The 57,179-nt window shown below is 70.2% G+C and carries 49 protein-coding genes (1 of these 49 only partly in view); 17 read left to right on the top strand and 32 right to left on the bottom strand.

Annotated features, from left to right (window positions below):
* The 10 genes from ACZ7MX_RS30610 to ACZ7MX_RS30655 all read right to left on the bottom strand — a co-directional run.
* A protein-coding gene (locus ACZ7MX_RS30610; protein ID WP_472136744.1) for a proline--tRNA ligase crosses the window boundary here: on the bottom strand, nt 1–297 show its beginning. The gene continues 1,413 nt to the left of window position 1, outside the view; 297 of the gene's 1,710 nt are visible here — the first part of the coding sequence; the start codon lies at nt 295–297; the stop codon falls past the left edge of the window.
* A 297-nt stretch (nt 298–594) separates the two neighbouring features.
* Entirely contained in the window at nt 595–1,131 is a 537-nt protein-coding gene (locus ACZ7MX_RS30615; RefSeq protein WP_472136746.1) for a GNAT family N-acetyltransferase, read from the bottom strand.
* A gap of 25 nt (nt 1,132–1,156) precedes the next feature.
* A complete protein-coding gene (locus tag ACZ7MX_RS30620; RefSeq protein WP_472136748.1) occupies nt 1,157–2,002 on the bottom strand; it encodes a GNAT family N-acetyltransferase in 846 nt (281 codons plus the stop codon).
* Between the two features lie 173 nt (nt 2,003–2,175).
* Complete coding sequence (gene ispG, locus ACZ7MX_RS30625) at nt 2,176–3,333, bottom strand: flavodoxin-dependent (E)-4-hydroxy-3-methylbut-2-enyl-diphosphate synthase (RefSeq protein ID WP_472136750.1); 1,158 nt, start codon at nt 3,331–3,333, stop codon at nt 2,176–2,178.
* A 171-nt stretch (nt 3,334–3,504) separates the two neighbouring features.
* Complete coding sequence (locus tag ACZ7MX_RS30630; RefSeq protein WP_472136752.1) at nt 3,505–4,806, bottom strand: M50 family metallopeptidase; 1,302 nt, start codon at nt 4,804–4,806, stop codon at nt 3,505–3,507.
* Complete coding sequence (gene dxr / locus ACZ7MX_RS30635) at nt 4,803–6,077, bottom strand: 1-deoxy-D-xylulose-5-phosphate reductoisomerase (RefSeq protein ID WP_472136754.1); 1,275 nt, start codon at nt 6,075–6,077, stop codon at nt 4,803–4,805. Before dxr ends, ACZ7MX_RS30630 begins: the two co-directional genes overlap by 4 nt.
* A 99-nt stretch (nt 6,078–6,176) precedes the next feature.
* Nucleotides 6,177–8,096 carry an acyl-CoA dehydrogenase family protein gene (locus ACZ7MX_RS30640; protein ID WP_472136756.1) on the bottom strand — a complete coding sequence of 640 codons (1,920 nt, stop codon included), beginning with the start codon at nt 8,094–8,096 and terminating at the stop codon, nt 6,177–6,179.
* 567 nt (nt 8,097–8,663) lie between these two features.
* Nucleotides 8,664–10,124, bottom strand: coding sequence for an aldehyde dehydrogenase family protein (locus tag ACZ7MX_RS30645; protein WP_472136758.1), 1,461 nt, complete (start codon nt 10,122–10,124; stop codon nt 8,664–8,666).
* 197 nt (nt 10,125–10,321) lie between these two features.
* Entirely contained in the window at nt 10,322–12,094 is a 1,773-nt protein-coding gene (locus ACZ7MX_RS30650; RefSeq protein ID WP_472136760.1) for a PucR family transcriptional regulator, read from the bottom strand.
* 238 nt (nt 12,095–12,332) lie between these two features.
* Nucleotides 12,333–14,825 carry an ATP/GTP-binding protein gene (locus ACZ7MX_RS30655; protein ID WP_472136762.1) on the bottom strand — a complete coding sequence of 831 codons (2,493 nt, stop codon included), beginning with the start codon at nt 14,823–14,825 and terminating at the stop codon, nt 12,333–12,335.
* 283 nt (nt 14,826–15,108) lie between these two features.
* Here ACZ7MX_RS30655 and gabT point away from each other — a divergent pair, with 283 nt between their 5' ends.
* Together gabT and ACZ7MX_RS30665 are read left to right on the top strand one after the other, a co-directional pair.
* Nucleotides 15,109–16,458 (top strand): 4-aminobutyrate--2-oxoglutarate transaminase, encoded by a 1,350-nt coding sequence (gene gabT / locus ACZ7MX_RS30660; RefSeq protein ID WP_472136764.1) that lies wholly within the window; start codon nt 15,109–15,111, stop codon nt 16,456–16,458.
* 591 nt (nt 16,459–17,049) lie between these two features.
* Nucleotides 17,050–17,796, top strand: coding sequence for a phosphatase PAP2 family protein (locus ACZ7MX_RS30665; RefSeq protein WP_472136935.1), 747 nt, complete (start codon nt 17,050–17,052; stop codon nt 17,794–17,796).
* Nucleotides 17,797–17,904: 108 nt separating this feature from the next.
* Here ACZ7MX_RS30665 and ACZ7MX_RS30670 read toward each other — a convergent pair whose 3' ends face one another.
* From ACZ7MX_RS30670 to ACZ7MX_RS30695, 6 genes are all read right to left on the bottom strand, one after another.
* The gene (locus tag ACZ7MX_RS30670; protein WP_472136766.1) at nt 17,905–19,326 is read right to left on the bottom strand and encodes an NAD(P)/FAD-dependent oxidoreductase; all 1,422 of its coding nucleotides are present in this window, start codon (nt 19,324–19,326) and stop codon (nt 17,905–17,907) included.
* 14 nt (nt 19,327–19,340) lie between these two features.
* On the bottom strand, nt 19,341–20,210 hold the full coding sequence (locus tag ACZ7MX_RS30675; RefSeq protein WP_472136768.1) for an ABC transporter permease: 870 nt from the start codon (nt 20,208–20,210) through the stop codon (nt 19,341–19,343).
* The gene (locus ACZ7MX_RS30680; protein ID WP_472136770.1) at nt 20,210–21,145 is read right to left on the bottom strand and encodes an ABC transporter permease; all 936 of its coding nucleotides are present in this window, start codon (nt 21,143–21,145) and stop codon (nt 20,210–20,212) included. Before ACZ7MX_RS30680 ends, ACZ7MX_RS30675 begins: the two co-directional genes overlap by 1 nt.
* The gene (locus ACZ7MX_RS30685; protein WP_472136772.1) at nt 21,142–22,305 is read right to left on the bottom strand and encodes an ABC transporter ATP-binding protein; all 1,164 of its coding nucleotides are present in this window, start codon (nt 22,303–22,305) and stop codon (nt 21,142–21,144) included. The genes ACZ7MX_RS30680 and ACZ7MX_RS30685 overlap by 4 nt, the downstream gene beginning before the upstream one ends.
* A gap of 62 nt (nt 22,306–22,367) precedes the next feature.
* Nucleotides 22,368–23,615 carry a polyamine ABC transporter substrate-binding protein gene (locus ACZ7MX_RS30690; protein ID WP_472136774.1) on the bottom strand — a complete coding sequence of 416 codons (1,248 nt, stop codon included), beginning with the start codon at nt 23,613–23,615 and terminating at the stop codon, nt 22,368–22,370.
* Nucleotides 23,616–23,793: 178 nt separating this feature from the next.
* The gene (locus ACZ7MX_RS30695) at nt 23,794–25,311 is read right to left on the bottom strand and encodes a gamma-aminobutyraldehyde dehydrogenase (RefSeq protein WP_472136776.1); all 1,518 of its coding nucleotides are present in this window, start codon (nt 25,309–25,311) and stop codon (nt 23,794–23,796) included.
* Nucleotides 25,312–25,512: 201 nt separating this feature from the next.
* Here ACZ7MX_RS30695 and ACZ7MX_RS30700 point away from each other — a divergent pair, with 201 nt between their 5' ends.
* From ACZ7MX_RS30700 to ACZ7MX_RS30710, 3 genes are all read left to right on the top strand, one after another.
* A complete protein-coding gene (locus ACZ7MX_RS30700; RefSeq protein WP_472136778.1) occupies nt 25,513–26,154 on the top strand; it encodes an NADAR family protein in 642 nt (213 codons plus the stop codon).
* A gap of 111 nt (nt 26,155–26,265) precedes the next feature.
* The gene (locus ACZ7MX_RS30705; RefSeq protein ID WP_472136780.1) at nt 26,266–27,288 is read left to right on the top strand and encodes an adenosine deaminase; all 1,023 of its coding nucleotides are present in this window, start codon (nt 26,266–26,268) and stop codon (nt 27,286–27,288) included.
* 170 nt (nt 27,289–27,458) lie between these two features.
* Nucleotides 27,459–28,103, top strand: a complete 645-nt coding sequence (locus ACZ7MX_RS30710; protein ID WP_472136782.1) for a DUF2690 domain-containing protein — start codon at nt 27,459–27,461, stop codon at nt 28,101–28,103.
* A gap of 33 nt (nt 28,104–28,136) precedes the next feature.
* Here ACZ7MX_RS30710 and ACZ7MX_RS30715 read toward each other — a convergent pair whose 3' ends face one another.
* Both ACZ7MX_RS30715 and ACZ7MX_RS30720 read right to left on the bottom strand, forming a co-directional pair.
* The gene (locus ACZ7MX_RS30715) at nt 28,137–29,318 is read right to left on the bottom strand and encodes an ABC transporter substrate-binding protein (protein WP_472136783.1); all 1,182 of its coding nucleotides are present in this window, start codon (nt 29,316–29,318) and stop codon (nt 28,137–28,139) included.
* Nucleotides 29,319–29,464: 146 nt separating this feature from the next.
* Nucleotides 29,465–30,919 carry a gamma-aminobutyraldehyde dehydrogenase gene (locus ACZ7MX_RS30720; protein WP_472136785.1) on the bottom strand — a complete coding sequence of 485 codons (1,455 nt, stop codon included), beginning with the start codon at nt 30,917–30,919 and terminating at the stop codon, nt 29,465–29,467.
* A 200-nt stretch (nt 30,920–31,119) separates the two neighbouring features.
* Between ACZ7MX_RS30720 and ACZ7MX_RS30725 the strand changes: the two genes are divergently transcribed.
* The 4 genes from ACZ7MX_RS30725 (at nt 31,120) to ACZ7MX_RS30740 (ending at nt 35,082) form a co-directional block, all read left to right on the top strand.
* Nucleotides 31,120–31,593, top strand: coding sequence for an Lrp/AsnC family transcriptional regulator (locus tag ACZ7MX_RS30725; protein WP_018087114.1), 474 nt, complete (start codon nt 31,120–31,122; stop codon nt 31,591–31,593).
* A 2-nt stretch (nt 31,594–31,595) separates the two neighbouring features.
* The gene (locus ACZ7MX_RS30730) at nt 31,596–32,957 is read left to right on the top strand and encodes an aspartate aminotransferase family protein (protein ID WP_472136787.1); all 1,362 of its coding nucleotides are present in this window, start codon (nt 31,596–31,598) and stop codon (nt 32,955–32,957) included.
* A gap of 230 nt (nt 32,958–33,187) precedes the next feature.
* Nucleotides 33,188–33,928: an ABC transporter ATP-binding protein gene (locus tag ACZ7MX_RS30735; protein WP_393566516.1), complete on the top strand. Its 741-nt coding sequence runs from the start codon at nt 33,188–33,190 to the stop codon at nt 33,926–33,928.
* Complete coding sequence (locus tag ACZ7MX_RS30740; RefSeq protein WP_472136789.1) at nt 33,910–35,082, top strand: hypothetical protein; 1,173 nt, start codon at nt 33,910–33,912, stop codon at nt 35,080–35,082. Before ACZ7MX_RS30735 ends, ACZ7MX_RS30740 begins: the two co-directional genes overlap by 19 nt.
* 438 nt (nt 35,083–35,520) lie before the next feature.
* Here ACZ7MX_RS30740 and ACZ7MX_RS30745 read toward each other — a convergent pair whose 3' ends face one another.
* Nucleotides 35,521–35,973: a RidA family protein gene (locus tag ACZ7MX_RS30745; RefSeq protein ID WP_472136791.1), complete on the bottom strand. Its 453-nt coding sequence runs from the start codon at nt 35,971–35,973 to the stop codon at nt 35,521–35,523.
* Nucleotides 35,974–36,092: 119 nt separating this feature from the next.
* On the opposite strand from ACZ7MX_RS30745, the gene ACZ7MX_RS30750 reads away from it, so the two are divergent.
* From ACZ7MX_RS30750 to ACZ7MX_RS30770, 5 genes are all read left to right on the top strand, one after another.
* Complete coding sequence (locus tag ACZ7MX_RS30750) at nt 36,093–36,500, top strand: MarR family winged helix-turn-helix transcriptional regulator (protein WP_467577597.1); 408 nt, start codon at nt 36,093–36,095, stop codon at nt 36,498–36,500.
* Nucleotide 36,501: 1 nt separating this feature from the next.
* The gene (locus ACZ7MX_RS30755) at nt 36,502–37,656 is read left to right on the top strand and encodes an LOG family protein (protein ID WP_472136793.1); all 1,155 of its coding nucleotides are present in this window, start codon (nt 36,502–36,504) and stop codon (nt 37,654–37,656) included.
* Between the two features lie 161 nt (nt 37,657–37,817).
* Nucleotides 37,818–38,882: a DMT family protein gene (locus ACZ7MX_RS30760; RefSeq protein ID WP_472136795.1), complete on the top strand. Its 1,065-nt coding sequence runs from the start codon at nt 37,818–37,820 to the stop codon at nt 38,880–38,882.
* Between the two features lie 575 nt (nt 38,883–39,457).
* Nucleotides 39,458–40,612: a sensor histidine kinase gene (locus tag ACZ7MX_RS30765; RefSeq protein ID WP_472136797.1), complete on the top strand. Its 1,155-nt coding sequence runs from the start codon at nt 39,458–39,460 to the stop codon at nt 40,610–40,612.
* Nucleotides 40,606–41,292 carry a response regulator gene (locus tag ACZ7MX_RS30770; RefSeq protein WP_472136799.1) on the top strand — a complete coding sequence of 229 codons (687 nt, stop codon included), beginning with the start codon at nt 40,606–40,608 and terminating at the stop codon, nt 41,290–41,292. Before ACZ7MX_RS30765 ends, ACZ7MX_RS30770 begins: the two co-directional genes overlap by 7 nt.
* A gap of 135 nt (nt 41,293–41,427) precedes the next feature.
* Here ACZ7MX_RS30770 and ACZ7MX_RS30775 read toward each other — a convergent pair whose 3' ends face one another.
* The 6 genes from ACZ7MX_RS30775 to ACZ7MX_RS30800 all read right to left on the bottom strand — a co-directional run bounded on the left by ACZ7MX_RS30775 (nt 41,428) and on the right by ACZ7MX_RS30800 (nt 48,876).
* The gene (locus ACZ7MX_RS30775) at nt 41,428–42,516 is read right to left on the bottom strand and encodes an ABC transporter ATP-binding protein (RefSeq protein WP_472136801.1); all 1,089 of its coding nucleotides are present in this window, start codon (nt 42,514–42,516) and stop codon (nt 41,428–41,430) included.
* Complete coding sequence (locus ACZ7MX_RS30780; protein ID WP_472136937.1) at nt 42,517–44,166, bottom strand: ABC transporter permease; 1,650 nt, start codon at nt 44,164–44,166, stop codon at nt 42,517–42,519.
* 56 nt (nt 44,167–44,222) lie between these two features.
* On the bottom strand, nt 44,223–45,299 hold the full coding sequence (locus ACZ7MX_RS30785) for a thiamine ABC transporter substrate-binding protein (RefSeq protein ID WP_472136803.1): 1,077 nt from the start codon (nt 45,297–45,299) through the stop codon (nt 44,223–44,225).
* A gap of 257 nt (nt 45,300–45,556) precedes the next feature.
* Nucleotides 45,557–46,663: a dual-specificity RNA methyltransferase RlmN gene (gene rlmN, locus ACZ7MX_RS30790; RefSeq protein WP_030413730.1), complete on the bottom strand. Its 1,107-nt coding sequence runs from the start codon at nt 46,661–46,663 to the stop codon at nt 45,557–45,559.
* Between the two features lie 217 nt (nt 46,664–46,880).
* Entirely contained in the window at nt 46,881–47,453 is a 573-nt protein-coding gene (locus ACZ7MX_RS30795; RefSeq protein ID WP_472136805.1) for an RICIN domain-containing protein, read from the bottom strand.
* Between the two features lie 787 nt (nt 47,454–48,240).
* Nucleotides 48,241–48,876, bottom strand: coding sequence for a TetR/AcrR family transcriptional regulator (locus ACZ7MX_RS30800; protein ID WP_472136807.1), 636 nt, complete (start codon nt 48,874–48,876; stop codon nt 48,241–48,243).
* A gap of 79 nt (nt 48,877–48,955) precedes the next feature.
* Here ACZ7MX_RS30800 and ACZ7MX_RS30805 point away from each other — a divergent pair, with 79 nt between their 5' ends.
* Nucleotides 48,956–49,183: a hypothetical protein gene (locus tag ACZ7MX_RS30805; protein WP_472136809.1), complete on the top strand. Its 228-nt coding sequence runs from the start codon at nt 48,956–48,958 to the stop codon at nt 49,181–49,183.
* Nucleotides 49,180–49,392, top strand: coding sequence for a hypothetical protein (locus ACZ7MX_RS30810; RefSeq protein WP_472136811.1), 213 nt, complete (start codon nt 49,180–49,182; stop codon nt 49,390–49,392). The genes ACZ7MX_RS30805 and ACZ7MX_RS30810 overlap by 4 nt, the downstream gene beginning before the upstream one ends.
* 279 nt (nt 49,393–49,671) lie before the next feature.
* Here ACZ7MX_RS30810 and ACZ7MX_RS30815 read toward each other — a convergent pair whose 3' ends face one another.
* The 6 genes from ACZ7MX_RS30815 to ACZ7MX_RS30840 form a co-directional block, all read right to left on the bottom strand.
* A complete protein-coding gene (locus tag ACZ7MX_RS30815) occupies nt 49,672–50,844 on the bottom strand; it encodes a phosphatidate cytidylyltransferase (RefSeq protein WP_472136813.1) in 1,173 nt (390 codons plus the stop codon).
* A complete protein-coding gene (frr, locus tag ACZ7MX_RS30820) occupies nt 50,844–51,401 on the bottom strand; it encodes a ribosome recycling factor (RefSeq protein WP_030413725.1) in 558 nt (185 codons plus the stop codon). The genes ACZ7MX_RS30815 and frr overlap by 1 nt, the downstream gene beginning before the upstream one ends.
* 175 nt (nt 51,402–51,576) lie before the next feature.
* A complete protein-coding gene (gene pyrH / locus ACZ7MX_RS30825; RefSeq protein ID WP_472136815.1) occupies nt 51,577–52,347 on the bottom strand; it encodes a UMP kinase in 771 nt (256 codons plus the stop codon).
* 163 nt (nt 52,348–52,510) lie between these two features.
* Nucleotides 52,511–53,347 carry a translation elongation factor Ts gene (gene tsf, locus ACZ7MX_RS30830; protein ID WP_030413723.1) on the bottom strand — a complete coding sequence of 279 codons (837 nt, stop codon included), beginning with the start codon at nt 53,345–53,347 and terminating at the stop codon, nt 52,511–52,513.
* Between the two features lie 106 nt (nt 53,348–53,453).
* On the bottom strand, nt 53,454–54,344 hold the full coding sequence (gene rpsB, locus ACZ7MX_RS30835; protein ID WP_472136817.1) for a 30S ribosomal protein S2: 891 nt from the start codon (nt 54,342–54,344) through the stop codon (nt 53,454–53,456).
* A 439-nt stretch (nt 54,345–54,783) separates the two neighbouring features.
* Nucleotides 54,784–54,969, bottom strand: a complete 186-nt coding sequence (locus ACZ7MX_RS30840) for a hypothetical protein (RefSeq protein ID WP_472136819.1) — start codon at nt 54,967–54,969, stop codon at nt 54,784–54,786.
* A gap of 303 nt (nt 54,970–55,272) precedes the next feature.
* On the opposite strand from ACZ7MX_RS30840, the gene ACZ7MX_RS30845 reads away from it, so the two are divergent.
* Entirely contained in the window at nt 55,273–56,082 is an 810-nt protein-coding gene (locus tag ACZ7MX_RS30845; protein ID WP_472136940.1) for a murein hydrolase activator EnvC family protein, read from the top strand.
* A 418-nt stretch (nt 56,083–56,500) separates the two neighbouring features.
* On the opposite strand, the gene ACZ7MX_RS30850 is transcribed toward ACZ7MX_RS30845, so the two are convergent.
* Nucleotides 56,501–57,040: a TetR/AcrR family transcriptional regulator gene (locus ACZ7MX_RS30850; RefSeq protein ID WP_472136942.1), complete on the bottom strand. Its 540-nt coding sequence runs from the start codon at nt 57,038–57,040 to the stop codon at nt 56,501–56,503.
* Between the last annotated feature and the right edge of the window lie 139 nt (nt 57,041–57,179).

Raw genomic sequence — 57,179 nt, forward strand, 5'->3', positions numbered from 1 at the left:
CAGGTCGCCGTACTCCTCCCAGCGGCCGCTGGTCTCGTAGGGCTCCTTGGGCAGCAGCGCCGGCAGCAGGACTTCCTGGCCGCCGATGGCGTCCATTTCCTCGCGGACGATGCGGGAGACGTTCTCCAGGACCTTCTTGCCCAGCGGCAGCCACGTCCAGATGCCGGCGGAGGAGCGGCGGACGTACCCGGCCCGGACGAGCAGCTTGTGGCTGGCGGTCTCGGCGTCGGCCGGGTCGTCGCGCAGTGTCTTGATCATCAAGCGGGACATGCGCTGGACCTGTGCGGCGTTGGCCATGGGAGTTTCTCCTGCGTAAGAAAGGTGACTCCCTGGAGGTTAGCTGGCTGGGTGTGTCCGGCGAAAATGCGTTACCGCTGCGCTTGGCTTTTGCCCCACGATTTTGGCTGGCCCGCCGTGGGGGTTTCTCGCCGTGGCGCCTGCGGCGGGCTGGGTTTGTGGTGGGTGCGGTGACGGGCCTCCGGGGCAGGGGTGTGGGACTGCTGACGCTTTACGTCCCACACCCCTGCCCCTCCGGCCCGTCCCCTCCCGTTGGGGGAATGTGCGGGTGGTGGGGGCGGGCCTTGCCCGTTCGGTTCAGGGGCGCTTCAACGGCAGGGGGGCGCCCATGACGGCGTAAGGGGTGGGGGCGCTGGGGAAGAGGACGCGGCGGGCCAGGTCGCGGTAGCCGAGGGAGCGGTAGAGCTTGCGGGCGGGGCTCTCGACGTCGATGGCGGAGAGGATGGAGCGGGGCTCGCCGGCCCCGTCGGTGATCCGGGTGATCAGTGCCCGGCCGAGGCCGCGGTGCTGGTAGGCGGGGTGGACGTGCAGCTCGGTGATGGTGAAGGAGTCGTCGAGCCAGTGGTCGAGGCCCTCGCTGCGCAGATAGGGCTCGACGACCGTGGACCACCAGTGGGTGCGGTCGTTGGGCATGCCGTAGATGAAGCCGACGAGCCGGCCGGCGGGGGTGGTGGCGCCCAGCGCACGGGCGCCGGGGCAGCCGAGGTGGCGCAGGACGATGTGCCGGCGGACGGCGATCTCCTCCTCGCTCAGGCCGAAGGCGAGCGCCTGCACCGCGAGCGCGTCGTCCACGCGGGCGGCGAGATCGAGGGGGCCGACCGCGACATCATCCATGGTCGCGAGCGTACAAGGCCGCGGGTCAGAACAGTACGCTCATGAACGCGCCGACTTCCTCGAAGCCCACCCGGCGGTAGGCGGCCCGGGCGGCGGTGTTGAAGTCGTTGACGTAGAGGCTGACGACGGGGGCGACGTCGCTGAGGGCGTAGCGGAGGACGGCGGCCATACCGGTTTCGGACAGGCCCTTGCCGCGGTGGGCGGGGTCGACCCAGACGCCCTGGATCTGGCAGGCGCGCGGGGTGGCGGCGCCGATCTCCGCCTTGAAGATGACCTTGCCGTCCTCGACGCGGGCGAAGGAGCGGCCGGCGCCGACGAGTTCGGCGACCCGGGCCTGGTAGAGCAGCCCGCCGTCGCCGGCCATCGGGGAGATGCCGACCTCTTCGGTGAACATGGCGACGCAGGCCGGCATGATCAGGTCCATCTCGTTCTTGCGGATCCGCCGGACGTACGGGTCGGGGGCGATCGCGGCGGACGGCGAGGTGGTGACCATCAGCGGCTGGTGGGCGCGGAGCTCGCGGGCCGGGCCCCAGTGCGGCTCCAGCAGCGACCAGAGTTCGGCGGTCGGGCCGGCCGGGCCGACGATGGAGGAGCAGCGCCGGCCCTGGCGGCGGGCCCGCTCGGCGAAGCCGCGGATGGCCTCGGAGGTGGCGCAGACGGGGACGAGGTTGGCGCCGGCGTAGCAGAGCGATTCCAGCCGGCCGCCGACGTACCAGCCCCACATCTCACCGCCCAGCCGCCAGGGGTCGAGGCCGGCGACCTGGACGCGGGCGGCGACGAAGGCGTTGGCGACCGGGTCGCGGTCGAGGACCGCGAGCGCATCGTCGAGGTCCCCTGGTTCGAGGACCTTGATGGTGGTGGTCGTCAGCACGTCTCGGTTTGCCTCACCGTTACGGGCCTGGAAGGCCAGGCGGGAGCAGGTCTTGGCACTTTACCTCGCGCCCCCGCGGGGGCACCCTGTGCGCTGCCCGCGGGGCCGCTGCGGGCAGCCGTGAGCCCCGCGGCCCGGGTGGGCGGCGGGGCTCGGGCGGTCTGTGGGGCGGGTCAGCCGGCGGCGGTGACGACCGGTTCGCCGGAGGCGACGCCGTCCTTCTCCATCTGCTCGGCGATCTTCATGGCCTCTTCGATGAGGGTCTCGACGATCTTCGACTCGGGGACGGTCTTGATGACCTCGCCCTTGACGAAGATCTGGCCCTTGCCGTTGCCGGAGGCGACGCCGAGGTCGGCCTCGCGGGCCTCGCCGGGACCGTTGACGACGCAGCCCATGACGGCGACCCGAAGCGGCACCTCCATGCCCTCCAGGCCCGCGGTGACCTCGTCGGCGAGCTTGTAGACGTCGACCTGGGCGCGGCCGCAGGACGGGCAGGAGACGATCTCCAGGCGGCGCTGGCGGAGGTTGAGCGACTCCAGGATCTGGATGCCGACCTTGACCTCTTCGGCGGGCGGTGCGGACAGCGAGACCCGGATGGTGTCGCCGATGCCCTCGCTGAGCAGCGCGCCGAAGGCGACCGCGGACTTGATGGTGCCCTGGAAGGCGGGGCCGGCCTCGGTGACGCCGAGGTGGAGCGGGTAGTCGCACTGGGCGGCGAGCTGGCGGTAGGCGTTGACCATCACGACCGGGTCGTTGTGCTTGACCGAGATCTTGATGTCGCGGAAGCCGTGCTCCTCGAAGAGGGACGCCTCCCACAGCGCGGACTCGACCAGCGCCTCGGGGGTGGCCTTGCCGTACTTCTGCAGCAGGCGGCGGTCGAGGGAGCCGGCGTTGACGCCGATGCGGATCGGGGTGCCGGCGTCGGCGGCAGCCTTGGCGATCTCCTTGACCTTGTCGTCGAACTGCTTGATGTTGCCGGGGTTGACCCGGACCGCGGCGCAGCCGGCGTCGATGGCGGCGAAGACGTACTTCGGCTGGAAGTGGATGTCGGCGATGACCGGGATCTGGGACTTCTTGGCGATCACGGACAGCGCGTCGGCGTCGTCCTGGGTCGGGCAGGCGACCCGGACGATCTGGCAGCCGGAGGCGGTCAGCTCGGCGATCTGCTGCAGCGTCGCGCCGATGTCCGAGGTCCGCGTCGTCGTCATCGACTGCACCGAGACCGGTGCGTCTCCGCCCACGGCGACCGGACCGACGTGGATCTTGCGGCTGACCCGGCGGTCGGCCAGCTTGGTCGGTACGTCCGGCATTCCCAGTGAAATGGCAGTCATCTGGCGAGCAACCCCAAGGTGTGGATCAAGGCCCCGCATCGGCGGGCTCCGGGCTCCGAGATTACGGCACCGGGCTCGCCCGGGGCACATCGAGGCCGTGCGCCCCCACCAATGGGGCGGCCGGGCACGCCCATACGGTCCTGGCGGGCCCGGCCGTCACGGATGTCCGGTTCAGGTGAGCTTCACCGGGTTCACCACGTCCGCCACGAGCACCAGCAGCGTGAAGCAGATGAAGATCCCGGCGACGACGTAGGCGACCGGCATGAGCTTGGCCACGTCGAAGGGTCCGGGGTCCGGCCGGCGGACGATCTTGGCGAAGGCCCGGCGGACGGATTCCCACACGGCGCCGGCGATGTGTCCGCCGTCGAGCGGGAGCAGCGGCAGCATGTTGAACAGGAACAGCGAGAGGTTGAAACCGGCGACCAGGAAGAGCATGGTCGCCACCCGCTGCTCCGGCGGGATGTGCAGGGAGAAGACCTCGCCGCCGACCCTCGCCGCGCCGACCACGCCCATCGGGGAGTCCTGCTTGCGCTCGCCGCCGTTGAAGGCCGCGTTCCACAGGTCCGGGACCTTGCCGGGCAGGTTGACCAGGGAGGAGACGCCCTGCTCGACCATGTTGCCCATGCGGTCGACGGACTGGCCGAAGGACTGCTGGACGACGCCGCTGGCCGGGGTGAAGCCGAGGAAGCCGGCGGTGACGAACTGGCCGGGGACGTAGCCGCCGTGCCCGTCGGTCTTGGCGACCTTGTTCTTGATCAGGTCGGCGTGCAGGGTCTTGCGGACGCCGTGCCGCTCGATGACCAGCGTCGCGGGTCCGGTGGTGTCCCGGATCTGCTGCTGGAGCGTGCCCCAGTCGGGGACGTCGTGGCCGTTGAACGTGACGATCTTGTCGCCGGCGCGCAGGCCGGCGGCCTTGGCCGGGGAGTCCTTGGCACCGTGCGGGCACTTGTCGGTCTTGGCGGCGGCCGAGATCACGCAGTCGGAGACGGAGCCGACCTGGGTGGTCTGGGTGTTGATGCCGAAGCCCATCAGGACGCTCATGAAGATCACGACCGCCAGGATCAGGTTCATGAACGGCCCGGCGAACATCACGATGACGCGCTTCCAGGGCTTGCGGGTGTAGAAGAGCCGCTTCTCGTCACCGGGCTGCAGTTCCTCGAAGGCCGCCGACCGGGCGTCCTCGATCATGCCGCGGAACGGCGAGGTGGAGCGGGCCTGCAGCTTCCCGTCGTCCCCCGGCGGGAACATCCCGATCATGCGGATGTAGCCGCCGAGCGGGATGGCCTTGATGCCGTACTCGGTGTCGCCCTTCCTGCGGGAGAAGATCGTCGGTCCGAAGCCCACCATGTACTGCGGCACGCGGATGCCGAACATCTTGGCCGTGGAGAGGTGGCCGAGTTCGTGCCAGGCGATGGAGAACAGCAGGCCGACGACGAAGACGACTATGCCGAGGATGGTCATCCAGGTCGTCATGCGCGAGCCTCCGAGGGTGTCCGTGCCGCACGGGCGGCCAGTTCGCGGGCGCGGGCGCGCGCCCAGGTCTCCGCCTCCAGGACGTCCGCGACGGTCAGGGAAGTTCCCTTCGCGGGTGTTCCGTGCTCGGCGACCACATCGGCGACGGTATCCACAATCCCTGTGAACGGCAGCCCGCCCTTGAGGAACGCGTCCACGCATTCCTCGTTCGCGGCGTTGAAGACGGCCGGTGCGGTGCCGCCCAGGGAGCCGACGTGGCAGGCGAGCGGTACGGACGGGAAGGCCTCGGCGTCCAGCGGGAAGAACTCCCAGCTCTGCGCCTTGGTCCAGTCGACGCCGGGGGCGGCGTCCGGGACCCGGTCGGGCCAGCCCAGGCCCAGCGCGATCGGCATCCGCATGTCGGGCGGGCTGGCCTGGGCGAGGGTGGAGCCGTCGGTGAACTCCACCATCGAGTGGATGAAGGACTGGGGATGGACGACGACCTCGATCGCGTCGAAGGGGACGTCGAAGAGCAGGTGCGCCTCGATGACCTCCAGGCCCTTGTTGACCAGGGTCGCGGAGTTGATCGTGACGACCGGGCCCATGGACCAGGTGGGGTGGGCCAGCGCCTGCTCGGGGGTGACCCCGGCCAGCTCGGCCCTCGTACGGCCGCGGAACGGGCCGCCGGAGGCGGTGACCACGAGCTTGCGGACCTCGGCGCGGTCGCCGCCGGCCAGCGCCTGGAAGAGCGCGGAGTGCTCGGAGTCGACAGGGATGATCTGGCCCGGCCGGGCGACGGCCTTGACCAGCGGGCCGCCGACGATCAGGGACTCCTTGTTGGCCAGCGCCAGCACCCGGCCCGCCTTGAGGGCGGCCAGGGTCGGGGCGAGACCGATGGAGCCGGTGATGCCGTTGAGGACGGTGTGGCAGGGGGAGGCGGCGAGTTCGGTGGCGGCGTCGGGGCCGGCCAGGACCTCGGGGAGCTTCTCGCCCGGGCCGTAGCGGTCGGCGAGCGCGGCGCGCAGCGCGGGGGCCGCGTCCGCCCGGGCCACCGCGACGGTGTCCACCCGCAGCCGGTGCGCCTGCTCGGCGAGCAGCTCGGTCCGGCCGCCGGCCGCGGAGAGCGCGGTCACCCGGAAGCGGTCGGGGTTGCGCAGCACGATGTCGATCGCCTGGGTGCCGATCGAGCCGGTCGAGCCGAGGATCACCAGGGAGCGGGGCCGGCCCGGGCCGTCGGGATCGCCGGCGGCCGGCTCGAAGCGCAGGTGCGGATGGGCGAGGGAGTCCGTCATGGGGTCCATTGTGGCCGGTCGCGGGGGTGCCGTGGGCACGGAGGGCACACGCCGGGCCCGGTCCGGCCGATCAACGGCGGGACCGGGCCCGGGTGGGGTTCAGGCGATGGGGCGGTGGACGTTGTCCTTGGCGCTCGGGCCGGGGGTGGCGTCGGCGATCCACGGGCCGTCACCGCTGGGGTCGACGATGCCCTCCTCCAGCCAGCCGTAGCTGCCGTCGAGGACGCCGGAGACGACCTTGCGGTCGAGCTCGTCGGTGTTGGTCCACAGCCGGCCGAAGAGCTCCTCGATCCGGATCCGCGCCTGCCGGCAGAACGCGTCGGCCAGCTGCTGCGCCTCGCGGCCGTGGTCACCGGTCTCGCGCAGGTGCTCGGCACGGACGCAGGCGGCGCTCATGGCGAAGAGTTCGGCGCCGATGTCGACGATCCGGCCGAGGAAGCCCTGCTTGGTCTCCATCCGGCCCTGCCAGCGGGACATCGCGTAGAAGGTGGACCGGGCGAGCTTGCGCGAGGTCCGCTCGACGTACCGCAGGTGCCCGGCGAGGATGCCGAACTCCTGGAACGTGCGCGGGAGTTGGCCGGGGCCGGCGACGAGCTTGGGCAGCCAGCGGGCGTAGAACCCGCCGGCCTTGGCGGCCGCCTTGCCCTTGTCGGCGAGGGACTTGTCGGGGTCGATGAGGTCGCCGGCGACGGACAGGTGGGCGTCCACCGCCTCCCGGGCGATCAGCAGGTGCATGATCTCGGTGGAGCCCTCGAAGATCCGGTTGATCCGCATGTCGCGCAGCATCTGCTCGGCGGGGACCGCGCGTTCGCCGCGGGCGGCGAGCGAGGGGGCGGTCTCGAAGCCGCGGCCGCCGCGGATCTGGACGAGTTCGTCGGCCATCAGCCAGCCCATCTCGGAGCCGTAGAGCTTGGCGAGGGCGGCCTCGATGCGGATGTCGTTGCGGTTCTCGTCGGCCATCTGGGAGGACAGGTCGACGACCGCCTCCAGGGCGAAGGTGGTCGCGGCGATGAAGGAGATCTTGGCGCCGACGGCCTCGTGCTTAGCGATCGGCCGGCCCCACTGCTCGCGAGCCGCGGACCACTCCCGGGCGACCTTCAGGCACCACTTGCCGGAGCCGACGCACATCGCGGGCAGCGAGAGCCGTCCGGTGTTGAGCGTGGTCAGGGCGATCTTCAGGCCGGCGCCCTCCGGGCCGATGCGGTTGGCGGCCGGGACCCGCACCCGGTGGAAGCGGGTGACGCCGTTCTCCAGGCCGCGCAGGCCCATGAAGGCGTTGCGGTTCTCGACGGTGATGCCGGGCGAGTCCGCCTCGACGACGAAGGCGGTGATGCCGCCCTTGTGGCCCTCGGAGGCGGGCACCCGCGCCATCACCACCAGCAGGTCGGCGACCACGCCGTTGGTGGTCCACAGCTTGACCCCGTCGAGGACGTAGTGGTCGCCCTCCGGGACGGCGGTGGTCGCCAGCCGGGCCGGGTCGGAGCCGACGTCGGGTTCGGTCAGCAGGAACGCCGAGATGTCCGTACGGGCCAGCCGCGGCAGGAAGGTCTCCTTCTGCTGCGGGGTGCCGAACAGCTTCAGCGGCTGCGGTACGCCGATCGACTGGTGGGCGGAGAGCAGCGCGCCGATGGCGGGGCTGGCGGTGCCGACCAGGGACAGCGCCCGGTTGTAGTAGACCTGGGTGAGCCCGAGGCCACCGTATTTGGGGTCGATCTTCATGCCGAGCGCGCCGAGCTCCTTGAGCCCGCGCACGGTCTCGTCCGGAATCCTGCCCTCGCGCTCGATCCGCGCGCCGTCGATCTGCGTCTCGCAGAATTCCCGCAGGGTGGCGAGGAACTTCTCACCGCGGCGCACGTCGTCCACGGCGGGCGTGGGGTGCGGATGGATGAGGTCGAGCCGGAAGCGCCCCAGGAACAGTTCCTTGGCGAAGCTCGGCTTGCGCCAGTCCTGCTCGCGGGCCGCCTCGGCGACCTGGCGTGCTTCGCGCTCGGAAACGTTGCGGATGGATGGAGCGGTCATCAGGAGCTCACCTCGCCGCGGGGTCGGGAGTTCAGCGCCGGCGGCCGGTCGGCCGCTGGACAGCGCTACTTGTGAGAGTTACCCGATCCGCGCGGCTTGCACCACTGGAGGTACCGGCCGCTGCGGGCCGTAACGGCGCCTTACGGCCATGGGGGGCCTGCGCCCTGGCGGGCCCGGCGGTCCGGCCCGCCGCCATCGGCCCTTCGGGGGGTGTCCGCATACCGCGCTGGTTGTACGTACCCGCGGGTATCCCCCCTGGGACACGGCCGCGGCTCCACCTGGGACAGGAGGCGCCAAGGCGGTCCGCGCCGTACGGTCAAGATCCGGCACGACGGGGGAACGGTGCCGGAGAACGGGGGACGCGGCGCGCTCCGGAAACAGGGTGCCGGAGCGCGCCGCGTCGAAGGGCCGGCGCCGGGGGGTGCGCCGGCCGGGGCCAGGACGGTGATTCGGCCCGAGGGAAGGCCGTCGCTGTCCACCGGTCCCGACCTGGTCGGGGGCGTCGGGGCGTCGGGGGACGCCGGGTTCGAGGTGACGCCGGGGGTGCCCCCGGAGGGGCACCGGGTCCTACAGGGCCAGGCCGGTGAGGACCAGCACCCGCTCGTAGGTGTAGTCGTCCATGGCGAACCGGACGCCCTCGCGGCCCACACCGGACTGCTTGACGCCGCCGTACGGCATCTGGTCGGCGCGGTAGGACGGCACGTCACCGATGACCACGCCGCCGACCTCCAGCACCCGGTGGGCGCGGAAGGCGGTCTTGGCGTCGTGGGTGAACACGCCCGCCTGCAGGCCGTACTTGGAGTCGTTGACCGCCGCGAAGGCCGCGTCGACACCGTCGACCTTGGTGAGGGTGAGCACCGGGCCGAAGACCTCCTCGCAGGCGAGGGTCGCGCCCGCGGGCACGTCCGCCAGCACGGTCGGCGCGTAGGAGGCGCCGTCGCGCTTGCCGCCGGCGAGCAGCTTCGCGCCGCCCTGCACGGCCTCGTCCACCCAGGCCTCGACGCGCTTGGCGGCGTCCTCGCTCACCAGCGGGCCGACCTCGGTCGCGTCGTCCGACGGGTCGCCGGTGACCTGTGCCTCGACGGCCGCCACGATCTTCGGCACCAGCCGGTCGTACACCGAGGCGTCCGCGATCACCCGCTGCACGGAGATGCAGGACTGGCCGCCCTGGTAGTTGGAGAAGATCGCGATCCGCTGCGCGGCCCAGTCCAGGTCCTCCTCGGAGGACCAGTCGGGCAGGACGACGGCCGCGCCGTTGCCGCCGAGCTCCAGGGTGCAGTGCTTGCGCGGCACCGAGTCGAGGATCGCGTAACCGACCTTCTCGGAGCCGGTGAAGGAGACGACCGGCAGCCGCTCGTCCTGGACCAGCGCCTCCATGCGCTCGTTGGGCACCGGGAGGATCGACCAGGAACCGGCCGGCAGGTCGGTCTCGGCGAGCAGCTCACCGAGGATCAGGCCGGACAGCGGCGTGGCCGGCGCCGGCTTGAGGATGATCGGGGCGCCGGCGGCGATGGCCGGGGCGACCTTGTGGGCGCAGAGGTTGAGCGGGAAGTTGAACGGCGCGATGCCGAGGACCGTGCCGCGCGGGAAGCGGCGGGTCAGCGCGAGCCGGCCGGCGCCGCCCGCGTCGGTGTCCAGCCGCTGTGCCTCGCCGCCGTTGAAGCGACGGGCCTCCTCGGCCGCGAAGCGGAACACGGAGATCGCCCGGCCGACCTCGCCGCGCGCCCACTTGATGGGCTTGCCGTTCTCCGCGGAGATCAGCTGCGCGATCTCCTCCGTGCGCTCGACGAGCCGGCGCTGCACGTGGTCCAGCGCGGCCGCCCGTACGTGCGCGGGGGTCGCCGCGAACTCCTCCTGGACCGCGACGGAGGCCGCGACGGCCTCCTCGACCTGGTCCTCGGTGGGCACGCTCACCGTGCCGACGAGACGTCCGTCCCACGGGGAGGTGACATCGAAGGTGGCCTCGCCGGTGGCCTCGCGGCCGGCGAGCCAGAAGGCGGTGGGGGCTGCATCAGTGGGGATCGGCACAGTGGAACCCGGCCCTTCAGACGTGGTGGGTGGTGCGCATGGCTCGGCGAGCGGCTCTGCGGTGTGGACTGCTGCCCCCACGGTAGGGGCGCGCCGCCACGATGGCGTTTGTCCGAAGCGGCGTAATCAGGGGGCGGGGCTCTCCGTGGTGGAGGGGGTGCCTTGGTGCTTCGGGAGGTCACTCCCCTCCCCGGAGGTCATTCCGCTCCCCGGGGCTGCGCCGCCGACGCGTTCGACGAGGTCGCCTTCAGCGCCAGCCACAGCTCCATCCGCACGTCCGCGTCGTCCAGCGACCGCCCCAGGATCTCCTCCACCCGCCGCATCCGGTAGCGCAGCGTGTGCCGGTGGACGCCCAGGTCGGCGGCGGCCGCGTCCCACTGGCCGTGCCGGGCGAGCCAGGCCCGCAGCGAGGCCACCAGATCACCGCGGCCGGTCGCGTCGTGCTCGCGCAGCGCCCGCAGCAGCCCGTCCGCGAACGCCCGGACCGCGTCGTCGGCGAGCAGCGGGAGGACCGACCCGGCGGCCACGTCCTCGTGCTCGACCAGCACCCGGCCGCGCCGCCGGGCCACCGAGAGCGCCTGCTCGGCCTGCCGGTAGGCGTTCGCGGCGGCCGCCGGCCCGGTCGGCGCGGACAGCCCGACGGCCAGTCCCTCGCCGCCCCCGCCCGGTTCGGTACGCCCCGCCCGGCCCCGTGTGCGGGCCTGCGCACCGGCCCGGGCCTCGGCCTGCGCCGCGTACGACGCACAGGCGTCCGCCGCCGCGCCGCCGTCCGCGACCAGCACGATCAGTCGCCCGCCGTCCGGCACCGCGAGCACCGCCTCACCGGTCCGCGCGGCCGCCGAGTCCATGGCATCGGCCAGCGCGTCCAGCGCCCCGCCCGCACCGGTGGTCCGAGTGTTTGCCGTTCCCCGTGACGTACCGGCCGTGCTCCCCGACGGACCGCCCGTGCCGCGCGACGTACCGGCTGCGCCTCGTGCAGTACCGGCGGACGAGGAGCCGGCCGGCCCGCCGCCCTCCTCCCCCGCCAGCGCTTCCGCGACCACCATCCGGAACGGCGCATCGAGCAGCCCGCCGTACAGCCGCCCCGCCACCGCCCGCGCATGATCCGGCTCGCCCGCCAGCAGCATCTTCAGCACCGCGGCACCCAGCCGCTGCTCGGCGTCCTGCAACGCCCGGGACCGCTCGGTGGTCAGCGTCAGCAGCGCGACCGCGGAGTGCACCGCGTACCGCTCGGCCGTCCCGAGCGGCGCGCCGGTGCCCACCGCGAGCACCCCGCGCGCCCGCCGGCCGGTGCCCAGCGACTGCAGCTCGACCCGGTCGTCGCCCTCGGCGTCGCTCACCACCGAGCTCGCCGGCGCGGGCCGCTCCCGCAGCCGCGCCACGTCCTCCGCGAGCCGCGCCGCCCGCCGCGCCGCCCAGTCGGGGGCGGCCGCCACGACGGCACCCGACGCGTCGTACAGCGCCGCCCAGCCGTCCAGGTGCGCGGCCAGCCGGGCCAGCAGTTCGGCCGGGCCCTCGGCGCTGAGCGCCGCCCGGGTCAGCTCCCGCTGCGCCTCGAAGCCCGCGGTGACCGCGCGGTACTGATCGGCGGCCACCGCGGCCGAGACGGCCTTACTGATCGCGATGAACGGCGTCCGGCGCGGCACGCCCAGCAGCGGCAGCCCCTGCTCCCGGGCCGCCGCCACCAGCGGCTCCGGCACGTCCTCGTAATTCACCCCGACCGCGAAGCCCAGCCCGACCACCCCGGCCTCCGCCACCCGCCGCACGTACCTGCGGGTGGCCTCCGGATCCTCCGCGTCCAGCTTCAGCGCCGTGATCAGCAGCAGCTCGCCGCCCTCCATGTACGGCACCGGATCGATCAGCTCACTGGCATGCGCCCAGCGCACCGGCACGTCCAGCCGCTCCTCGCCCGCGAGCACGGTCAGCTTGAGCGCGGTGTGGTTGACGAGAGAGGCGAGCGTGTGCGGCATAGGACCTTCGATGGCTTCGGTGACTTCGGCGGCTCAGGCGGCTTCGCCGACGTGGACGACCTCGGCGAACCCGAACGGACAACCGATCGTCGACCACCCGACAACCGGCCCACGCCCCATTCTTTACGCCGCCCCGTACGAACGGCCACTACCGATTCTGCCTCAACGGAGGAATCGGGGGACTGGAGTGCGGGGAACTCGCGTGCGGGGGGTTGGGGGCGCCGGGGGGAGGCTGGGGTCAGGAGCGGAGGTCTACGAGGACGGGTGGGGCCGACTCCCCGCTCACCGACGTCACGGACATCACCGCGTGGCCAGGCGGCACCGCATTGGCCAGGTCCGACGCGGACCAGCGTTCCCGCTCCACCGTCCGTACCGTCACCGCCTTCGCGGTGACGTTCTTGCCGGTGACCAGCCGTCGGATGGAGTGCAGGACCTTGGTGAACGGCTCGTCGGAGACGATCTGCCGGTCGGTGACGTCCTTGGTCTCCACCCACGCCTTGCCCCACACCTCGGCGAACCGCGCCCCGTCCCACGTGGTCACGCCCGCGAAGGCCACCCGGCAGCCGACCGTCCCCAGCAGCGCACCACGCAACGACTCCGGTACGTCGTCCAGTCCGCGCAGCGTGAGCACCGCCCCGGCGTTCGCCGTCCGGAGCCGCTGGAGTCCGCGCAGCGCCTCCTGAGTGATCACGTGTGACGCGTCGTCAACCACCACACAGGCGAACAGCGAACGGTCCGGCCGGTTCGCCGCGCACTCCGTGAACTGCGCGAGCACCAGCCGCGCCAGAATGCGCGAGGCATCGGCATGCCCGCGCTCGGGGAGGTCGATCCGTACCCGGAGGGGATGGTCCAGAGCGCGCAGCGAGACCTGGCGCGATTGCCCGGTCGGATCGAAGAACCCCTCGAACGCCGGCCGGTCCAGCACCGCGATCCGGTCGGCGAGCATCATCCCCGGATCACCCGGCCGTTCCGCCTGCCGCTCCCGCGCCTCCAGTTCCCGCAGGGCACTGCGCTCCCCGGCCGCCTCCAGCGCTGCCCGTAGCGCCGCCATGGCCTCCCGAGAGCCGTCCAGGAGTTCCCGCAGCTCCGGCACCGCGGGAAAACGCCCGTGCGCCGCCCTGAACGGACCGAGCAGCTGACCGAGTACGGTCGCCGCCCGCCGCCCGTCTCCTCCGGGAGCCGTCGCCACCAGGTCGCCCACGAGCGCCTCCGCCAGGATCGCGGCTGCCTCATCGGTATCGGTCGTACCGCCGTAGAGGTCCAGGTCGCACTGGGCGTCGCGATGACCGATCTTGACCACGGCGTCGAACGCGTCATCGGGCGCCGGTGCCGTCCCTGCCGTCCCGACGGAGACGACCGCGGCCCGTCCGGCGAGCGCCTGGAGACACAGGGCCTCCACCAAGGGGCGCACCAGGCGGGTGGTCTTCCCCGAACCGGCCGGGCCGACCGCGAGCAAGGACGTCCCGAGCACCTCGGGTGCCAGCGCGAACCCGGTCCCGCGCCGGTCGTAGGGGTTGCGTACGTCTTCGGAGACCGTTCCGATGCGCACCTGGGAGGTGAGCAGGTCGTGCCGGGCCGTCCGGTTCGTCAGGTCGCGCGCCCCGGAGGGGTGCAGACAGGCGGCGGAACCGTGCTTCTGGACGCTGTCGATGAAGGCGGGCAGCCGGCTCGGCTGCACCCGGACCGACTGCCAGGCGCGAGTGAGCCGGGCGTGATCGACATCGTTCATCAGCCCGGACCGCGCCTCCTGCGCCAGCCGATCGGCCGCCGACCCGGCCCCCGCCTCCCGGAGGCCGGCCCATTCGGCCCGGTCGACCTCGAGCATCCGGGCGCCGGTGTCCGCAACCTTCCTGGCGTCGGGCACCTCGCGCCGGCCCGACGAGATGTAACGGCGCCGCAGCTCCGAGAGGCAGGCGAACCTGCTGAACACCACCAGCAGCACACCGAGGTCGATGAGCGAATAGCTCGTGGCGTAGTAGAAGTACGACGCCTGCTGCCCGGACACCGGCGTCAGGTTCTCCAACTGGAGCATCAGCAGGGAGGACTCGGTCGTCTGGTCGGTGCACCACTGCCACAGGAACCAGACCACCACCAGCGTCGCAACGGCGCGTGCGAGCAGCTGGCCGCCGGGGAGCGCACTCGGATCCTTCGGCGCGAGCCAGGAAGGCAGCCGGTCCCACAAGCGGTTCGTCACCGGGGCGATCAGCCGGCGGAACAGCGTGGGCCAGCGTCCGACCCGGGCGAAGATGACCACGATCACGCCCAGAATGAGCGCCATGTAGATGAACGAGGAGACGATGTTGGCATTCCCCGTCTTCCAGGAATCGGGCAGCATCACCTCGCGCGGCCACTTCCAGTAGGGGCCGAGGTAGTCGTTCATCAGCAGCGACCAGACCAGCCATGCGCACAGGAACGAGATCACCGCACCGGCGATCAGCTGCGGTACCGCGATCTCGTGCGGCTCGTCCTTCGGCCTGGGCCGGTGCTCGTACGCCCAGATGCCCGGCCCCGCCAGTACGCGTGGAGCGCTCAGCCAGGCCATGAAGGGGGACTGCGGAGCGTCTCCCCGGCGGACGGCGTTGCCCGGCACAGCGGCGTCCTGGCCTGTGGCGGCCGGATCAGGGAAACGCGGGGGCGCGGTGGGTCGCGGCGGCAGATCCGGAGGTGGTGCCGGTCGTGGGACCTGGTCGGAGCGGGTATGACGTGCGTCGTGCGTGCCCTCGGTGTCCATCCGGTGCCCCTTGTCCCCCTTGAGCCGTGGCCTGGTGTGCGGTGCGGCGGTGCCGGGGGCCGGCGGTGCCGCGTTGCCATTGTCATGCCCGCGCTGGTGGGCGCCGCTGCCGGGCGCGCCGGCGCTCAATCTACTGGCCGGGAGCCGTCGCTATGTCCGGTGCGGACAACGCAACACGCGCACTTCTCCCGAACGGAACATGCCAGACCCGTTCCCCCGCCCCTAGCCTGCGAGAACAAGACTCAAGACGTCTGTCCGTTCCCGTTCCATCCAGGAGACTGCCATGAGCGAACTGTCCGGAGGCCCCGCCCTTCCCCAGGAGCGTCGCGTCGTCACCGCGATCCCCGGCCCGAAGTCGCAGGAGCTGTGGGCCCGTAAGCAGGCCACGGTCGCCAGTGGCGTCGGCGCCGTGCTCCCCGTCTTCGTGAAGCGTGCGGGTGGCGGCGTCCTGGAGGACGTGGACGGCAACTCCCTGATCGACTTCGGCTCGGGCATCGCGGTGACCTCGGTCGGCAACAGCGCGGAGGCGGTCGTGCGCCGGGCCACCGCGCAGCTCGCCGACTTCACCCACACCTGTGTGATGGTGACGCCGTACGAGCCCTACATCGAGGTCTGCGAGGCGCTGGCCGAGCTGACCCCGGGCGACCACGAGAAGAAGTCGGCGCTGTTCAACTCCGGCGCGGAGGCGGTCGAGAACGCCGTCAAGATCGCGCGGGCGTACACCAAGCGCCAGGCGGTCGTCGTGTTCGACCACGGCTACCACGGCCGGACGAACCTGACCATGGCCCTGACCGCGAAGAACATGCCGTACAAGCACGGCTTCGGCCCGTTCGCGCCCGAGGTCTACCGCGTGCCGCTGGCCTACCCCTTCCGCTGGCTGACCGGCCCGGAGAACTGTGCGCAGGAGGCCGCGGAGCAGGCCATCTCGCAGATCACCAAGCAGATCGGCGCCGAGAACGTCGCGGCGATCATCATCGAGCCGGTGCTCGGCGAGGGCGGCTTCATCGAGCCGGCCAAGGGCTTCCTGCCCGCCATCGCGAACTTCGCGAAGGAGAACGGCATCGTCTTCGTCGCGGACGAGATCCAGTCCGGCTTCTGCCGTACGGGCCAGTGGTTCGCGTGTGAGGACGAGGGCATCGTGCCCGACCTGATCACCACCGCGAAGGGCATTGCCGGCGGTCTGCCGCTGGCGGCCGTGACCGGTCGCGCGGAGATCATGGACGCCGCGCACGCGGGCGGCCTGGGCGGCACCTACGGCGGTAACCCGGTGGCCTGCGCCGCGGCGCTCGGCTCGATCGAGACCATGCGCGAGCAGGACCTCAACGGCAAGGCCAAGCGCATCGAGGAGGTCATGAAGGCCCGCCTCGTCGCGATGCAGGAGAAGTACGACATCATCGGCGAGGTCCGCGGCCGCGGCGCCATGATCGCGATCGAGCTGGTCAAGTCCGGTTCGAAGGAGCCCAACGCGGAGGCCACCGGCGCGCTCGCCAAGGCGTGCCACCAGGAGGGCCTGCTCGTCCTGACGACCGGTACGTACGGCAACGTGCTGCGCTTCCTGCCGCCGCTGGTCATCGGCGAGGACCTGCTGAACGAGGGCCTGGACATCCTCGAGGCGGCGTTCACGAAGATCTGATCCACCCGGGAATCGATCCCGCCGGAAGTGAGCGGCCCGCGGCCTGTCCGCGGGCCGCTTTCCGTTGCCCCCGGCAGGTTGCCGAGGCAGGTGGCCCAGGCAGGTTGCCGCAGGCAAGTGGACCTCGGACAGGTGGGCGCAGGCAGGTTGCCGCAGGTGGTGGGGGTCGGTCACGGCCCCCGTCCGACCACCCCGTTCCGGGCGGACGCGCGTAGCTGGAGGCGCCGGGTGAAGCCGAGTGAAGAAGATGTGGGGGGCCGATGGCGGGCGGGTGATGCGGCTGTCCGGTGCGCTCCCCGTGCCGTACGGTTTCTGCAGATGAGAGAAACACCCCGCCCGCAGGGGACTGCGGGCGACGCCCGGTCGGTGCTTCCCCGGCTTCGACCAGGCCGTGCCCTCGCGCACAAAGCCGGTCCTCCTCGTGAGAGGGGCTCCGGGAATCCTCACCGATCGGATGTCCGCCCGCCCCATACCCCCCGGGGCGCGCGGGACACCGGTCAGCGCGGCCGCCTCGGAACCACCCCCCCTGTTCCGAGGCGGCCGAACCTTTTCCGCACCCTTTTCCCGGGCCTGTTCACCACCTGGTCCGTGATGCTCCTCTGCGCGCTGCTGTTCGCCGTGCTGACCTGGCAGGTGGCGGCGCACGGTCCGCTGCGGGCCTACGACGAGCGGCTCGGGCGGGGCCTCGCCGGTGCCCGCGGAATCCCCTCCCCCGTCGCCGAGTTCTTCGCCGATCTCGGCAACACGGTCGTGGCATTGCCGGTGTTGCTGGGGATCGTGGGGCTGGTGATGGTCCTGGCGTGGACCGGGTGGCGGTCCCGACGGCGGACCGGGGCGATCGGCGGCCCGCCCGGGCGGTGGTGGCTGCCGCCGCTGGCCGCCGGGCTCGCGCTCGCCGCTGTACCCGCGCTCGTCGTCCCGCTCAAGCTGTGGCTCGCCCGGCCGGGCCCGCCGCAGATGGCCGGCGGTGGCCAGGACGGCTTCTTCCCGTCGGGCCATGCCGCCACGGCGGCGGTCGCCTACGGGGTGGCCGCGCTGCTACTGATCCGCGGGCTGATGCGCCGGCGGGGACACGACACGGGCCGGGACGGCCGCAGGACCCGGGGACCGCTCCCGGTGGCGGTGGCCACCACGGCCGTGCTGCTCAACCTCGGCGTCGGCGTGGGGCTGGTGCGCCGCGGCTATCACTGGCCGCTGGACGTCCTCGGCAGCTGGTGCCTGGCCGGGGTGGTGCTCGCCTGCTGGTGCGCCGTCTGCGACCGCTGGGCGCCGGAGGTCACCGCCTCCTCCGCGCCCGTCAGCGCCCCCACGCCCGCTTCACCGCCCCGGCTTCCCTGACCCCGCCCGCCCCCGCGGACACGCGAAGGTACGGAGCCACCAAGAGGCGGATACGCAGGAGGGGCGGACGGAAGTCATCCGCCCGCCCCCGTACCGTCCCTGGCGACCTCAGCTGTCGAACCCCAGCCCCACCTTGTCCATCGCCTTCAGCCACAGGTTGCGGCGTCCGCCGTGGTTGTCGGCGCGGGTCATCGACCACTGGGTGATGCCGATGCCGGCCCAGCGCAGCGGCTCGGGCGGGAAGGGCAGCGGCTTGCTGCGGACCATCTCCAGCTCGGTGCGCTCGGTGCGTTCGCCGGCCAGCAGGTCGAGCATCACGTCGGCGCCGAAGCGGGTGGCGCCCACGCCGAGGCCGGTGTAGCCGGCGGCGTAGGCGACCCGGCCGGCGTGTGCGGTGCCGAAGAACGCCGAGAAGCGGGCGCAGGTGTCGATCGCGCCGCCCCAGGTGTGGGTGAAGCGCAGGCCCTCCAACTGCGGGAAGCAGCGGAAGAAGTGCCGGGCGAGCTTCTCGTACGTCTCCGGGTGGTGGTCGTACTCGGCGCGGACGCCGCCGCGGTAGCGGTAGACGATGTCGTAGCCGCCCCACAGGATGCGGTGGTCCGCGGTGATGCGGAAGTAGTGGAAGTGGTTGTTGGAGTCGGAGAGGCCCTGGCGGTTCTTCCAGCCGATGGCGGCCAGTTGCTCGTCGCTCAGCGGCTCGGTCATCATCGCGTGGTCGTAGACCGGGACGATGTACGGGCGGACCCGCTTGACCAGGGACGGGAAGGCGTTGGTGCCGAGCGCGACATGGCGGGCGAAGATCCGGCCGTACGGGGTGCGCACGGCCATGCCCATGCCCTCGGAGGCGAGCGCGGTGGCGCGGGTGCGCTCGTAGATGCGCACGCCGAGGCCCAGGCACGCCTGCTTCAGGCCCCAGGCGAGCCGGGCCGGGTTGACCATGGCGACGCCGTCGCGGTCCCACAGGCCGGCCCGGAAGGTGGGCGAGTTGACCTCGGCGCGGAGTTCGTCCTCGTCGAGGAAGGTGTGCCGGTCCAGGCCGAGCTTCGCGGCGTCCTCGGCGGCCTCCTTGAGCTCGGCGATCTGGTGCGGCTCGGTGGCGATGTCGATCTCGCCGGTGCGCTCGAAGTCGCAGTCGATGCCGTAGCGGGCCACCGCCTCCCCGATGGCGTCGAGGTTGCGGATGCCGAGTTCTTCGAGCTTGGCGAGTTCGCCCGGCCAGCGGGCCAGTCCGTTGCCGAGGCCGTGGGTGAGGGAGGCGGCGCAGAAGCCGCCGTTGCGCCCGGAGGCGGCCCAGCCGATCTCGGCCCCTTCGACGAGCACGACGTCGCGCTCCGGGTCGCGCTCCTTGGCGAGCAGTGCGGTCCACAGGCCGGAGTAGCCGCCGCCGACGACCAGCAGGTCGCAGTTCTCGTCGCCGACGAGGGCGGGCTGCGCGGCGGGGCGGGCGGGGTCGTCCAGCCAGAAGGGCGTGGGGGCGGCGTCCGCGAGCGCGTGGACGGGGGACGGGGCGTTCATGGCAGCTCGTGCCATGGTTCTCAGCTCCTCTAGCTCCTCTTACGGCGTTTGCCGGCCAGTTGGCCGATCACTACGCACACCACGGCGACCAGGAACATCGCCGTACCGATGACATTGATCTGAACGGGTGTGCCCCGCTGTGCCGATCCCCAGACGAACATGGGGAAGGTCACGGTGGAGCCGGCGTTGAAGTTGGTGATGATGAAGTCGTCGAAGGAGAGCGCGAAGGAGAGCAGGGCGCCGGACGCGATGCCGGGCGCGGCGATCGGCAGCGTCACCCGCAGGAAGGTCTGCGTGGGCGAGGCGTAGAGGTCCTGGGCGGCCTGTTCGAGGCGCGGGTCCATGCTCATCACGCGGGCCTTGACGGCGGTGACGACGAAGCTCAGGCAGAACATGATGTGTGCGATGAGGATCGTCCAGAAGCCGAACTGGATGCCCATGTTGAGGAAGAGGGTCGCCAGCGAGGCGGCCATGACGACCTCGGGCATGGCCATCGGCAGGAAGATCAGGGTGTTGACGCCGGCCCGGGCGCGGAAGCGGTAGCGGGCCAGCGCGAACGCGATCATGGTGCCGAGGACGGTCGCGCCGACCGTGGCCCATACGGCGATCTGCAGGCTCAGTCCCAGCGAGCCGCAGAGGTCGGCGACTCCGCAGGGATCGGTCCAGGCGTCCGTGGAGAACCGCTGCCACTGGTAGTTGAAGCGGCCGTTGGGCTTGTTGAACGAGAAGACCATCACGACGAGGTTGGGCAGGATGAGGTAGCCCAGGGTGCCCAGCCCCGCGAGGGTGATGATGTTGCGGCGCAGCCAGCGCAGGCCCTTGTTGGGCGTGCGGCCGTTCGTGGGCGCCGTGGTTGCCGTGCTCTTGGCCGTGGTGGCCGTGGTGCTTGTCGCCGCCATCAGACCAGGTCCTCCGTCCCGGACTTGCGGATGTAGATCGTGACCATGGCGAGGATGGCCGCCATGAGGATGAAGGAGAGTGCGGCGGCGGTCGGGTAGTCCAGGACGCGCAGGAACTGGGACTGGATGACGTTGCCGATCATCTTCTGGTCGGTGGAGCCCAGCAGTTCGGCGTTGATGTAGTCACCGGCGGCCGGGATGAAGGTGAGCAGGGTGCCCGCGACGACGCCGGGCATCGACAGCGGGAAGGTCACCCGGCGGAAGGTGGTGGCCGGGCGGGCGTAGAGGTCGCCGGCCGCCTCGTGCAGCCGCGGGTCGATCCGCTCCAGCGAGGTGTAGAGCGGCAGGACCATGAACGGCAGGAAGTTGTACGTCAGTCCGCAGACCACCGCGAGCGGGGTGGCCAGCACCCGGTGTCCCTCGGTGATGCCCAGCGCGCTGGTGACGTCGAGGAGGTGCAGCGAGTTCAGGGCGGCGACGACGGGTCCGCCGTCGGCCAGGATCGTCTTCCAGGCCAGCGTGCGGATCAGGAAGCTGGTGAAGAACGGGGCGATGACCAGGATCATCACGACGTTGCGCCAGCGGCCCGCCTTGAAGGCGATGAGGTACGCCAGCGGGTAACCGAGGAGCAGGCAGAGCGCGGTGGCGATGCCGGCGTAGCCGACCGAGCGGAGGAACTGCGGCCAGTATTCGCCGAGTGCGTCCCAGTAGGTGGCGAAGTGCCAGGTGACCTTGAAGCCCTCTTCGAGGGAGCCGGTCTGGATGGAGGTCGACGCCTGGTAGACGAGCGGGGCGGCGAAGAAGATGACCAGCCACAGGATGCCGGGCAGCAGCAGCCAGTAGGGGACCAGCCGTTTGCGGGCCGGGGTCTTCCGCACCTCCAGGGGTGCGGCGGTCGGCTCCACCGGTGGTGCGGGGGTTTCGGTGGTGGTCACGCGGCCTCCTCGTCGAGGTCCGCGCCGGCCTGAATGTCCTGGGTGGCGTCCAGCCCGAAGGTGTGCGCCGGGCTCCAGTGCAGCACGACCTCCGCGCCGGGGACGAGTCTGCCGTCGCGCTCGATGTTCTGCTCGTAGACGGCGAGTTCGCCCAGGCCCGGTACGTCGACGACGTACTGCGTGGAGACGCCGATGAAGCTGGCGTCCTTGATGCGGCCGGGCAGCCGGTTGTGGCCCTCGGTGAGGGACCCAGCGTCGTCGGCGTGCCGCAGGGCGACCTTCTCGGGCCGTACGCCGGCCAGTACCTTCTCGCCCGTACGGGCCGAGGCACTACATCGGGCGGCGGGCAGCCGGAGCTTGGCGTCCGCGGCCTTGAGCAGCAGCTCGTCGGCGCCGGCCTCGACGACCTCGGCCTCGATGAGGTTGGAGGTGCCCAGGAAGTTGGCGACGAAGGTGGTGCCGGGGTTCTCGTAGAGGTCGGCGGGGGCGCCGAGTTGCTCGACCCGGCCGCCGTTCATCACGGCCACGGTGTCGGCCATCGTCATGGCCTCCTCCTGGTCGTGGGTGACGTGCACGAAGGTGATGCCGACCTCCATCTGGATGCGCTTGAGTTCCAGCTGCATCTGGCGGCGCAGCTTGAGGTCGAGGGCGCCCAGCGGCTCGTCGAGGAGCAGCACCTGGGGGTGGTTGATCAGCGCGCGGGCGACCGCGACGCGCTGCTGCTGGCCGCCGGAGAGCTGCTGGGGCTTGCGGCGCGCCATCGGGCCGAGCTGGACCAGGTCGAGCATCTCCTCGACCTGCTTCTTGACCGACTTGATGCCGCGGCGGCGGAGTCCGAAGGCGACGTTCTCGTAGATGTCGAGGTGCGGGAAGAGCGCGTAGTTCTGGAAGACGGTGTTGACCTGGCGCTTGTACGGCGGCAGGACGGTGACGTCCTGGCCCGCGAGTTCGACGGTCCCGGTGGTGGGCTCCTCCAGGCCGGCGATCATCCGCAGGGTGGTGGTCTTGCCGCAGCCGGAGGCGCCCAGCAGCGCGAAGAAGGAGCCCGCGGGGACGGTCAGGTCGAGCGGATGGACGGCGGTGAAGGAGCCGTAGGTCTTGCTTATCCCTTGGAGGCGGACGTCGCCGCCGCTGCTCTGGGGGGTCGCGGTCTTGGTCATGTGGGTCGTCCCGTGGGTCGGTGGGCGAAACGGCTCGGGGGCGGGCCCGGTGCGTGGTGGGGTCAGGCGCCGGTGAGGTCGGAGAACTTCTGGCTGAACGCCTTGTTCTCCTTGGCGGTCAGCGCGCGGAAGGAGTGGGACCTGGCGGCCATCTCCTTGTCCGGCAGGATCAGCGGGTTGTCCGCCGCCTTCTTGTCGATCTTGGCGAGTTCCTCGCGGACGCCGTCGACCGGGCAGACGTAGTTGATGTACGCCGCGAGCTGCGCCGCCACCTTCGGCTCGTAGAAGTAGTCGATGAGCCGTTCGGCGTTTTCCTTGTGGCGGGCCTTGTTCGGCACCATCAGGTTGTCGGTGGACGTCATGTAGCCGCTCTTGGGGACCACGTACTCGATGTCCGGGTTGTCGCTCTGCAACTGGACGATGTCGCCCGCCCAGGCCACGCACGCGGCGAGGTCGCCCTTGTCCAGGTCCGTGGTGTAGTCGTTGCCGGTGAAGCGGCGGATCTGCTTGGAGTCGACGCCCTTCTGGAGCCGGGCGATCGCCGCGTCGAAGTCGTCCGCGGTGACCTCCTCGGGCTTCTTGCCCATGTCCAGGAGGGTCAGCCCGATGGAGTCGCGCATCTCGGAGAGGAAACCGACCCGGCCCTTGAGCTGCGGGTCCTCCAGCAGCTGGCTGACCGAGTCGACCTTGCGGCCGCCGGTGGCCTTCTTGTTGTACGCGATGATCGCGGGAATGCCCTGCCACACGTAGGAGTGCGCCCGGCCGGGGTCCCAGGCGGGGTCGCGGAACTGCGCCGAGAGGTTGGCGTAGGCGTGCGGGAGGTTGGCCGGGTCCAGCTTCTGGATCCAGCCGAGGGAGATCATCCGTGCGCACATCCAGTCGGTGAGCACGATCAGGTCGCGGCCGGTGTCCTGGCCGGCCGCCAGCTGTGCCTGGACCTTGCCGAAGAACTCGTCGTTGTCGTTGATGTCCTCGGTGTATTTGACGGCGATGCCGGTGCGCCGGCTGAAACGGTCCAGCGTCGGATGGTGCTTGCCGTCGTCGCTGACGTCCATGTACTCGGTCCAGTTGGAGAAGTTGAGCCGCTTCTCCTTCCGGGAGTGGTCCTGGGACGCCACGGCGTCGGTACGGCCGGCGGGCGGGATGCCGCAGGCCCCCAGGGCGCCCAGGCCGCCGGTGACGGCCGCCATGGCACTGCCCGCGCGCAGCAGCGAGCGGCGGGTCATGGCGAGCCGGCCGTTGGTCGCGCTCCGGCGCATGGCGGCCAATTCGACCGCGGACAGGGGTTCGGGCTGCTGGTGGTGCTCCATGCGCGGTGCCCTTTCAGGGGGTGAGCCCGGCGCTCGGCCGGCGGTGACGGTGCCGTGCGGCCGCTGGCCGCGGGGTTGCGCCCGTACGGGCGGGGAACGGGCGGGGCGAGGTGGGGGCTCGCTCCGGGGAGCCGTCGGGGGATCGGTCCGGGGGCCGTACGGGCCCCGGGTGGTCCCGTCAGGTGCGGTCCCCGAAGATCGTGCGGTGCCAGTCCTTCCTGGCGACTGCGGTGTTGTCGTACATCACGTGCTTGACCTGCGTGTACTCCTCGAAGGAGTAGGCCGACATGTCCTTGCCGAAGCCGGACGCCTTGGCGCCGCCGTGCGGCATCTCGCTGATGATCGGGATGTGGTCGTTGACCCAGACGCAGCCGGCCTTGATCTCGCGGGTGGCGCGGCCGGTGCGGTAGACGTCCCGGCTCCAGGCGGAGGCGGCCAGTCCGTAGGGGGTGTCGTTGGCCAGGGCGATGCCCTCGTCGTCGCTGTCGAAGGGCAGCACGACCAGCACCGGGCCGAAGATCTCGGACTGCACGACCTCGCTGTCCTGGGCGGCGCCGGCGATCAGCGTGGGCAGGTAGTACGCGCCCTTGGCCAGCTCGCCCTGGGGGGCCGCGCCGCCGGTGACGACGGTGGCGTAGTCGCGCGCCCGGTCGACGAAGGCGGCCACCCGGTCGCGCTGGGTGTGCGAGATCAGCGGGCCCAGGTCGGTGGACGGGTCGAAGGGGTCGCCGAGCCGTACGGTCGCCATGAGGTCCGCGACGCCGCTGACGAAGGCGTCGTAGAGCGGGCGCTGGACGTAGGCGCGGGTGGCGGCGGTGCAGTCCTGGCCGGTGTTGATCAGCGCTCCGGCGACCGCTCCGTGGACGGCCGCCTCCAGGTCCGCGTCGTCGAACACGACGAACGGGGCCTTGCCGCCGAGTTCGAGGTGGAGGCGCTTGACGGTGCCGGTGGCGATCTCGGCGACGCGCTTGCCGACGGCGGTCGAGCCGGTGAAGGAGGTCATCGCGACGGTGCGGTGGCCCACCAGGTGCTCACCGGCGTCCCGGCCGGCCCCCGAGACGATGTTGAGCACTCCGTCGGGCAGCCCCGCGCGCTGGGCGGCCTGCGCGAAGAGCAAGGAGGTCAGCGGGGTGATCTCGGCAGGCTTCAGAACGATGGTGTTGCCCGCGGCGATGGCCGGCAGCACCTTCCACGCGGCCATCTGGAGCGGATAGTTCCAGGGCGCGATGGAACCGACGACGCCGATGGGCTCGCGGCGGATCACGGAGGTGTGGTCGGCGCTGTATTCGCCGGCCGCCTTGCCCTCCAGATGGCGGGCCGCACCCGCGAAGAATGCGGCATTGTCGATCGAACCCGGCACATCGAACTCATTGCTGAGCTTGATCGGCTTTCCGCAGTTCAGCGATTCGGCGAAGGCGAGATCGGCGGCGTCCTCGGCGAGCGCGGCGGCGAAGCGGTGGAGGGTGTCGGAGCGCTCGCCGGGCGTGGCGCCGGCCCACTCCGGAAAGGCCCGTCCGGCCGCCTCGACGGCCGCGTCGACATCGGCGGTACCTGCGAGTTCGTAGCGGTACACCGTCTCGCCGGTCGCCGGGTCCACGACCTCCTGACTCCGGCCGGAGGTGCCGCTCCGGAGGCCGCCCGCAATGAATTGCGCGCCCTGGGCGAATCGCTCGGTGACGTCGAATCGGTGATCCATGGTGCTCTCCTCCGCCGGGCGCCGGGGCGGCTCCGCGGCACTGCCTGGCGTAGCTATTTCCGGAATCGATGGCCGATCTTGACAGAATAGAGCAGCCTCAACAAGGGATTCCGTTGTTGCCTTTTGGTTACGCGACGAATTCTGCGTTTTCTGCGGTGCGGACCCCGACACGTTGTCAGTGCCCGCTGACAGAATCCCGGCATGATGCACGACAGCACGGGGAGCGACCCGGGGCGGGCCCCGGAGGTCGCCGGGGGGATCATGGACGGGCGCGTCGCGGACGGGCCGCGCTCGGTCGAGGACCTGCGCCGGGAGACATCCACCGGCAAGCGCCCGAAATACGTGTTTTTCTGGGGCCACCGCCCGCGTCGCGACGGCGGCCTGAGCCCGAGCTGCTTCAGCCAGTGGTGGCCGGCCCCCTTCACGGTCGACGGGATCACCTACGCCACCGCCGAGCACTGGATGATGGCCGGCAAGGCCCGGCTCTTCGGCGACGCCGAGGCGGAGCGGCAGGCCGTCGCGGCCGGCCACCCCAAGCAGGCCAAGGACGCCGGCCGGAAGGTCCGGGGCTTCGACGAGGAGACCTGGCGGCGCCACCGCTTCGCCCTGGTCGTCGAGGGCAGCCTGCACAAATTCGGCCAGGACCCCGCCCTGCGGGACTTCCTCCTGGGCACGAACTCCCGGGTCCTGGTCGAGGCCAGCCCGCTGGACCGCATATGGGGCATCGGCCTGGCCGCCGACGACGAACGCGCCGCGGCCCCGGAGCACTGGCGCGGGCTGAACCTGCTGGGCTTCGCCCTGATGGAGGCCCGCCAGCGGCTGCGCGAGGACGCGGCGGCGTAGCGGGAGGGCGTCCCCGAGGGCAGCCTCCTGGCCCGTCACCGCCCGGCATAGCATGACGGGGCCGACCGGGCCGTTCCGCTCACCCCGCCCATCCCTGACCAGGAGGATCCGTTGTCCGATCTCGATGCCTTCATCGCGGGCCTGCCCAAGGCGGAGCTGCACGTCCACCACGTCGGCTCGGCCTCGCCGCGGATCGTCTCCGAGCTGGCCGCCCGGCACCCGGACTCCGCCGTCCCCACCGACCCCGAGGCGCTGGCCGACTACTTCACCTTCCGCGACTTCGCGCACTTCATCGAGGTCTACCTCTCCGTCGTGGACCTGATCCGCGACGCCGAGGACGTCCGGCTGCTGACGTACGAGGTCGCCCGGGACATGGCGCGCCAGCAGATCCGCTACGCCGAGCTGACCATCACGCCGTTCAGCTCGACCCGCCGCGGCATCCCCGATGCCGCGTTCGTCGAGGCCATCGAGGACGCCCGGAAGTCCGCGGAGTCCGAGCTGGGTGTGGTGCTGCGCTGGTGCTTCGACATTCCCGGCGAGGCCGGCCTGGAGGCCGCGGAGGAGACCGCCCGGATCGCCTGCGACCTGCGGCCCGAGGGGCTGGTGTCGTTCGGGCTCGGCGGACCCGAAATCGGCGTCCCCCGCCCGCAGTTCAAGCCGTACTTCGACCGCGCGATCGCCACCGGACTGCACTCCGTACCGCACGCCGGCGAGACCACCGGCCCCGGCACGATCTGGGACGCGCTCCGCGACCTCCGCGCCGAGCGCATCGGGCACGGCACCAGCGCGACCCAGGACCCCGCGCTGCTCGCCCATCTCGCCGAGCACCGCATCCCGTTGGAGGTCTGCCCCACCTCCAACATCGCCACCCGCGCGGTCCGCACCCTGGACGAGCACCCGATCAAGGAGATGGTCGACGCGGGCGTCCTGGTCACCATCAACAGCGACGACCCGCCCATGTTCGGCACCGACCTCAACACCGAATACGCCGTCGCCGCCCGGCTGTTGGGCCTGGACACCGCCGGGCTGGCCGCCCTGGCCAAGAACGGCGTCGAGGCCTCCTTCATGGATGCCCCGGCCAAGGCCCGGCTGGCCGCCGAGATCGACGCGTACACCGCTTCCTGGCGCGGCTGACGGGCACCTCCGGCCACTGACGGCACCACGGTTGCCCCCTGACGGCGGCGTTCCCCGACGCGGGACGCCGCCGTCACCGCCGACACGACGACCGGATCCGTCCGCGTCATATCAGGCCAATCGCCCTATCCTGCCCTCCTGACGAAGAGTCACCCAGCGCAGGAGGTCGCGTGCCCGGCTCACGAGGCGATGCGGATGATCCCCACGGCGGGACGGACCACTCGGGAACGAGCCCGCGTACGGCTCCGCCCCACGAGCGCTCCTGGCTGAAGCGGCACGGCCCCGAGACGCTGATCGGTTCGGTGATCGTGGCCGCGGTGACCACCGTGCTGACCGTGACGATCCCGCTGCTCGCGGGCGGTGAACGGGACGACGAGCGCGACGGCGCGGCCGGTCCCGTCCACGCCCCGTCCGCCGTCACGTCCGCGACCGAGCCCCCGACCTGCACGATGATCGACTGCGACGGCCTCGACCCCAAGGACACCCACTGCGACCGGGGCGCGGTCACCCTGGCCCGGGAGCTGGCCGGAAGCATGCAGGTCTCGGTCCGCTACAGCCCCGGCTGCCACACGGTCTGGGCCAAGCTGACCGGCGCCGAGAAGGGCGACACGATCGAGATCGCCACCTCCCCGACCAAGAAGGAACGCAAAGCGGTACGCACCGGGCACACCCAGTACACGGCCATGCTCCCGGCCGGCAGGACCTTCTCCGCCCAGGCCATCGGCACCAGCCTCAAGGGCCAGCCCTCCCACGACCTCCCACCGGGCCACCAGGTCCCCGTCGGAGCCGGCCAGAACGACATTCCGCCGCTCTAGACGCGGCGCCCCCGCCGCGCTCCGCGCCCCTCCCTACAGCCCTACGATCCCGTTCCACTCCTTCGCGAACTCGGTCCGCTCCTTGGACGTGATGTCCCGGGCGATGGCCAGCCGCTTGCGCATCGCGTCGTCGGGGAAGATCAGCGGGTCCTCGGCGAGCGCGGCCCGCTCCTTGTCCTTGGAGGAGGCCAGGACGTCGCGGGCGGCCGGTACGGGACAGACGTAATTGACCCAGGCGGCCAGGTCCGCGGCGACCTCCGGCGCGTAGTAGTAGTCGATCAGCCGCTCCGCGTTGCGCTTGTGGTCGGCGAGGTTGGGGATCATCAGGCTCTCCGCCCACAGTTCGGCGCCCTCCTGGGGCACCACGAACTCGATGTCCGGGTTGTCCGCCTGGAGCTGGATCACATCGCCGGAGTAGGCCTGGGCGGCGAGCACGTCCCCCGAGTCGAGGTCCTTGATGTAGTCGTTGCCGGTGAAGCGCCGGATGTGGCCCTGGTGGACCAGGCCCCGGATCTGGTCGGTCATCCGGTAGAAGTCGTCCGCCGTCCAGCGGGTGATGTCGACCCCGTTTCCCTGCATGAGCAGGGCGAACGCCTCGTCGAGCCCGGAGAGCAGGGTGACCCGGCCGCGCAGATCGGGCTTCCAGAGGTCCGAGGTGTGCTTGATCTCCCGGCCGAGCTTCTTGCGGTTGTAGGCGATGCCGGTGATCCCGGACTGCCAGGGCACCGAGTGCAGCCGGCCGGGGTCGAAGTGCGCGGTGCGCAGCAGCGGATCGAGGTACGTGGCGACGTTCGGCTGGGCGGCGCGGTCCATCTTCTGCACCCACCCGAGCCGGACGAACCGCGCGCACATCCAGTCGCTGATGACGATCAGGTCGCGGCCGGTGCTCTGGTGGTTCATCAGCGCCGGGCTGATCTTGCCGAAGAACTCGTCGTTGTCGTTGATCTCCTCGGTGTACGTGACGGAGATCCCGGTGCGGCGCTGGAACGCGTCGAGGGTGGGGCGCCGCTCCTTGTCGTGGTCGTCGACGTCGATGTAGAGCGGCCAGTTGGCGAAGACGATCTTCCGGTCCCGCCCGGAACGGTCCGGGCCCCCGCGGTCCGCGGCCTCGACGTAGGCGGGCGGCACCCCGCATCCGGTCAGGGCGGCCAGCGCCCCCGTCACACCCGTTGCGCCCATGCCCCGGAGCAGCGTCCGCCGCGAAAGATCAGCCATGACGAGCACTCTCACGTGCCGCGGGCGGAGGCGGCAAGCGACAGAGCGTCAGTTGCCGGGCCTCCGCCCGCGACGGTGTGTCGAGCGTTCCGTGCCGCTCGACGGTGGGGATCCCCCGGGTCGGCCGGTCAGGCCGGCCGGGCCGCTCAGTCGTTGAGCGAGGTCATCACGTGCTTGATGCGGGTGTAGTCGTCGAAGCCGTAGGCCGAAAGGTCCTTGCCGTAACCGGACTTCTTGAATCCGCCGTGCGGCATCTCGGCGACGAGCGGGATGTGGGTGTTGATCCACACACAGCCGAAGTCGAGGCTCTTGGACAGCCGCATGGCGCGGGCGTGGTCCTTGGTCCACACCGAGGATGCCAGCGCGTACTCGACGCCGTTGGCCCACTCCACCGCCTGCTTCTCGTCGGAGAAGGACTGGACGGTGATGACCGGGCCGAACACCTCGTGCTGGACGATCTCGTCGTCCTGCTTAAGACCCGAGACGACGGTCGGGGCGAAGAAGTAGCCCTTCTCGCCGACCTGCTCGCCGCCCGCCTCGATCTTGGCGTGCGCGGGCAGCCGCTCGATGAAGCCCTTGACCTGCTTGAGCTGGTTGGCGTTGTTCAGCGGGCCGTAGAGCACGTCCTCGTCGTCGACCGCACCGGTCTTGGTCTCCGCGGCCTTCTTGGCGAGCGCGGCGACGAACTCGTCGTGGATGGACTCCTGGACCAGCACGCGGGTGGCGGCCGTACAGTCCTGGCCGGCGTTGAAGTAGCCGGCGACCGCGATGTCCTCGACGGCCTTGGCGATGTCGGTGTCCTCGAAGACGACGACCGGGGCCTTGCCGCCCAGCTCCAGGTGGACCCGCTTGAGGTCCTTGGAGGCGGACTCGGCGACCTGCATGCCGGCGCGCACCGAGCCGGTGATCGAGGCCATCGCCGGGACCTCGTGCTCGACCATGAGGCGGCCGGTCTCACGGTCACCGCAGAGGACGTTGAACACGCCGCGCGGGTGGCCCAGCTCGTCCAGCACGCTGCCGATGATGTCGGCGATCAGCACCGTCGAGGCGGGGGTGGTGTCGGACGGCTTGATGACGACGGTGTTGCCCGCGGCCATGGCCGGGGCGAACTTCCACACGGCCATCATCATCGGGTAGTTCCACGGCGCGACCTGGGCGCAGACACCCACCGGCTCGCGGCGGATGATGGACGTGAAGCCGTCCATGTACTCGCCGGCCGAGCGGCCCTCCAGCATCCGGGCGGCACCCGCGAAGAAGCGGATCTGGTCCACCATCGGCGGGATTTCCTCGGAGCGGACGAGCGCGATCGGCTTGCCGCAGTTCTCCGACTCGGCGGCGATCAGCTCCTCGGCGCGCTCCTCGAAGCGGTCCGCGATCTTGAGCAGGACCTTCTGCCGCTCGGCGGGGATCAGGTCACGCCATACGGGAAAAGCAGCCTCGGCCGCGGCCATCGCCGCGTCCACGTCGGCGGCACCCGAGAGAGGGGCGGTGGCGTATGCCTCACCCGTCGCGGGATTGACCACCTCCGTGGTCCGCCCGTCGGCGGCGTCCCGGAACTCCCCGTCGATGTAGTTGCGCAGACGACGCAGTGCGGTGGTCACTGTGCGCCCCCTTCAGTCAGATGTGTCCGGTGGTTGGGAACCACTGTCCGGTGGTTTGGCACCACCCTAGCCGCGGAACCCACGTTTTCAACACACCCGCCACTCGGGAACAACGGAATCAGTGAAATTCTGCTCGCGACACGACTAATTTCATCGATTTAGGGTTGCAAGACTGTCGAGGCTCGTGCACAGTGAGGGACGTGGCCACTCGTGACAGAAACGGCACTCCGTCGATCGACTCCGTCTCCCTGGCGATCATCGAGCAGCTCCAGGAGGACGGGCGCCGTCCGTACGCCGCGATCGGCAAGGCCGTAGGCCTGTCCGAGGCGGCCGTGCGGCAGCGCGTACAGAAACTGCTCGACCAAGGCGTGATGCAGATCGTCGCGGTCACCGACCCCCTCACGGTCGGTTTCCGTCGGCAGGCAATGGTCGGCATCAACGTCGAGGGTGACCTCGACCCCGTGGCCGACGCCCTGACGACCATGGAGGAGGTCGAGTACGTCGTCATGACCGCAGGCTCCTTCGATCTCATCATCGAGATCGTCTGCGAGGACGACGACCACCTTCTGGAAATGATCAACAAGCGGATCCGCACGCTTCCCGGCGTTCGATCCACCGAGAGCTTCGTGTACCTCAAGCTCCGGAAGCAGACCTACACCTGGGGAACGAGATAGCAATGAGCGCCGACCTCTCCAAGACGGCGTACGACCACCTGTGGATGCACTTCACCCGCATGTCGTCGTACGAGAACTCTCCCGTGCCCACGATCGTGCGCGGTGAGGGCACCAACATCTACGACGACAAGGGCAAGCGCTACATCGACGGCCTCGCCGGCCTCTTTGTGGTCAACGCCGGACACGGCCGGGTCGAGCTCGCCGAGACCGCCTACAAGCAGGCGCAGGAACTGGCCTTCTTCCCTGTGTGGTCCTACGCCCACCCCAAGGCCGTCGAGCTGGCCGAGCGCCTGGCCCAGCACGCCCCGGGCGACCTGAACAAGGTCTTCTTCACCACCGGTGGCGGCGAGGCCGTCGAGACCGCCTGGAAGCTGGCCAAGCAGTACTTCAAGCTCACCGGGAAGCCCACCAAGCACAAGGTCATCTCGCGTGCGGTCGCCTACCACGGCACCCCGCAGGGCGCCCTGTCGATCACCGGCCTGCCGGCCCTGAAGGCCCCCTTCGAGCCGCTGGTCCCCGGCGCGCACAAGGTGCCGAACACCAACCTCTACCGCGCCCCGATCTTCGGTGACGACCCGGAGGCCTTCGGCCGCTGGTGCGCCGACCAGATCGAGCAGCAGATCCTCTTCGAGGGCCCCGAGACCGTCGCGGCAGTCTTCCTGGAGCCGGTGCAGAACGCCGGTGGCTGCTTCCCGCCGCCGCCCGGCTACTTCCAGCGGGTCCGCGAGATCTGCGACCAGTACGACGTGCTGCTCGTCTCCGACGAGGTCATCTGCGCCTTCGGCCGTCTCGGCACGATGTTCGCCTGCGACAAGTTCGGCTACGTGCCGGACATGATCACCTGCGCCAAGGGCATGACCTCGGGCTACTCCCCGATCGGCGCCTGCATCATCTCCGACCGCCTGGCCGAGCCGTTCTACAAGGGCGACAACACCTTCCTGCACGGCTACACCTTCGGTGGCCACCCGGTCTCCGCGGCCGTCGGTATCGCCAACCTCGACATCTTCGAGCGTGAGGGTCTCAACCAGCACGTCCTCGACAACGAGGGCAACTTCCTGAGCACCCTGCAGAAGCTGCACGACCTGCCGATCGTCGGTGACGTCCGCGGCAACGGCTTCTTCTACGGCATCGAGCTCGTCAAGGACAAGGCCACCAAGGAGTCGTTCAACGACGAGGAGACCGAGCGCGTCCTCTACGGCTTCCTCTCCAAGGCCCTGTACGACAACGGTCTCTACTGCCGGGCCGACGACCGTGGCGACCCGGTCATCCAGCTGGCCCCGCCGCTGATCGCCGACCAGCCGGTCTTCGACGAGATCGAGCAGATCCTGCGCGCGGTCCTCACCGAGGCCTGGACCAAGCTCTGATCATCGCGTCACCTCCCGTTTCGCTGATGCGGAGCTCCCAGATACACAACTGAACACCCAGCGGCTCAGATTCACTCACTTCAAGCCATACGAGTGAATCTGGGCCGTTGTGCTGCCAAGCGGCGAATACCGGGGGTCAGCACTCCTTACCGTGCTAGTGACCGATACCCTCCATGGTCGTTCACCCGGTCGGGGGAACGAATCGACGCGAACAAGCAAGAGGTGCGCAGATGGTGGCCCCGCCTGACAACGACGTTCTCTGGGCCCGCGGCCTGCACCACACGTACGGCGGGACCACCGCCCTCGCCGGAATCTCGCTCGGCGTCCGCGAGGGTGAGATCCTCGCCGTCAACGGCCCGCGCGGCAGCGGTAAGACCACCCTCCTGAAGTGCCTCTCCGGTCAACTCGTCCCGACCGAGGGCGAGGTCTGGTTCAACAGCGCCCCCGTGCACACCCTCTCCTCCCCCAGCCGCGAACGGCTGCGTCTCGACCGGTTCGGCTGGATCGACACCGAACCTCACCTCGTTCCCGAACTCACCGCCTGGGAGAACGCCGCCCTCCCCCTGCTGCTGCGCGGCACCGGCGCCCGCTCCGCGAAGCACACCGCGATCGAATGGCTCGACCGCCTCGACGTCGGCATGTGCGCCCGCCGCCGCCCCGCCCAGCTCGACCAGTCCCAGCGCCAGCGCGTCGCCATCGCCCGCGCCCTCGCCACCACCCCTCAGGTGCTGTTCGCCGACGAGCCGACCGCCCCCCTGCACCACGCCGACGGCACCCAGGTCCTGCGCACCCTGACCACCGCGGCCCGCTCGCACCAGATCACCGTGGTCCTGGCCACCCACGACCCGGACATCGGCACGCTCGCCGACCGGTCCGTCGCACTTCTCGACGGCCGCCAGTCGACCGCCGCACCGGCCGGCGCCGGCTCCCCCGACGAGGAAAGCAGGGCAGCGTGCTCGCTCTCCGTCTAGCCCGCGGCTCTCACCCCGTCGTCCTGCTGCGCCGCCTCCTCGTGACCACCGCCGCGGCCGGCACCGGATTCCTCATGCTGTCCACCCTCGGCCACGCCGCCGGCCACCCGGCCGCGGCCGAGGAATCCGTCGTACGGCTGCTGTGGTGCGCCGCCCCGCTCGCCGCCACCGCGCAGCTCGCGGTCTCCACGGCCCGCACCGACCCGGCCGCCCGCCTCCAGCGCGGCATGACCGCCGCCGGCCTGGGCCCCCTCCGTCTCACCCTCCTCGCCACCGCTTCCACCGCGCTGACCTGCTTCCTCGGCGTCCTCCTCTCGCTGCTCGTCTTTCTGCGCCTCCGCGGCGACCTCGGCGGCACGGACACCGCCCGCTCCCTCGGCATCGACGCCGACCTGCTGGGCGCCGGTCACCCTCTGCCGCTCGTGGGAGCCCTCCTCCTGCTGGCCCTCGTACCGCTGACCGCGTCCGCCGCGACCGCCGTCTCCCTGCGCCCCCGCGACGACGCCGGGTCGCAGGACGCCGAGCCCCGCCCCCGGACCGCTCCGCCGTCCGGCCTCCCCTGGGGCATCGCGCTGGCCGCTGCGGGCCTGGCGATCGAGGCTTACACCAGCCCCGCCTCCAAGGCCCACGGCGGACTGCTCCCCCTGCCCGGCCGGCTGATCGGCAGCCCCCCGGGCGTACTGGGCGGCTGGGCCCTGTCGGCCCTGGGCCTGGTCCTGGCCGGCCCCGGCCTGGTGCATCTCTGCGGCCGCCTCCTGTGCGCCGGCCGACCCGGCGCCCTGCGCCTCCTTTCCGGACGCGTCCTCCAGGAGGAGTCCCACCGGCTGGGCCGCCCGCTGGGCGTCCTGTGCGCGGTCGCCTCCGCCGCCTACGTCGCCGTCAAGGTCTACGACTCTGTTCCCTCCCGCCCTTTCGGTCCCCTCACCGGCGTCGGCGCAACGGTCGTCCTCGCCTGTGTCACCGCCAGCGCCCTGACCGCCGCCCTGGAGTCCCGCTCGGCCCGCGCCCGGACCACGGCCGCCCTGCGCCGCTTGGGCGCCTCCGCCTCCGTCCTCCACCGTGCCGCCGCTCTGCGCACCCTGGTCGTCTTGATCGTCCTGGTCCCCCTTACCTGGACCGTGGCTGAAATGGCGACGCTGCCGTTGATGCATTGAGCCGGCGGGAGGGCTGAGCATGAGCTGGTCATCCAGTTGTGCATTGAGTTGACGGATGAGCTGTGGGTTGTGCTGGCGTTCAGCTGGGGGTGGGGAGTTGGGCGGTGGTCGGGGGTGCGGGTCCAGCCGGTGAGTGGGGACTCCTGAAGCCGGGGTGTGCGGCCTCAATCAGGTGGCGGTCAGGCTGTGGGCGTCAGGTGATGGAACCGGTGAGCCAGTTGGCCTGTCTGCGGCGACGTCAGGTGGGCAGGGCACGGCGGTGGGTGCCCGGTGGCTGACGGAGTGCGTCGTGACAGCGCGGTGCGTGCACGCATGCCGTACACGTCTGGCCCATATGGCAGTCCCCTGAGGCAGTGCCCCTGAGTAGGGCCCTCCGCCTCGAACCACGTTACCCAGGGTGGGGCGATGACGGGCTTGCCTCACCCGAGCGCCCCGCAGTCAGCGGCGGTCCAGCGCCGTGACCTCCACCTCTATTCGCCAGTCCGGTTGGGCCAGCGCTGACACTTCCAGCAGCGTGTCGGCGGGATAGGGCTCGGACAGGAACTCCTCGCGCAGCGTGATGACATGGTCGAGGTGGGCCGCCATGTCCGTCACGAAGATGCCGACCTTGACGACATCGGCCAACGAAGCACCCGCCGCGGCCAGGACCCGTTCGACGTTCGCAAAAGCCTGCCGGCCTTGTTCCAGGAAATCGTCCGAGACGGTCCGCCCCTGCTCGTCGATTCCCGCCTGCCCCGAGACGTGGATCAATCCGCCCGCCCTGATGGCCTGTGAGATCTTGTATGGCTCGTACCAGTCCGGCACGGTGGCGATCCGCTCGACCTCGGTCGCGGTGGCGGTCGCCGTCGCGGTCGCCGTCCGAGCCTCGGTTGCCACATTCTCCGTCACCATCTTCGTCTCCCCCCCTAGTTCCATGCGCATGCATCACTTGCATGCACATACATAAGTTTCGGGCGCATGTACGCTGCTGTCAAGGGCCCAGCGGAAAAAGGCAGAAGGGGCGGATGGCGATGGACGCGGAGCACTGGGACCGGCTCGGAGCACTGCACACGCGCGTCGAGCAGGAACTGGCAAAAGCCCTGCAGCAGCACCACAGCATCGGACTGTCGGAGTACCGCGCGCTGGCCCGGCTGGCCGAGGCGGGCGACGGCGAGCTGCGGATGCAGGAACTCGCCGATCTCATCGGTCTCAACCAGAGCTCGGTGAGCCGGCTGGCCTCGCGCCTGGAGTCCTCCGGCCTCACCCGCCGTGACCTGTGCCCCGACGACCGGCGCGGCGTGTACAGCGTGATCACCGAGGAAGGCCGCAAGCTGCAGAAGAAGGCACGGCCGACGTACGACGACGCCCTGCGCGCCGCCCTGGACTCCGCGGCCGCCGACCGTAACCTTCGTCCCCTGGTGGAGTCCCTGCGGCCCTAGCATGGCGGGCGTGCACCGGAATTCAGAGTCCCCAGCATCCGACCGTCACCCCGAACGCGACCGTGAGATCGAGTCCCTGGAGGAGTTCGACCGGGTCGCTTCCACCGGCAACCTCGCCGGCTACCGCATCCAGTCGGTCGACCTGACGGACCGTACGTTCGCGCTCCTCAGCACGGACACCACGGAATCCGTGTTTCTCGGATGCGCCATGGAACCGGACGCGGCGGCCAAGGTACGGGCCGGCGGCGCCTTGGTCTTCCCGCCCATACCCGACCTGCCGTTCGATCCTTATCGGGGCAGCTTGTACGGGCCGGAGGAGCTTTTCGAGGGACTGGTCGACGCGGGCTACGACACCACCCCGGACGCACTCACCTATTACTGGTACCAGAACACCAAGTCGGACGGCGACATCTTCGCGTCGATGCTCCGCAGCATCCACGACGACGCGGTCTCCGACGCCCTCGACGAACACCTTGCGGGCGCACAGGTGGTGGGCATCATGGGCGGACATGCGCTGGAGCGTGGGTCCGCAGCGTATGCAGGGGCGGCCCGGCTCGGTCGCCGCCTCGCGCGCGACGGCCTGACCGTGGCGACGGGTGGTGGTCCGGGCGCGATGGAGGCCGCGAACCTCGGCGCGTATGCCGCGCCCTTCGAGGACGAGATGCTCGATTCCGCCCTGGAGATTCTTTCCAAGGCACCGCACTTCGGCCCGTCGATCACCGACTGGGCGCGTGCCGCCTTCGACGTACGCCGGAGCCGGCCGGGCGGCGGCTCCTCGGTCGGCATTCCGACCTGGTTCTACGGACACGAACCGCCCAATGCCTTTGCGTCCCACATCGCCAAGTACTTCGTCAACGCGGTGCGCGAGGACGGCCTGCTGGCACGCTCGAACGCCGGCGTCGTGTTCCTGCCCGGCGCGGCGGGGACCGTCCAGGAGATCTTCGACAATGCGACCCCGAACTACTACCAGTCGCGGGGCGAGCCGACCCCGATGGTGCTGGTGAACCGCGCGCACTGGACCAAGAAGCTGCCCACCTGGCCCCTGCTCCAGGCCCTCGCCGCGGACCGCCCCATGGCTACCCGGATCGCCCTTGTCGACTCGGTGGATGAGGTCCCGGACGCGCTCGTCCGCCTGAGGGGCGGGGCTTCATCCTGAGCGAGGGGACGTTTTCCGCCTGGCCAGCCGAAAGACGAACGGGCGCTCCTGCCGGCGACGCGTGATCCGTTTGCCCGCCGAGGCAACTCCCCTCCCGAAATGGACGTCTGCCAAGCAGGCAATGAACAGGTAATGCAGACAGCGGGCGAACGGAGCTCTCGGTGATCATCGGCCTTCTGACGGCGGTGGCGGCCTCGGCCTGCTATGGCACGGGCTCGGTCCTACAGGCGGTCGGCTCCCGTAAATCCGCCCGCCAGGAGGCGGCCAAAGCCTCCACCACGGGCGTCACCCAGCACGGCGGCCCCAGCCTCTCCTCGACCGCCAAAGCCGCCGTGACCTGGGAATTCCTGGTGGGCTCCGTGCTGGACTTCATCGGTTTCGGGCTCGGCGCGCTGGCGGCCCGGCTGCTGCCGCTGTTCCTGTCCCAGACCGTGATCAGCGCGAACCTCGTGATCACCGCCGTTCTGAGCATCAAACTCCTCGGCATCCGGCTCAGCAAGGCCGAGTGGGGCTCCATCGGCGTGGTCTGTTCCGCGCTGGTGCTGCTCGCCACGGCCGCAGGCCCGGAAGGCAACGGCCACACCCCGATCGCCACCCACTGGTGGCTGCTCGCCGCCTCCGTCCTGCTCATGGGAGGCGGCACCTTGATCGTTCGCCTCATGGGCGGACGGGCTGCAATCTTCGCCGGTCTGCTCTCCGGTCTGGGCTTCGGTGCCCTCGGCGTCGGCGTACGGGTACTGAACGGCGCTGATCCCTTCCATCTGCCGTCCATGCTCGCCGACCCCGCCCTGTACGCGATCCTCGTCGCGGGTCTCGGCGGAATGTATCTGCACACCGTCGCCCTGCAGATCGGTTCGGTGAACGGCGCCACGGCGGCGCTCGTGGTGGGCGAGACCGTGGTCCCCGGCATCCTCGGCGTCCTCTGGCTCGGTGACTCCTCCCGTCCGGGATTCGCCTGGGTCGCCGTCCTCGGTTTTGTAGTGGCCGTGGCCGGAGCGGTCGCGGTCGCTTGGTTCGGCGAGCCCGAGCCGGACGGACCCCACACTACGACGGCGTCCGCGGCACGCTCGAGCAGCGGGGTGGACAAGGAGCTGGGATCCTCGGGACCGGGGGCGCCGGCAGCAGCGAACAGGGCTCTCCCCGACGGTGCCGCGCCTTCTCCCGGTCACGAGCAGACACCGGGCGCGGCGAGGGAGGTCCGGCCCAGCGCCGAGCGCAGCCAATAGCCCTCTCATCCTGAGGCCAGTCATCACGCCAGAGCGTCGTAGGAGTCGGCCCCAGTCGCAGTCTCACTCCGACCTGCCTCGGGCACGCCCTTTCTCCCTCCCTCAGTCGCACGGAGTCAGGGGCGGTCAGCATGGCGTTGAGGTATTTCGCAACGGCATGTCGACTGCGACCGACTGCCATAGGACCGACCTCGCTTGCCGGCGAAGCATGGGGAGTGCCGGCCCCCACCACACCCGGCCGTGCCGCGAGTCTGCGACGCGTGCCGGGCCGAGGGTGACGATTGCGCTGGCGCTCTGTCCCCACTTCTCCCCGGGCGAGCCCGCGCGCCGTCCACCATGCAGCCCGCACCAGGCCGGCTTCACCAGCCAAGGCGTCGGCAACTGCCTTACATATAAGGGGTATCGGTAGCCCATCATTCCTCCGTCCTCGCGTGATCACGAGGCTACGGAGTGCCGGCCCGCGGGGCGTCAACCGAGCAACTGAACCTCGGCGTCAACCCGTGGCATGACATGCGGTGGAGAGATCAACCCGTGCGGCGACGCTGCGGCAAGCCGCCATTTTGAAAAATATCGGCATGAGCAAATCTCTCCAGCAGCGGCTGCGCGAGTGGATCGCGTCGCCCTCATACCCCTGGATCACCGGCGGAGCGCTGACGGCGTTCGCTGCCGCGGAACTGGTGGTCGTGCCGCGGCACTCGCTGGTGATCGTGCTCGCGGTGCTGGCGTCCACCGCGACTCTGGCCTGGCGCCGTTCGTACCCGGCGATCGCGGTCCTCGCGGTAGTAGCGGTGCAGGTCAGCTTCGCGGCCGGCAGCGACCTCTATATCGCGGCCACCATGAGCGGGCTGATCAGCTGCTACACCCTCGGGCGTCGCAGAGTTGCCCACCCCGCGGTCGTTGTCGTCGCCGGCTCGGTTCTCTCGCTCATCGTGAACCAGTGGCACATTGCGACATGGGGATGGCCCGCCTACTCCCCCAGTCTGTACGCCGAGTGGTTCGTACTGACCGTGGCGATCCTGGCGGCGGTATCGATGGGTGATGCGGTGCGTGCACGGGAGGAGACGCGTCGGGAGCGCGCCGCGACACAGGCCCGGTTGGTCGAGATGGAGCGGCAGCAGGCCGCCGATGCCGAGCGGGCGGCGATCGCGCGCGAACTCCACGATGTCATCTCGCACTCGGTCTCGATGATCGCGGTCCAGGCCGAGAGCGCCACCTACACCACGCCTGGTCTCTCGCCGCAGGCGCGCGAGGGTTTTCAGCAGATCGCTGCCTCCGCCCGCTCGTCGATGACGGAGCTGCGCCGGCTGCTGGGCGCCCTGCGGACCGGGCCCGATGACAAGGCAGGCACGGCTCCCCAGCCGACCCTCGACGCACTGGACGACCTCATAACACAGCACCGCTCGGTGGGCGGTGAGGTCGAGCTGCGCATCAGCGGAGAACGCGTCGCGCTGCCCACCTCCTGGGAGCTGTCCGCATACCGCATCGTGCAGGAGGGGCTGACCAACGTGCGTCGACATGCTCCGGGGGCTCATACGGTGGTGGAGATCGGCTACTGCTCCGACCGGCTGGCGGTGCGCATCGCGGACGACGGACCAGGTCCGGTGGGTGCAGCCCGCACCGGCCACGGGCTGGTCGGCATGCAGGAGCGGGCGGCGCTGCTCGGCGGGGAGCTCACGGCCGGGCCCGGACCCGACGGCGGCTTTCTCATAGAAGCGGAAATCCCTTGGTGATCAGAGCAATCGTCGCTGACGACCAGGCGGTCGTCCGCACCGCATTCGTCAATCTGCTGGGCACCCAGGACGACATCGAGGTGGTCGGTGAGGCCGAGGACGGGGTCCAGGCGGTGCGTGTCGCCGCGGAACAGCGGCCCGACCTGGCACTGCTGGACATCCGCATGCCGCACAAGAACGGCATCGAGGCTGCTCGTGAGATCACCCGGGCGTCCGGCGGCACCACCAAAGCGCTGATGCTGACGACGTTCGGTCTCGACGAGTACGTCTATGACGCCCTCGCGGCCGGGGCCAGCGGCTTCCTGCTGAAGGATGCGACATTCCCGGAACTCCTCCATGCCGTAAGGGTGGTGGCGGAGGGGAAGGCCCTTCTCGCACCGGAACTGACGAAGCGGCTCATCGCGGCCTTCATCAAACAGCGCGCGGCACCGGTGCCCGTCCGCACGGTCGAGGAGTTGACCGGCCGCGAGGTGGAGGTGCTCGTCCAGATCGCCCAGGGGCTTTCCAACGCGGAGATCGCCGAACGACTGACGATCACCGACCACACCGTCAAGACGCATATCAACCGGCTGTTCACCAAGATGGGTCTACGTGACCGCGCTCAAGCGGTCATCCTCGCCTACGAGTTGGGCCTGGTCGTCCCGCAGGGCCGCCGACCGGACTCCCTTCCCCACGCATGACCAACAAACCACCCCTGAGCGAACGACAACGACCACCTCAAGGAGCACTCCATGGCCATGGCAGAGGCACAAGCACAGGCTCAGACACAGGAGCGGCCGCACACCGGACGTGCACAGCTAGACCACACCCGCCAGTTATTCCGCCGGGTTCGAAGCGTCCCGTTCCATAGCGTCCAGGACCACGACATCCTGTGCGGTGAACGCGATCCCCACGCGCTCTCCCACCTCCGGCGCCTCGCGCAGGGCGCAGGCCGCCTCCAACTGCGGTCCACCAGAGGGCTGGAGCAGCAGGGCGACGTGGGTACCGCGGAAGGTGCGGGCCGCGACCCTACAGGGCAGGCCCTCGGGCGCGGGCATCAGCCGCACACCGGCCGGACGTACGAGCAGCCGGCACGGTCCGTCCGGGGTCCCGTTCGGGATCGGCACCTTGCCCCACGGGGTAACGGCCGCCTCTCCTTGCACCGTCGCCTCGACCACGTTGTCGAAGCCGAGGAAGCGGGCGACGAATTCAGAGGCCGGGCGCTGCCAGACCTCCAGCGGGGTGCCGGTCTGCGCGATCCGGCCCTCCTGCATCACCACGACCCGGTCGGCGAGCGCGAAGGCCTCACCCTGGTCGTGAGTGACGGCCAGTACGGTCGTCCCCAATTCCTGGAAAAGGCGGCGCAGTTCGACGACCAGCCGTTCGCGAAGACCGCGGTCGAGCTGACCGAGCGGTTCGTCCAACATCAGCAGGCGGGGGCGCGGGGCGAGCGCGCGGGCCAGTGCGACCCGCTGCTGTTCACCGCCGGACAGGGACGCCACGGCGCGCCGCTGAGCGCCCGGGAGCCCGACAAGGTCGAGCAGTTCGGCGACCGTACGGTCCCGGTCGGTGCGCGCGGTGCGTCGCATCCGCAGCCCGAAGGCAACATTGCCCGCGACGTCCCGCTGCGGGAAAAGCTGGTGGTCCTGAAACATCAGGCCGACCCCGCGCCGGTGCGTGGCTACTCCCGCCTGGTCCCGCCCTTCCAGCAGCACCCGACCCGCGTCGGCCTGCTGGAGACCGGCGACCACCCGCAGCAGGGTGGACTTGCCACTGCCGCTCGGGCCCAGGACGCACACGATTTCGTGCGCGGCGACGTCCAGGTCCACCGAATCCAGGGCGGGACGGTCGGCGGGGCCGAAGCGGACGGTCACGCCATCCAGGCGCAGCAGGTCTGGCGCAGTGATCTCGGCCCGTGCGGTCATCTAGAACTCCCCGGGGTGGTTGATGCGGATGCGCTCCAGGACCAGCAGGGCACCGGCGCAGACCACCATCAGGATGGTCGAAAGGGCCATCGCCTGCCCGTAGTTGAGCTCTCCGGCACGCCCCAGCAGCCGTGCCACGGCCACCGGAAGGGTCGGGTGGTCCGGCCGTGCGATGAAGACCGTCGCGCCGAATTCGCCGAGCGACACGGCGAAGGCGAACCCTGCGGCGATCAGCATGGCCCGCCGCACCATCGGAAGATCGACCTCGCGCCATACCCGCCATGGCGAGGCACCGAGGACGGCGGCGGCTTCGCGCAGTCGCCCGTCGACCGCCTTCAGGACGGGCAGCATCGTCCGGACCACGAACGGCACCCCCACCAGCGCCTGGGCGAGCGGGACCAGCCACCAGGAGGCACGCAGGTCCAGAGGCGGCTTGTCGAGGGTGATCAGAAAGCCGAAGCCGACGGTCACCGCGGAGACACCGAGGGGCAGCATCAAGAGGGCGTCGAAGCCCCGGACGAACCGGTTGACCACGGGTGTCCGCCCGGAGGGGCTCCTGCGGAGCCGAGGCAAGGTCAGGGCGGCGGCCGCCAGTCCGCCGATCACCAAGGCGATCAGCGTGGCCGCGGCTCCGTAGGCGAGGGAATTCCACAGGGCGTCGAGCGGGGCGACGGCGAAGGTGCTGTCGGCGGACGCGGCGGAGCGCAGGGAGTCGTAGAAGATCGTCCCGTAACCGTCAGGGCCGGCGAACGACCGCTCGACGAGCACGATGAGCGGGACGACGAGCAGCACGGCGATGATCAGGAGGTTGGCCCACAGGAGCGCCCATTGGCCGCGGCCGCGCGGTCGACGGGTGGCTTGCGCGGCGTCCACGAGCCGGAGTGCGGTTTCCCGCCGGCGCACCGTCCAGGCGTGCAGCGCGAGGACGCCCAGTACCGCCGCGAACTGGATCATGGTGAGGACCGCGGCTGTCGGCAGGTCCAGGAAGTCCGCGGTCTGCCGGTAGATCTCCACCTCCAGCGTCGAGAAGGTGGGGCCGCCCAGGATCTGGACCACGCCGAAGGAGGTGAAGGTGAAGAGGAACACCATCAGTGCGGCCGCCGCGACGGCCGGCCCCAGTGCGGGCAGCGTCACCCGTCGCCAGGCCGCGAACCGCCCGGCGCCCAGTACCCGCGCGGCCTCTTCCTGACGCGGATCGAGTTGCCCCCACAGCCCGCCGACGGTCCGTACGACCACGGCGTAGTTGAAGAAGACGTGCGCGAGCAGAATCGCCCACACCGAGGTGTCCAGGCGCAGGCCCCAGAGTTCGTCCAGCAGCCCTCCACGGCCGACGAGGGCCAGGAAGGCGGAGCCGACGACGACGGTCGGCAGCACGAACGGCACCGCCACCACCGCACGCAGCAGCTGTTTGCCGGGGAAGTCGAAGCGCGCGAAGACGTAAGCGCCGGGCAGTGCGATGAGCAGCGTCAGGCCGGTGGAAGCCGCTGCCTGCCAGACGGTGAACCACAACACATGCACGATGTCCGGGTCGGTCAGTACGGCTCCGAGCCGGCCGAGCTGCCACTGTCCGCCGTCCTTCAGTCCCCGGCCGACGATCGCGGCCACCGGATAGGCGAAGAACAGCGCGAAGAAGGCGAGCGGCACCGCCATCAGGCCGAGCCGCACCGCCGTTCCCCGCGCGGGGCGCGTGCGCCGCCGGGTGTGGACTACTTCAGAACGAGCGAGGACCACTGCTTGATCCACTGTTCACGGTTCTTGGTGATCGTCTCCGGCGGCAGTGTCGTCGGCTTGTCGATCTTGGTGCCGTACTTGGTGAACAGCGTGGGCACCTTGGCGTCCTTGCGCGCCGGGTTGACGAACATCTTCAGCGGTTCGTCCTCCTGGAACTTCTTGCTCAGGAGGAAGTCCAGGAGCGCCTTGCCGCCCTTCTCGTTCTTCGCGCCCTTGAGCAGACCACCGAATTCGATCTGCCGGAAGCAGGTGCCGGTCGCCACCCCGGTCGGAGCCTCCTTGGGGGCGGGCTTCTTACCGAGGACCTCGGCCGGCGGGCTGGAGGCGTAGGAGACGACCAGCGGCTTGTCGCCCTTGCCCGCGCCTGCGGCGGAGCCCGAGAAGCGGTCGTTGTACGCCTGCTCCCAGCCGTCGACGACCTCGACGCCGTTGGCCTTGAGCTTCTTCCAGTAGGTCTGCCAGCCGGCGTTCCCGTACTTGGCGATGGTGGCGAGTTGGAAGGCGAGCCCCGGAGAGGAGGTGGCGGAGTTCTCCGTGACGAGCAGGTTCTTGTACTGCGGCTTGGTCAGATCGTCGAGGGTGGTCGGCGGCGCGAGCTTGTGCTTGGCGAAGTAGGCGCGGTCGTAGTTCACGCAGATGTCGCCGTAGTCGAGCGGGGTGACGCGGTGCCGGCCCTTGTCGAGCTGCAGGGCGGCCGGGACGTTGTCCAGGCCCTTGGCCTTGTAGGGGGTGAACAGCCCCTCGTTCAGTCCCCGCGAAAGGAGAGTGTTGTCGATTCCGAAGAAGACATCGCCCTGGGGGTTGTCCTTGGACAGGATCGCCTGGTTGACGGCCTTGCCGGCATCCCCGCCCTTGACGAAGTTGACCTTATAGCCGCTCTCCTTCTCGAAGGCGGCCAGGACGGATTTGGAGACAGCGAACGAATCATGACTGACGAGCGTGACGGTCTTGTCGTCCGCACTCGCGCCGCCCGAGCCGCCGCATGCGGCAAGCGTGGTCATACCGACCGCGGCGGCGAGCGCTGCCGCGGTGATCCTGCTGGTGGTGCTCACTGATTTCCTCCTGGCTGGCCAGGAAGAGACGCGGCCCCGCCCGGTGTCCTCGGCTCTCGACGTCGGGGGACGTACGGAGGGGACTCAGGGCGGGGCGCAACAGCATGAGTGACGACCGAACTTCCTACCCGGAATGACCCGGGCGAGGTTCAAGGGTCTGCGGGCACCGTATGGCTACGACGCTTCCGCACTCTCAGCGCTGTGGCGCTCCCCTGTCGGAATGTGCATTTGTTCGATCACACGGTACCAGCGGACAGTCAGCGTTCCGAGGCGGCGAGCTGCCCGCAGGCGCCGTCGATCTCCTGACCGCGGGTGTCCCGGACGGTCACCGGAACCCCGTGCGCCTCGATGGCCTGGACGAACGCCCGCTCGTCCTCGGGGCGCGAGGCGGTCCACTTCGACCCGGGCGTCGGATTGAGCGGAATGAGGTTCACATGGACCCGCTTGCCCTTGAGCAGCCGACCGAGCAGGTCACCGCGCCATGCCTGGTCGTTGATGTCGCGGATCAGGGCGTACTCGATCGAAATCCGGCGGCCGGACTTCTCGGCGTACTCCCACGCCGCGTCCAGCACCTCGCGGACCTTCCAGCGCGTGTTGACGGGGACGAGCGTGTCGCGCAGCTCGTCGTCCGGGGCGTGCAGCGAGACGGCGAGGCGGCACTTGAAGCCCTCGTCGGCGAACCGCAGCATTGCCGGGACCAGACCGACCGTGGAGACGGTGATGCCGCGCTGGGAGAGGCCCAGTCCATCGGGCTCCGGGTCGGTCAGCCGGCGGATGGCGCCGACCACCCTCTTGTAGTTGGCCAGGGGCTCGCCCATGCCCATGAAGACGATGTTGGACAGCCGCGCCGGGCCGCCCGGCACCTCACCGTCGCGCAGTGCCCGCATCCCGTCGACGATCTGGTGCACGATCTCCGCGGTCGAGAGATTACGGTCCAGCCCGGCCTGGCCGGTCGCGCAGAACGGACAGTTCATCCCGCACCCGGCCTGCGAGGAGATGCACATGGTGACCCGGTCCGGGTAACGCATCAGGACGGACTCGACGAGCGTGCCGTCGTGCAGCTTCCACAGCGTCTTACGGGTGGTGTCGTCGTCGCAGGAGATGTGCCGTACGACCGTCATCAGGTCCGGCAGCAGCTCGCTCGCCAGCTTCTCGCGGGCTGCCGCCGGGATATCGGTCCACTGCGCCGGATCGTGCGCATAACGGGCGAAATAGTGCTGCGACAGCTGCTTGGCGCGGAACGGCTTCTCACCGATCGCGGCCACCGCCTCGCGGCGCTCGACGGGGCTGAGGTCGGCAAGGTGCCGCGGCGGCTTCTTGGCCCCGCGCGGCGCGACGAAAGTGAGTTCTCCGGGTGCAGGCATGGTTCGTCCAGTGTCGCAGATCGTCTTGGGCGGCCCAGGTGCGATGAGCGACGAGCTGGTCACCGTCAGTCGTCATGTGGTCATGTCGCCATCCAGAGTCGTGGTCGTTGGTCGATCTGGCGCGCACCCCGGCTGTCGACGAGGGCTGGCCGATTCGCCGACAGCCGGCTACTTCGGCGGGCGGTGGAATGCTTCCCCGACGACTCTGCCGACCCGTTCAGTCGATGATTCCGCCGACCCGACGCAAGATCCAACGGCGCGACGGATGTGTGTCGCAGGTGAACTGGACGAGCGTGACGTTGTTGTCGGTGGAGACACCGCCCGCAACCGTCATGCACTTGCCGGTCTGCGCGTTGACGAGCTGGAACGAGTTGCCGTTCTGGTTGGTGATGATCCAGCGGCGCGAGGGGTGCGTATCGCAATTGAACTGGACGAGCTCGACGTTGTTGTCGGTGGAGACACCGCCGGCGACGGTCGCGCACTTGCGGGTCTGGTCGTTGACGATTTGATTGGACCGGCCGTTGCTGTTGGTGACGATCCAGCGACGCGAGGGATGCGAATCGCAATTGAACTGGACGAGCCTGAGGTTGTTGTCGGTAGAGACGCCGCCCGCGACCGTCGCGCACTTTCCGGTCTGCGCGTTGACGAGTTGGAAGGTCCCCGATATTCGCGCCGGCGCACTGCCCGTGGCCGACTGTGCGGCCGCGCCATCGGGAAAGAGCATGACGCCCCCGGCCACAAGAACTGTCGATGCCGTCAAAAGGCGGCGCGTCCGGTTGTTTTTGCGCATAGGAATGCCCTCTCGTAACTTCTGCGAGGAGGTGAGAAGGAATTACGTTGTCTCGTCCGCCGGCCCTGTTCCAGGGCCTCTGCGAAACGAACTTCGGTGCAGCGTCGACGGCTGACAGTGGGCCACCGGTAGAGGCGCGGCAGCCCTTCCCACCATCGAAGCACGACTCGCACAGATCGGCAGCCGGTAAGACCTGGAGCTCGCGCCGAGGCGCTGTGCCTCTTCACCTTTCGACAAGGAGGCCATCATGGCTCAGCTCAGCTGGACGGCTCGCTGGCTGACTGAGCTACGGCACGCCGGTCCGTCCACTCCGGCCCCGGCGGATGCGTGCCGCAGCGGTGAGGGGCGAGTGCGCCACACGTTCCGCGTCTTCGGGTGTCAGCGCAATCTCTTAAGCCCAAAGCACCGCCAGACGAACTGTGCCATCGAGCGCATTCGTCGCTACGTCCCGTCTACCTCAACGTCGTTGCCGGAGACACCGGTAGCGTTCAGGCCCAGGTCAGCGCTGAAAGTACTCATGCGCAAAAACCATCACGTTCGCATTCCATATTCCGCATTCCGTATTCCGCATGCGTGACCGCGCCTCCTTTCCCTTGGCACGCCCCTCCCCTCAAGTGGTATAGCCAATTCTGCAACGAGCCATGCCGGCAAGTAACTTGCCACCAAGGCGGTCGACTTGTCGTCCGGCACGAAGGAGCGCTTTCGTCCCTGGACGACCTCACCCGGAGCGATATCGAGGACCCGAACGATCGGCTCTGTCGCCAAGCCCTCCCAGCCCCCTACGCCGTTACCCCTGCCCCTCCCCATCCCCCGCCAAGTCCCCCAGGTGGGCCGCCAGTACGGCGGTGCAGATCTGTGGACTCAGGACGTCGGGGTTGCGTACGGCGCCGAGGCCCAGGCCGTCGAGGAGGGCGGTCAGGCGCTCGGTCTCGATGTCCAGGTCGCGGCCCGGGCGCAGGGTGCCGGACTCGTCGAGGCGGGTCAGGACGCGGCGGATCAGTCGTCGGGCGCCGGCGGCGGCCTGGTCGGAGAGGTCCTTGAAGGCCGGGTTGGTGCGGGCTGCAGCGTTGAAGTCGAGGAAGACGGTGACCTCGGCGCGGCGGCGTTCGTCGAGGGGAAGGAGTTCGGCCAGCAGACCGGCGGCAAGTCGGAGGCGTTGCGCGGGTGGATGCCGGCTCAGGTCTCCGATGTGCTCGACGTGGCGGAGCAGTCGGTCGGTGAGGCCGTCGAGCATCGACTGCATGGCGAAGTCCATCAGTTCCTGCTGGCTGGCGAAGTAGTGGCGCAGGGAGCCGATGTTGAGTCCGGCCTCATCGGCGACGGCGCGCAGCGAGGTGCGCTGCAGACCGTCCCGTACGACGACTCGGAACAGGGCGTCGACGACCTCGCGGCGGCGGGCGTCCGGATCCACGACCTTGGGCATGACGCCTTTCTATCACGTTGTATCACGGCCGTGATAAATTGTTTTGTGTCACACCTGTGATAGAAAACGGGAGGCTCCGGTGGAGACGTATCTCAACCTCATGCTCATCAGGTTCGGCGTGATCGCGGGCGGCATCGTGGTGCTCGCTCTGGTGGCCTTCGGCGTGGCCGTGTTCCTCAAGCGCACGGGCCGGCTCGACGAGGCACGCCGCTATGCCGACCCCGCTCTACGGGCCGCACTGCGCATGGCAGCCCGGCGGCTTGAGGGCGGGGCCGGCCGGACCCGGCGGCGGGACGGCCGGCGATGACCGGGCCCACCCCAAAGGCGCCTGGCCTCGCCCTGGACGCGCCCCCTCGCCATCTGGCGGCGTCCGATCTCGCCCACCATCTGCTGATGGATGTCGCCGTCAAGATCCTCATCGTCGTCGTGGCCCTGGTGGTGCTCGGGCTGGGGATGACGGTGATCTGGAGGCGAGTCGGCCGGCCGGACGAACGGCAGCGGAAGGGGGACGAGTGAGGGGAGGGGGAGGGGAGAGGTACGGCGTCCGGACGCTTTCTTCCCTGCGAGGCAGCGCACACGTATATCACCCTGAGCACGCCGAGGCCAGGCATCCAGCCCAGTACGGCAACCCACCCGCGGCAGTGGCTGACTACCCCGCACCCGCCCACCGCCCGCACTCCCACACTCCCACGCAAAAGCCCCCTGCCAGCACAAATGCGCTGGCAGGGGGCTCCGGCTCGTTCTCGTCGGCTCGGGAGCCGGGCGAGGCTCGGGAACCGGGCGGCACCGTCGGGCTCAGCCCGCTCCGACGAAGACCACGAAGAGCAGCCACACGATGGGCGCCGTCGGCAGGAGGGAGTCCAGGCGGTCCATGATGCCGCCGTGCCCGGGGAGCAAGGTGCCCATGTCCTTGATGCCCAGGTCCCGCTTGATCATGGATTCGCCGAGGTCACCGAGGGTGGCGCTGGCCGCGACCGCGAGGCCGAGCAGCAGGCCCTGCCACCACGCGCCGTGCTTGATCATGAATTCCATGCACAGCGCGCCCGCGACCATCGCGAAGAGCAGGGCGCCGACGAGCCCCTCGCGGGTCTTGCCCGGGCTGATACGCGGGGCGAGCTTGTGCTTGCCGAACCGCCAGCCGACCGCGTACGCACCGGTGTCGCTGACGACGGTGAGCAGCAGGAACGTCAGCACACGTTGCGGTCCGTCGTCGGCCGCGAGCATCAGCGCCACGAACGTCGCGAGGAACGGCACGTAGAACGCCGCGAAGACACCGGCGGTGACGTCCCGCAGATAGTTCTCGGGCGCCTCGGTCATCCGCCACACGAGGACGGCGAGCGCGGTGAGCGCCATCGCCACCCAGGCGCCCTCGGCACCGCGTACGTAACCGGCGACGACCATGGCGGTGCCGCCGACCGCGAGCGGAACCAGCGGCACCCTGATGTCCTTGCGTTCCGCCAGCCGCGAGGTCAGCTCCCACAGCCCGACGACGACGGCGATCGCGATCACGCCGATGAAGACCGGCTTGTAGACGAAGAGCGAGGCCAGGATGACCGCGCCGAGACCGACACCGACCCCTATCGCGGCGCGCAGATTGCGCCCCGCGCTCTTCTTCTTGGGCTTCTCTGAGTCCGGCGAACGGTCGGACCCGGGAACGGAGGTGGGCATGGGCTCCTGCGGCTGGTCGTCGCGGAACAGGGGGCCGCTCCGTGGAGCAGCCCCCCGGTCGTCCGGGTGGTCCCGGTTATCCCGGATGTGCCGATGTTCCCGGTGGCCCCGGTCGTCGTCCTGGTGTCCGCCTGGCTCGGGCACGATGGGCATGGGCCGAGTCTGCGCCGCATCGCCCCAGTCGTGCACGGGACCCGCCGAGGCGGTCGGCGCCACCCCGCGAAGCGAGGAGGCCGGTCCGTATGCGGGCGGTCCCCATTGACCGGCGCCGGGCGGGGCCCCCCAGGATGACTCGTTCATCAGACCTCGAGGAGCTCGGATTCCTTGTGCTTGAGCAGCTCGTCCACCTGCGCGACGTACTTCGCGGTGGTGTCGTCGAGCTCCTTCTCGGCGCGGCGCACCTCGTCCTCGCCGCTCTCCTTGTCCTTGACCAGCTTGTCCAGGGACTCCTTGGCCTTGCGGCGGACGCTGCGGATCGAGATCTTCGCGTCCTCGCCCTTGTTCTTGGCGACCTTGATGAACTCCTTGCGGCGTTCCTCGGTCAGCTCGGGGAAGGTCACCCGGATGATGTTGCCGTCGTTGCTCGGGTTGACGCCGAGGTCGGAGTCGCGGATCGCCTGCTCGATGTTGCGCAGGGCGCTCTTGTCGAACGGGGTCACGACGGCCATCCGCGGTTCGGGAACCGAGAACGACGCCAGCTGGTTGATGGGCGTCATGGCGCCGTAGTAGTCCGCCACGATCTTGTTGAACATCGCCGGGTGCGCACGCCCGGTGCGGATCGCGGCGAAGTCCTCCTTGGCGACCACGACGGCCTTCTCCATCTTCTCCTCGGCTTCGAGGAGGATCTCTTCGATCACCACTTGCTCCTGGTCTTTTCGGTAAGAAGCAGAGCCTCGCCCCTGCCGCGCGTCTACTCCTGCACGGTGTCCGACCGGCAGGCGGTTGTCCATCCCCGTACCGAGGTCTTACCCCGGCCGGTGGTTGCCGCCCGTACGGTCCGATGCCCGTACGGAAAGGCGGCAGTTGGGGCCGTCAGGCCCGGGTGTCCTGATCGCTGACGAGCGTGCCGATCTTCTCACCCTTCACCGCACGCGCGATGTTGCCCTCGGCGAGCAGTTCGAACACGAGGATCGGGAGCTTGTTGTCCCGGCACAGCGTGATGGCGGTGGCGTCCGCGACCTTCAGGTCACGGGTGATGACCTCACCGTATTCGAGGGCGTCGAACTTGACCGCGTCCGGGTTGACCTTGGGGTCGGAGTCGTAGACCCCGTCCACGCCGTTCTTGCCCATCAGCATGGCCTCGGCGTCGATCTCCAGGGCGCGCTGGGCGGCGGTGGTGTCGGTGGAGAAGTACGGCATGCCCATGCCGGCGCCGAAGATGACGACCCGGCCCTTCTCCAGGTGGCGCACCGCGCGCAGCGGAATGTAGGGCTCGGCGACCTGGCCCATGGTGATCGCGGTCTGGACGCGGGAGTCGATGCCCTCCTTCTCCAGGAAGTCCTGGAGGGCCAGGCAGTTCATCACCGTGCCGAGCATGCCCATGTAGTCGGACCGGGCCCGGTCCATGCCGCGCTGCTGGAGTTCGGCACCGCGGAAGAAGTTGCCGCCGCCGATCACGATGGCGATCTCGTAGCCGTCGCGCACCACGGCGGCGATCTCGCGGGCCATCGCGTGCACGACGTCGGGGTCGACGCCCAGTCCGCCGCCGCCGGCGAACGCCTCGCCGGAAAGCTTCAGCAGGAAGCGCCGCCTGCCGTCCTTGGTGGCATGGTCTGTGTGCGCGCTGTCGGCACCGTGATTCATTGAGCTCTCCTCGTGCACATACGAAGAAGGCCATTGCCGTGGGTCTGGTCCAGATCCCTGTGCGGCAATGGCCTCCTCGTCACATCTGCGGCCGGCCGGTGAGCGGCCGACTGCGTACGACCCTAGCGGGGTCGTAGGTCATTCGCTGCCTTGCGGCAGGCTCTCAGATGCCGACCTTGATGCGCGAGAAGCGCTTCAGGCTGACACCGGCCTCCTGGAGGACCTTCTCGACGGACTTCTTGTTGTCGAGCGCGTACGGCTGGCCGAGCAGCGTCGCGTCCTTGAAGAAGCCGTTGAGGCGACCCTCGACGATCTTCGGAAGGGCGGCCTCCGGCTTGCCCTCCTGGCGGGTGGTCTCCTCGGCGACGCGGCGCTCGGCCTCGACGACCTCGGCCGGAACGTCCTCGCGGGCGAGGTACTTCGGCGCGAAGGCGGCGATGTGCTGGGCGACACCCTTGGCGACCTCGGCGTTCTCCTTGTCGAGCTCGACGAGGACACCGATCTGCGGCGGCAGGTCAGGCATGGTGCGGTGCATGTACGCCGTCACGTAGCCGCCGGAGAACTGCGCGAAGCGGTCCAGGACGATCTTCTCGCCCAGGTTGGCGTTGGCCTCGTCGACGAACGCCTGGACCGTCTTGCCGGCCTCGATCTCGGAAGCGAGCAGGGCCTCGACGTCGGCCGGGGAGGTCTTCGCGACGTGCTCGGCGATCGCCTTGGCGACGGCCTGGAACTTCTCGCCCTTGGCGACGAAGTCCGTCTCGCACTTGAGCTCGACGATGACGCCGGAGGTGTTGTCGTCCGCGATCAGGGAGACCACCGCGCCGTTCTCGGCGGAGCGGCCCTCGCGCTTGGCGACACCCTTCTGGCCCTTGATGCGCAGCGCCTCGACGGCCTTGTCGACGTTGCCCTCGGCCTCGTCCAGGGCCTTCTTGCAGTCCATCATGCCGGCGCCGGTGAGCTCGCGGAGCTTCTTGACGTCGGCGGCGGTGTAGTTCGCCATGGTCTGTGAATCTCTTCTCGAAATCTCGAAGTCGAAAGATCTACGGGTGGACGGCGGGGGCGGCGCTCGTGGCGCACTCCCCCGCCGTCGTCAACCGGTGCTGAGGTCAGGCCTGCTCGGCGTCCGCAGCCGGCTTCTCGGCCTCGGCGGCCGGGGCCTCGGCGGCCGGGGCGTCGGCGGCCGGGGTCTCGGCGGGCTTCTCCGCCTCGTCGGCCTTCTTCTCGCCCTCAAGCAGGTCGCGCTCCCACTCGGCCAGCGGCTCGGCGGCAGCCTTGTCGCCGGGCTTCTGGTCGCCGGTGGCGGCGCCGGAGCGGGCGATGAGGCCCTCGGCGACGGCGTCGGCGATCACGCGGGTGAGCAGGGTGACGGAGCGGATCGCGTCGTCGTTGCCCGGGATCTTGTAGTCGACCTCGTCCGGGTCGCAGTTGGTGTCGAGGATCGCGACGACCGGGATGTTGAGCTTGCGCGCCTCGCCGACGGCGATGTGCTCCTTCTTGGTGTCCACGATCCAGACGGCGCTGGGCACCTTCTGCATCTCGCGGATACCGCCAAGGGTCTTCTCCAGCTTGGCCTTCTCACGGGAGAGGACCAGGAGCTCCTTCTTGGTGAGGCCGGACGCGGCCACATCCTCGAAGTCGATCTGCTCGAGCTCCTTGAGGCGCTGCAGGCGCTTGTAGACGGTCGAGAAGTTGGTCAGCATGCCGCCGAGCCAGCGCTGGTTCACGTAGGGCATGCCCACGCGGGTCGCCTGCTCGGCAATGGCCTCCTGGGCCTGCTTCTTCGTACCGACGAACATGACGGAGCCGCCGTGGGCGACGGTCTCCTTGACGAACTCGTAGGCGCGGTCGATGTACGACAGCGACTGGAGCAGGTCGATGATGTAGATGCCGTTGCGCTCGGTGAAGATGAAGCGCTTCATCTTCGGGTTCCAGCGGCGGGTCTGGTGCCCGAAGTGGACGCCGCTCTCCAGCAGCTCCCGCATCGTGACGACGGCCATGGCCGTACTCCTTGTAGTTCTCGGTTCCACTGCGACCGGTCGGCCGCGGTGCCTGACGCCCCGACGCGCCTGCCGGGGAAGACACCTTGCGGAGCCGTCCAAGGACCGAGGAGCGCGGCCGTCGTGCTGCCCGAACGGGACTGTTGCACTGACGGCGGGGCGTGCGAAGTCGACCCGGTGACCCGGATCGCCACCAGAAGTGTACGGGACGCCCGATGCACCGGGCGACACGCATCATTTCGATCCCTGACCGGGTGAGACCGACACCCGTCCGAGTGAGGCAGTTGTCCACATCCGGCCCGTTGTCCACAGTTCCGGACCAAGATCCCCATGCCCGGCCGGACTACGTCACCGTCGACCCATGCGACAGCAACGACAGCGAAAGCAGCAAGGGCAGCAAGGGCAGGGGCGAAGGTCCGCGTCACAGCAACTCCACGTCCTACGACGTCAGGCGCGAGAGGACCGGCGACAGGACGTACGACGGGACCGGCCGCATGGCGTCCGGCTCAGGCATGAGGGCACGGGCGGGAACGGATCGCGCGGCGTCGGCCTCGGCCGCGACGGCTGGGGCGGGGTCGGACCGCGCGGCGGGCGGCGCACCGCCGCGGGTGTACTGAGCGGCCACCGCCGGCTTCTCGGCGTCCGAGACCGATCCGGCCGCGGGTCGGTGGTGAGGAGCTCAGCTTCGACGGGACCGACTCCGGCTCCCTTACCCCTGCCCCCGTCGTCTCCGTGCCCCTCCCTGCCCTTGCCGCCGCTCGGCGACCCGACCGCCTACGGGCCGAGCTGCTTCTTTCCCGCCCGCGTGACCAGAGCCCTGCTGGCCTCGACGCTGGCTCTGGGACTGGCCTTGACCACCTCACCGCTCGCACACGCGGCGGCGGGGCGGCTGGGGCCGGAGGTAGCGACGGTGCGCGAGGTGCAGCTGATGGGCGAGAGGGCAGGGGCTGCGTCGGATGAGGCGCGGCAGTCTGCGGATCTGGAGGGAGACGGTGGTGCCGGGGCTGGTGGTGTTGAGTCCGGTGGCACGCCGAGCACTGCAGGTGAGCGGGCCTGGCCGGTGGCGGGGCCGGAAGGGATACGCCCCACGGTGTTACGCGGCTGGGAGCCACCGCCGGCACCATGGGCGGCCGGACACCGCGGCGTGGACCTGGCCGCGTCCGTCGGTGCGACGGTACGGGCGGCCGCACCGGGCCGAGTGGCGTACGTCGGGACCGTGGCCGGCCGAGGCGTGCTGACCATCGAGGTGTCCCGCTCCGGCCGCCCTCCCTTACGGACGACGTACGAACCCGTCCGCGCCACCGTCCGGAAGGGCCAGCGGGTCACAGCGGGCCAGCCGGTCGCCGTACTCCAGCGAGGCCCTTTCCACTGCCGGGCACCGTGCCTCCACTGGGGACTGCGCCGCGGCAAGACCTACCTGGACCCGCTGTCCCTGCTTCCGCCGAGCATGCGCGGCGGGGGCCCGTCACGGCTGCTGCCGGTGTTCGGAGTCCCATTACCGCCGAGCGGCAGTGTGAAGCCTGGGGCCCCGCGCCCGCGCCAGTCAGTGAAAGCAACGAGTCCGGTGGGTGCGACACCCGCGGCTCGGGAGACGGTGGCGGCACCGACGGGAGCTGCCGTCATGGGTGCGGGCGTGCTGGCGGGGGCAGCGCTGTGGGCGCTGGGTCGGCTGCGTGCTGATCGCTCAGCGAAAGGTCGGCCGATACGAGGCACTGGGCGCGCGGTGCGGGAGGAGTGAGGTGGGCGCCGGACGGTTCGCCCGGGTCATCCGGTGCGCCGTGAGTTCTGACGTCTCTAGTGCATGACCTCTTGAGTCCCACCGAGTCCCTCAGGGCGCCGCGCCGCGCCGCGCCGCACCGGCCGGCTGCGGGCTGCGGGCTGCGGGCGGGGGGTGGGGGGTGGGGGGTGGGCGAGGCGCTGGGATGTGGTGGTGGGGGTGGGGAGGGGGTGGGAGGGGGCGGGGGAGGGCCCCGGGGGGGAGGGAAGGGAGCAAGGCAGCAGTCCCGGCCAGTCCGTAAAGAGCCCCACCGGTCAAGGCTCCCAGCTGGGCAAAATCCCAGATCAGAAGCCACCCAGCCTGTCCCAGGACACGCCGCGGAGGGCGCCAGCCGTGAATGCGATGCGGCGGGTGCTAGCCGTTGATGCCGCGGAGGGTGCTAGCCGTGAATTCCGCGGAGGGCCATGGCTACCGCTGCCTCTGTGATGTCGGTCGGGTCCTCGGCGGCGCCCAGTTCGATGCGGCGGACGGCGGCGTCGACGACGCCCTGGAGGAGCATCGCCGCGAGGCGGGGCTGTTCGTGGCCGAGGGCGGCGAGGGCTTCGACGATCATGGCGATGAGGCCACCGTGTGCCGCGCGGATCTTCTCGCGCGCGCCGGCATCGAGCTCGCCGGCGGAGATGGCGACGACGGCACGGTGGCGCCGGTCGCCGACCAGGGCGAGCTGTCGCCGGACGTACGCCTCGATCTTCTCCTCGGGGGCGTCGGCGCGCGTCATCGCCGCCTCCACCTCGGCGGCCCATACGGGAAAGTCGACCGCGCACAGTTCCTCGACGACGGCTGCGCGCGAGCGGAAGTACTCGTACACGGAGGAGCGCGCGAGTCCGGTGCGCTCGGCGAGGGCGGGGAAGGTCAGCGCTTCGGTTCCGCCTTCCGACAGCAAGGTGCGAGCGGCGTCCAACAGGGCGCCGCGCTGCATCGTCCGGTGCTCGGCCACGGAGGCCGCTCGAATCCTGGGCACGTCACCACTCTACGGATGGCGTGCCCGGCGTGGCACTCCGCATGGCGACACGGGCTTCCGGGGCGGGCGAGCAGTGGGGTCGGTGGAGGCTCAGCGG

This window comes from Streptomyces sp. NPDC107765, assembly GCF_055657085.1.

Coding starts and splice junctions, on each gene's coding strand:
- ACZ7MX_RS30615 (WP_472136746.1), bottom strand. CDS start 1,131: ATGGATGATGTCGCGGTCGGCCCCCTCGATCTCGCCGCCCGCGTGGAC.
- ispG (WP_472136750.1), bottom strand. CDS start 3,333: ATGACTGCCATTTCACTGGGAATGCCGGACGTACCGACCAAGCTGGCC.
- ACZ7MX_RS30630 (WP_472136752.1), bottom strand. CDS start 4,806: ATGACGACCTGGATGACCATCCTCGGCATAGTCGTCTTCGTCGTCGGC.
- dxr (WP_472136754.1), bottom strand. CDS start 6,077: ATGACGGACTCCCTCGCCCATCCGCACCTGCGCTTCGAGCCGGCCGCC.
- ACZ7MX_RS30640 (WP_472136756.1), bottom strand. CDS start 8,096: ATGACCGCTCCATCCATCCGCAACGTTTCCGAGCGCGAAGCACGCCAG.
- ACZ7MX_RS30650 (WP_472136760.1), bottom strand. CDS start 12,094: ATGCCGCACACGCTCGCCTCTCTCGTCAACCACACCGCGCTCAAGCTG.
- ACZ7MX_RS30655 (WP_472136762.1), bottom strand. CDS start 14,825: ATGGACACCGAGGGCACGCACGACGCACGTCATACCCGCTCCGACCAG.
- gabT (WP_472136764.1), top strand. CDS start 15,109: ATGAGCGAACTGTCCGGAGGCCCCGCCCTTCCCCAGGAGCGTCGCGTC.
- ACZ7MX_RS30665 (WP_472136935.1), top strand. CDS start 17,050: ATGCTCCTCTGCGCGCTGCTGTTCGCCGTGCTGACCTGGCAGGTGGCG.
- ACZ7MX_RS30670 (WP_472136766.1), bottom strand. CDS start 19,326: ATGGCACGAGCTGCCATGAACGCCCCGTCCCCCGTCCACGCGCTCGCG.
- ACZ7MX_RS30675 (WP_472136768.1), bottom strand. CDS start 20,210: ATGGCGGCGACAAGCACCACGGCCACCACGGCCAAGAGCACGGCAACC.
- ACZ7MX_RS30685 (WP_472136772.1), bottom strand. CDS start 22,305: ATGACCAAGACCGCGACCCCCCAGAGCAGCGGCGGCGACGTCCGCCTC.
- ACZ7MX_RS30690 (WP_472136774.1), bottom strand. CDS start 23,615: ATGGAGCACCACCAGCAGCCCGAACCCCTGTCCGCGGTCGAATTGGCC.
- ACZ7MX_RS30695 (WP_472136776.1), bottom strand. CDS start 25,311: ATGGATCACCGATTCGACGTCACCGAGCGATTCGCCCAGGGCGCGCAA.
- ACZ7MX_RS30700 (WP_472136778.1), top strand. CDS start 25,513: ATGATGCACGACAGCACGGGGAGCGACCCGGGGCGGGCCCCGGAGGTC.
- ACZ7MX_RS30715 (WP_472136783.1), bottom strand. CDS start 29,318: ATGGCTGATCTTTCGCGGCGGACGCTGCTCCGGGGCATGGGCGCAACG.
- ACZ7MX_RS30730 (WP_472136787.1), top strand. CDS start 31,596: ATGAGCGCCGACCTCTCCAAGACGGCGTACGACCACCTGTGGATGCAC.
- ACZ7MX_RS30735 (WP_393566516.1), top strand. CDS start 33,188: ATGGTGGCCCCGCCTGACAACGACGTTCTCTGGGCCCGCGGCCTGCAC.
- ACZ7MX_RS30745 (WP_472136791.1), bottom strand. CDS start 35,973: ATGGTGACGGAGAATGTGGCAACCGAGGCTCGGACGGCGACCGCGACG.
- ACZ7MX_RS30750 (WP_467577597.1), top strand. CDS start 36,093: ATGGACGCGGAGCACTGGGACCGGCTCGGAGCACTGCACACGCGCGTC.
- ACZ7MX_RS30755 (WP_472136793.1), top strand. CDS start 36,502: ATGGCGGGCGTGCACCGGAATTCAGAGTCCCCAGCATCCGACCGTCAC.
- ACZ7MX_RS30765 (WP_472136797.1), top strand. CDS start 39,458: ATGAGCAAATCTCTCCAGCAGCGGCTGCGCGAGTGGATCGCGTCGCCC.
- ACZ7MX_RS30775 (WP_472136801.1), bottom strand. CDS start 42,516: ATGACCGCACGGGCCGAGATCACTGCGCCAGACCTGCTGCGCCTGGAT.
- ACZ7MX_RS30780 (WP_472136937.1), bottom strand. CDS start 44,166: ATGGCGGTGCCGCTCGCCTTCTTCGCGCTGTTCTTCGCCTATCCGGTG.
- rlmN (WP_030413730.1), bottom strand. CDS start 46,663: ATGCCTGCACCCGGAGAACTCACTTTCGTCGCGCCGCGCGGGGCCAAG.
- ACZ7MX_RS30795 (WP_472136805.1), bottom strand. CDS start 47,453: ATGCGCAAAAACAACCGGACGCGCCGCCTTTTGACGGCATCGACAGTT.
- ACZ7MX_RS30800 (WP_472136807.1), bottom strand. CDS start 48,876: ATGCCCAAGGTCGTGGATCCGGACGCCCGCCGCCGCGAGGTCGTCGAC.
- ACZ7MX_RS30810 (WP_472136811.1), top strand. CDS start 49,180: ATGACCGGGCCCACCCCAAAGGCGCCTGGCCTCGCCCTGGACGCGCCC.
- ACZ7MX_RS30815 (WP_472136813.1), bottom strand. CDS start 50,844: ATGAACGAGTCATCCTGGGGGGCCCCGCCCGGCGCCGGTCAATGGGGA.
- pyrH (WP_472136815.1), bottom strand. CDS start 52,347: ATGAATCACGGTGCCGACAGCGCGCACACAGACCATGCCACCAAGGAC.
- tsf (WP_030413723.1), bottom strand. CDS start 53,347: ATGGCGAACTACACCGCCGCCGACGTCAAGAAGCTCCGCGAGCTCACC.
- rpsB (WP_472136817.1), bottom strand. CDS start 54,344: ATGGCCGTCGTCACGATGCGGGAGCTGCTGGAGAGCGGCGTCCACTTC.
- ACZ7MX_RS30845 (WP_472136940.1), top strand. CDS start 55,273: ATGGGCGAGAGGGCAGGGGCTGCGTCGGATGAGGCGCGGCAGTCTGCG.
- ACZ7MX_RS30850 (WP_472136942.1), bottom strand. CDS start 57,040: ATGCAGCGCGGCGCCCTGTTGGACGCCGCTCGCACCTTGCTGTCGGAA.